The 50,317-nt window shown below is 65.0% G+C and carries 51 protein-coding genes and 1 tRNA gene; 24 read left to right on the forward strand and 28 right to left on the reverse strand.

Features of this window, described 5'->3' with window-relative positions; all coding sequences use genetic code 11:
• Positions 1-237 precede the first annotated feature (237 nt).
• Positions 238-930: an HAD family hydrolase gene (locus LPZ50_RS01450; protein WP_230656777.1), complete on the reverse strand. Its 693-nt coding sequence runs from the start codon at positions 928-930 to the stop codon at positions 238-240.
• A gap of 179 nt (positions 931-1,109) precedes the next feature.
• Between LPZ50_RS01450 and LPZ50_RS01455 the strand changes: the two genes are divergently transcribed.
• Positions 1,110-1,194 (forward strand) — tRNA-Leu (locus LPZ50_RS01455).
• Between the two features lie 359 nt (positions 1,195-1,553).
• Here LPZ50_RS01455 and LPZ50_RS01460 read toward each other — a convergent pair.
• The 3 genes from LPZ50_RS01460 to LPZ50_RS01470 all read right to left on the reverse strand — a co-directional run bounded on the left by LPZ50_RS01460 (position 1,554) and on the right by LPZ50_RS01470 (position 4,290).
• Positions 1,554-1,988: a hypothetical protein gene (locus LPZ50_RS01460; protein WP_230656779.1), complete on the reverse strand. Its 435-nt coding sequence runs from the start codon at positions 1,986-1,988 to the stop codon at positions 1,554-1,556.
• 888 nt (positions 1,989-2,876) lie between these two features.
• Positions 2,877-3,005 (reverse strand): hypothetical protein, encoded by a 129-nt coding sequence (locus LPZ50_RS25455; protein ID WP_419195552.1) that lies wholly within the window; start codon positions 3,003-3,005, stop codon positions 2,877-2,879.
• A gap of 106 nt (positions 3,006-3,111) precedes the next feature.
• A complete protein-coding gene (locus LPZ50_RS01470) occupies positions 3,112-4,290 on the reverse strand; it encodes a tellurite resistance/C4-dicarboxylate transporter family protein (RefSeq protein ID WP_268903124.1) in 1,179 nt (392 codons plus the stop codon).
• 234 nt (positions 4,291-4,524) lie between these two features.
• On the opposite strand from LPZ50_RS01470, the gene LPZ50_RS01475 reads away from it, so the two are divergent.
• Positions 4,525-5,175 carry a DsbA family oxidoreductase gene (locus tag LPZ50_RS01475; RefSeq protein ID WP_230656781.1) on the forward strand — a complete coding sequence of 217 codons (651 nt, stop codon included), beginning with the start codon at positions 4,525-4,527 and terminating at the stop codon, positions 5,173-5,175.
• Positions 5,176-5,205: 30 nt separating this feature from the next.
• On the opposite strand, the gene LPZ50_RS01480 is transcribed toward LPZ50_RS01475, so the two are convergent.
• The 5 genes from LPZ50_RS01480 to LPZ50_RS01500 all read right to left on the reverse strand — a co-directional run bounded on the left by LPZ50_RS01480 (position 5,206) and on the right by LPZ50_RS01500 (position 13,057).
• A complete protein-coding gene (locus LPZ50_RS01480) occupies positions 5,206-6,393 on the reverse strand; it encodes an NAD(P)/FAD-dependent oxidoreductase (protein WP_230656783.1) in 1,188 nt (395 codons plus the stop codon).
• Positions 6,394-6,463: 70 nt separating this feature from the next.
• On the reverse strand, positions 6,464-7,453 hold the full coding sequence (locus tag LPZ50_RS01485) for a Bug family tripartite tricarboxylate transporter substrate binding protein (RefSeq protein ID WP_230656785.1): 990 nt from the start codon (positions 7,451-7,453) through the stop codon (positions 6,464-6,466).
• Positions 7,454-7,624: 171 nt separating this feature from the next.
• On the reverse strand, positions 7,625-8,959 hold the full coding sequence (locus tag LPZ50_RS01490; protein ID WP_230656786.1) for an NAD(P)/FAD-dependent oxidoreductase: 1,335 nt from the start codon (positions 8,957-8,959) through the stop codon (positions 7,625-7,627).
• A gap of 31 nt (positions 8,960-8,990) precedes the next feature.
• Complete coding sequence (locus LPZ50_RS01495; protein ID WP_230656788.1) at positions 8,991-11,006, reverse strand: hydantoinase B/oxoprolinase family protein; 2,016 nt, start codon at positions 11,004-11,006, stop codon at positions 8,991-8,993.
• A gap of 2 nt (positions 11,007-11,008) precedes the next feature.
• Positions 11,009-13,057: a hydantoinase/oxoprolinase family protein gene (locus tag LPZ50_RS01500; protein WP_230656790.1), complete on the reverse strand. Its 2,049-nt coding sequence runs from the start codon at positions 13,055-13,057 to the stop codon at positions 11,009-11,011.
• Between the two features lie 106 nt (positions 13,058-13,163).
• On the opposite strand from LPZ50_RS01500, the gene LPZ50_RS01505 reads away from it, so the two are divergent.
• Complete coding sequence (locus LPZ50_RS01505; protein WP_230656792.1) at positions 13,164-13,811, forward strand: helix-turn-helix domain-containing protein; 648 nt, start codon at positions 13,164-13,166, stop codon at positions 13,809-13,811.
• A gap of 2 nt (positions 13,812-13,813) precedes the next feature.
• Here LPZ50_RS01505 and LPZ50_RS01510 read toward each other — a convergent pair whose 3' ends face one another.
• The 5 genes from LPZ50_RS01510 to LPZ50_RS01530 all read right to left on the reverse strand — a co-directional run bounded on the left by LPZ50_RS01510 (position 13,814) and on the right by LPZ50_RS01530 (position 17,414).
• Entirely contained in the window at positions 13,814-14,344 is a 531-nt protein-coding gene (locus LPZ50_RS01510; protein ID WP_230656794.1) for an ureidoglycolate lyase, read from the reverse strand.
• A gap of 72 nt (positions 14,345-14,416) precedes the next feature.
• Positions 14,417-15,115: a 3-oxoacid CoA-transferase subunit B gene (locus LPZ50_RS01515; protein ID WP_230656796.1), complete on the reverse strand. Its 699-nt coding sequence runs from the start codon at positions 15,113-15,115 to the stop codon at positions 14,417-14,419.
• Positions 15,112-15,783, reverse strand: coding sequence for a 3-oxoacid CoA-transferase subunit A (locus LPZ50_RS01520; RefSeq protein WP_230656798.1), 672 nt, complete (start codon positions 15,781-15,783; stop codon positions 15,112-15,114). The genes LPZ50_RS01515 and LPZ50_RS01520 overlap by 4 nt, the downstream gene beginning before the upstream one ends.
• Positions 15,784-15,846: 63 nt before the next feature.
• Positions 15,847-17,019: a thiolase gene (locus LPZ50_RS01525; protein WP_230656800.1), complete on the reverse strand. Its 1,173-nt coding sequence runs from the start codon at positions 17,017-17,019 to the stop codon at positions 15,847-15,849.
• On the reverse strand, positions 17,016-17,414 hold the full coding sequence (locus tag LPZ50_RS01530) for a Zn-ribbon domain-containing OB-fold protein (protein WP_230656802.1): 399 nt from the start codon (positions 17,412-17,414) through the stop codon (positions 17,016-17,018). Before LPZ50_RS01530 ends, LPZ50_RS01525 begins: the two co-directional genes overlap by 4 nt.
• A 201-nt stretch (positions 17,415-17,615) precedes the next feature.
• On the opposite strand from LPZ50_RS01530, the gene LPZ50_RS01535 reads away from it, so the two are divergent.
• Positions 17,616-18,569, forward strand: a complete 954-nt coding sequence (locus LPZ50_RS01535) for a LysR family transcriptional regulator (protein WP_230656804.1) — start codon at positions 17,616-17,618, stop codon at positions 18,567-18,569.
• On the opposite strand, the gene LPZ50_RS01540 is transcribed toward LPZ50_RS01535, so the two are convergent.
• The 7 genes from LPZ50_RS01540 to LPZ50_RS01570 form a co-directional block, all read right to left on the reverse strand.
• On the reverse strand, positions 18,550-18,780 hold the full coding sequence (locus tag LPZ50_RS01540) for an acetyl-CoA carboxylase biotin carboxyl carrier protein subunit (RefSeq protein WP_230656807.1): 231 nt from the start codon (positions 18,778-18,780) through the stop codon (positions 18,550-18,552). The two genes, LPZ50_RS01535 and LPZ50_RS01540, sit on opposite strands and share 20 nt — an antisense overlap.
• A gap of 8 nt (positions 18,781-18,788) precedes the next feature.
• Complete coding sequence (locus tag LPZ50_RS01545; protein WP_230656808.1) at positions 18,789-20,108, reverse strand: acetyl-CoA carboxylase biotin carboxylase subunit; 1,320 nt, start codon at positions 20,106-20,108, stop codon at positions 18,789-18,791.
• Positions 20,105-22,201, reverse strand: coding sequence for an acetate--CoA ligase family protein (locus LPZ50_RS01550; RefSeq protein ID WP_230656810.1), 2,097 nt, complete (start codon positions 22,199-22,201; stop codon positions 20,105-20,107). Before LPZ50_RS01550 ends, LPZ50_RS01545 begins: the two co-directional genes overlap by 4 nt.
• Positions 22,198-23,190, reverse strand: coding sequence for a Bug family tripartite tricarboxylate transporter substrate binding protein (locus LPZ50_RS01555; RefSeq protein WP_230656812.1), 993 nt, complete (start codon positions 23,188-23,190; stop codon positions 22,198-22,200). The genes LPZ50_RS01550 and LPZ50_RS01555 overlap by 4 nt, the downstream gene beginning before the upstream one ends.
• Positions 23,191-23,257: 67 nt before the next feature.
• Entirely contained in the window at positions 23,258-24,805 is a 1,548-nt protein-coding gene (locus LPZ50_RS01560) for an acyl-CoA carboxylase subunit beta (protein ID WP_230656814.1), read from the reverse strand.
• Positions 24,806-24,935: 130 nt separating this feature from the next.
• Positions 24,936-25,451 carry an anti-virulence regulator CigR family protein gene (locus tag LPZ50_RS01565; RefSeq protein ID WP_230656816.1) on the reverse strand — a complete coding sequence of 172 codons (516 nt, stop codon included), beginning with the start codon at positions 25,449-25,451 and terminating at the stop codon, positions 24,936-24,938.
• Between the two features lie 194 nt (positions 25,452-25,645).
• A complete protein-coding gene (locus tag LPZ50_RS01570; protein ID WP_230656818.1) occupies positions 25,646-26,536 on the reverse strand; it encodes an alpha/beta fold hydrolase in 891 nt (296 codons plus the stop codon).
• A 135-nt stretch (positions 26,537-26,671) separates the two neighbouring features.
• Here LPZ50_RS01570 and LPZ50_RS01575 point away from each other — a divergent pair, with 135 nt between their 5' ends.
• Positions 26,672-27,553, forward strand: coding sequence for a LysR substrate-binding domain-containing protein (locus tag LPZ50_RS01575; protein ID WP_230656866.1), 882 nt, complete (start codon positions 26,672-26,674; stop codon positions 27,551-27,553).
• Between the two features lie 44 nt (positions 27,554-27,597).
• Here the strand turns inward: LPZ50_RS01575 and LPZ50_RS01580 are convergent, their stop codons facing one another.
• The 3 genes from LPZ50_RS01580 to LPZ50_RS01590 form a co-directional block, all read right to left on the reverse strand.
• The gene (locus LPZ50_RS01580) at positions 27,598-28,992 is read right to left on the reverse strand and encodes an APC family permease (protein ID WP_230656820.1); all 1,395 of its coding nucleotides are present in this window, start codon (positions 28,990-28,992) and stop codon (positions 27,598-27,600) included.
• 181 nt (positions 28,993-29,173) lie between these two features.
• Positions 29,174-29,335 (reverse strand): hypothetical protein, encoded by a 162-nt coding sequence (locus tag LPZ50_RS01585; protein ID WP_230656822.1) that lies wholly within the window; start codon positions 29,333-29,335, stop codon positions 29,174-29,176.
• A 155-nt stretch (positions 29,336-29,490) separates the two neighbouring features.
• On the reverse strand, positions 29,491-30,147 hold the full coding sequence (locus LPZ50_RS01590) for a flavodoxin family protein (protein WP_230656823.1): 657 nt from the start codon (positions 30,145-30,147) through the stop codon (positions 29,491-29,493).
• A 124-nt stretch (positions 30,148-30,271) separates the two neighbouring features.
• On the opposite strand from LPZ50_RS01590, the gene LPZ50_RS01595 reads away from it, so the two are divergent.
• From LPZ50_RS01595 to LPZ50_RS01630, 8 genes are all read left to right on the forward strand, one after another.
• The gene (locus LPZ50_RS01595; RefSeq protein ID WP_230656825.1) at positions 30,272-31,174 is read left to right on the forward strand and encodes a LysR substrate-binding domain-containing protein; all 903 of its coding nucleotides are present in this window, start codon (positions 30,272-30,274) and stop codon (positions 31,172-31,174) included.
• Between the two features lie 107 nt (positions 31,175-31,281).
• Entirely contained in the window at positions 31,282-31,842 is a 561-nt protein-coding gene (locus tag LPZ50_RS01600; RefSeq protein ID WP_230656827.1) for a DUF4142 domain-containing protein, read from the forward strand.
• A gap of 194 nt (positions 31,843-32,036) precedes the next feature.
• Positions 32,037-32,333, forward strand: a complete 297-nt coding sequence (locus LPZ50_RS01605; protein ID WP_230656829.1) for a hypothetical protein — start codon at positions 32,037-32,039, stop codon at positions 32,331-32,333.
• A 120-nt stretch (positions 32,334-32,453) separates the two neighbouring features.
• On the forward strand, positions 32,454-33,419 hold the full coding sequence (locus tag LPZ50_RS01610) for a tripartite tricarboxylate transporter substrate binding protein (RefSeq protein ID WP_230656831.1): 966 nt from the start codon (positions 32,454-32,456) through the stop codon (positions 33,417-33,419).
• Positions 33,420-33,443: 24 nt separating this feature from the next.
• Positions 33,444-34,229 (forward strand): GntR family transcriptional regulator, encoded by a 786-nt coding sequence (locus LPZ50_RS01615; protein WP_230656832.1) that lies wholly within the window; start codon positions 33,444-33,446, stop codon positions 34,227-34,229.
• 14 nt (positions 34,230-34,243) lie between these two features.
• Positions 34,244-35,506: a 3-isopropylmalate dehydratase large subunit gene (locus LPZ50_RS01620; protein WP_230656833.1), complete on the forward strand. Its 1,263-nt coding sequence runs from the start codon at positions 34,244-34,246 to the stop codon at positions 35,504-35,506.
• Entirely contained in the window at positions 35,503-36,018 is a 516-nt protein-coding gene (locus tag LPZ50_RS01625) for a 3-isopropylmalate dehydratase (protein ID WP_230656834.1), read from the forward strand. The genes LPZ50_RS01620 and LPZ50_RS01625 overlap by 4 nt, the downstream gene beginning before the upstream one ends.
• Positions 36,018-36,881 carry an isocitrate lyase/PEP mutase family protein gene (locus LPZ50_RS01630; RefSeq protein ID WP_230656835.1) on the forward strand — a complete coding sequence of 288 codons (864 nt, stop codon included), beginning with the start codon at positions 36,018-36,020 and terminating at the stop codon, positions 36,879-36,881. The genes LPZ50_RS01625 and LPZ50_RS01630 overlap by 1 nt, the downstream gene beginning before the upstream one ends.
• Positions 36,882-36,893: 12 nt before the next feature.
• Here LPZ50_RS01630 and LPZ50_RS01635 read toward each other — a convergent pair whose 3' ends face one another.
• A complete protein-coding gene (locus LPZ50_RS01635; RefSeq protein WP_230656836.1) occupies positions 36,894-38,099 on the reverse strand; it encodes an MFS transporter in 1,206 nt (401 codons plus the stop codon).
• 128 nt (positions 38,100-38,227) lie between these two features.
• Here LPZ50_RS01635 and LPZ50_RS01640 point away from each other — a divergent pair, with 128 nt between their 5' ends.
• From LPZ50_RS01640 to LPZ50_RS01650, 3 genes are read left to right on the forward strand one after another with little or no spacing between them, the layout of a single operon-like run.
• Positions 38,228-39,181 (forward strand): diacylglycerol/lipid kinase family protein, encoded by a 954-nt coding sequence (locus LPZ50_RS01640; RefSeq protein ID WP_230656838.1) that lies wholly within the window; start codon positions 38,228-38,230, stop codon positions 39,179-39,181.
• Complete coding sequence (locus tag LPZ50_RS01645; protein WP_230656840.1) at positions 39,178-39,990, forward strand: metallophosphoesterase family protein; 813 nt, start codon at positions 39,178-39,180, stop codon at positions 39,988-39,990. Before LPZ50_RS01640 ends, LPZ50_RS01645 begins: the two co-directional genes overlap by 4 nt.
• Before the next feature lie 20 nt (positions 39,991-40,010).
• Positions 40,011-40,763, forward strand: a complete 753-nt coding sequence (locus tag LPZ50_RS01650; protein WP_230656842.1) for a phosphatase PAP2 family protein — start codon at positions 40,011-40,013, stop codon at positions 40,761-40,763.
• On the opposite strand, the gene LPZ50_RS01655 is transcribed toward LPZ50_RS01650, so the two are convergent.
• Genes LPZ50_RS01655 through LPZ50_RS01665 form a run of 3 tightly spaced genes read right to left on the reverse strand, consistent with a single transcriptional unit; the run spans position 40,747 to position 42,259 of the window.
• Positions 40,747-41,211, reverse strand: coding sequence for an NAD(P)-binding domain-containing protein (locus LPZ50_RS01655; RefSeq protein ID WP_419195553.1), 465 nt, complete (start codon positions 41,209-41,211; stop codon positions 40,747-40,749). The two genes, LPZ50_RS01650 and LPZ50_RS01655, sit on opposite strands and share 17 nt — an antisense overlap.
• 8 nt (positions 41,212-41,219) lie before the next feature.
• A complete protein-coding gene (locus tag LPZ50_RS01660) occupies positions 41,220-41,648 on the reverse strand; it encodes a PaaI family thioesterase (RefSeq protein ID WP_230656846.1) in 429 nt (142 codons plus the stop codon).
• Positions 41,648-42,259, reverse strand: a complete 612-nt coding sequence (locus tag LPZ50_RS01665; RefSeq protein ID WP_230656848.1) for a TetR/AcrR family transcriptional regulator — start codon at positions 42,257-42,259, stop codon at positions 41,648-41,650. Before LPZ50_RS01665 ends, LPZ50_RS01660 begins: the two co-directional genes overlap by 1 nt.
• A gap of 444 nt (positions 42,260-42,703) precedes the next feature.
• On the opposite strand from LPZ50_RS01665, the gene LPZ50_RS01670 reads away from it, so the two are divergent.
• The 8 genes from LPZ50_RS01670 to nuoG form a co-directional block, all read left to right on the forward strand.
• Positions 42,704-43,813, forward strand: a complete 1,110-nt coding sequence (locus tag LPZ50_RS01670) for a porin (protein ID WP_230656850.1) — start codon at positions 42,704-42,706, stop codon at positions 43,811-43,813.
• Positions 43,814-44,013: 200 nt separating this feature from the next.
• Positions 44,014-44,373 carry an NADH-quinone oxidoreductase subunit A gene (locus LPZ50_RS01675; RefSeq protein ID WP_028356453.1) on the forward strand — a complete coding sequence of 120 codons (360 nt, stop codon included), beginning with the start codon at positions 44,014-44,016 and terminating at the stop codon, positions 44,371-44,373.
• A 33-nt stretch (positions 44,374-44,406) separates the two neighbouring features.
• On the forward strand, positions 44,407-44,883 hold the full coding sequence (locus LPZ50_RS01680; RefSeq protein ID WP_006217960.1) for a NuoB/complex I 20 kDa subunit family protein: 477 nt from the start codon (positions 44,407-44,409) through the stop codon (positions 44,881-44,883).
• 66 nt (positions 44,884-44,949) lie between these two features.
• Positions 44,950-45,579, forward strand: coding sequence for an NADH-quinone oxidoreductase subunit C (locus LPZ50_RS01685; RefSeq protein WP_230656852.1), 630 nt, complete (start codon positions 44,950-44,952; stop codon positions 45,577-45,579).
• Positions 45,580-45,582: 3 nt separating this feature from the next.
• Positions 45,583-46,839, forward strand: coding sequence for an NADH-quinone oxidoreductase subunit D (locus tag LPZ50_RS01690; protein WP_230656854.1), 1,257 nt, complete (start codon positions 45,583-45,585; stop codon positions 46,837-46,839).
• A gap of 40 nt (positions 46,840-46,879) precedes the next feature.
• Entirely contained in the window at positions 46,880-47,383 is a 504-nt protein-coding gene (nuoE, locus tag LPZ50_RS01695; RefSeq protein ID WP_230656856.1) for an NADH-quinone oxidoreductase subunit NuoE, read from the forward strand.
• Positions 47,380-48,747 carry an NADH-quinone oxidoreductase subunit NuoF gene (nuoF, locus tag LPZ50_RS01700; RefSeq protein WP_230656858.1) on the forward strand — a complete coding sequence of 456 codons (1,368 nt, stop codon included), beginning with the start codon at positions 47,380-47,382 and terminating at the stop codon, positions 48,745-48,747. The genes nuoE and nuoF overlap by 4 nt, the downstream gene beginning before the upstream one ends.
• Positions 48,748-48,762: 15 nt before the next feature.
• Positions 48,763-50,317, forward strand: a 1,555-nt coding sequence (nuoG, locus tag LPZ50_RS01705; RefSeq protein ID WP_230656860.1) for an NADH-quinone oxidoreductase subunit NuoG, incomplete at its 3' end; no start/stop codon positions are given.

The following is a 50,317-nucleotide window of genomic DNA, read 5'->3' on the forward strand; positions in this document are numbered from 1 at the left end:
CGGCTGCCCCGGCCCAGCCGTCCGCCGAACAACCCGCCGCGGCCACGCCGCCGGCGGAAAAACCCGCCGAGCAGCCTGCCGAACAGCCCGTGCCTGGCCAGCCCGAAGGCGCCAAGCCGGCGCAGTAAGCTCGCGTTTGCGCGCCCGGCGCAAAAAACCCGCAAGCCTGGCGGCCTGCGGGTTTTTTCATGGGCGGTTGTTGATGGCCCGTTCCTGACAGGATGGCAAGCCTGCCTGTCAGGCCGCTGCGGCGCCTGCCCGCGCCAGCAGTGCCGGCAAAGCCTGCATATCGTGGAATACCTGCGCCGCGCCTGCCCGCAACAGGGCCGCGGTGCCATGGTGGCCCGGTCCACCCGGGCTATAGCCGACCACCGTGGCGCCTGCCGCCACCCCGGCCGCGGTGCCCGTTACTGTGTCTTCTATCACGGCGCATCGTTGCGGCGCCACACCCAGCGTGTGGGCAGCCGCCAGGTAGACATCGGGCGCCGGCTTGTTGCGCGCTTGCTCCTGGCCACTGAAAATCCGCCCTTCGAAGTACTCATGCACGCCGACCTTGCGCAACTGCAGCTCTATCTTCGGTACATCCGCACCCGAGCCCACGGCGATCCGGCCGGCCAGCGTGCCGTGCAGCGCCTGTACCGCCTGCGCTGCGCCGGCAATGGCCTGCAGGTCTTGTTCCAGCGCCTGGTTGCGCCGGGCCCGGAAATCAGCCAGCCATTCGGGCGTCAGGGCAAAGCCGGTGCGTGACTGGATCAGCGCGGCTTCGTCCTTCACGGTCTTGCCCACAAAAACCCGCAGCGTCTCGTCCTGCGTAATGGGCCAGCCCAGCTCGCCCAGCATGGTGGACAGCACACGCGCCGTAATGGGTTCCGAATCCACCAGCACGCCGTCGCAGTCGAACAGCACGGCATCGAAAGGAAAAGCAGTCATGAAGAAGAAGGCGAAAAAGTGACAGACTGGCCAGTGTAGCGGGGCGAGGCCCGCGCGCTTTGCTGTGCGCGGGTAATGGCCAGGGCAAACGTGATAGAATATTGGACTTTTCGGGGCTGCCTGCCCAGGCGGCGCGGCTTCGAAGGCAGGGGGCGCGTCAAGCGTTCCTGGCCAACCCGGCCGACGTGGTGGAATTGGTAGACACGCTATCTTGAGGGGGTAGTGGCGAAAGCTGTGCGAGTTCGAGTCTCGCCGTCGGCACCAAGTTGCAGTATCAGGTAGTGCACACAAGCACATCAAGCCCGCGAATCTCACCGAGAGCGCGGGTTTTTTGTTGCCTGTGCGTTTGCCCGTTGTATCGCTGAATACCTGGCTTTGCGCCTAGAGCCCGGTCAGGCTGTATGAATATTTAGCATCTTGTGGCTCATGTCGAAGGCATCGGCGTGTGGGGCAAACGTGTTTACCAAATCCGATTTTATCGACATGAACTGGGGACATGTCGATGACGTAAACACTATCCATTGATATGTACGAATTTCTCAAAGAAATCGACATATTTCTTGGGGCGCCTAGAATCGCCCCCCTGTCTACTAAACGAGGGGAGCTAGTGAACAACGCTGTTATCAGTTTTTCGAGGAGATGGAGTTCCCTCCATTGCGTTGTGACTCTTTCGAAGAGGCTATGTTGGCCAGATTTTCTGTCAGAACTCGAGAGTTGATCATCTTCTGAGCCAAGTCTTCCATGGCCCGCTGAAGACTCTTTTTTCCCGCTTCTGCTAAACGCTCATCACCATCTTGGCATCCGCCACTCGAATTGTCGGAGCGTGCTTCGCCTCGGGCTGTCGTCTGGAATAGAAGGCTTCCATTGCCGCCATAGGCCTTTGCTCGAATCGACAGTTCCGTGGTCGCTTCGGCGTTAACACTCCAAAAACCTTGGTCAAATCGAAGTCTGGGAGAGAAGTCCGATAGATAAAAATCGAGAAAATACCCGTCGGGCTTGGCCTCTGATTGAGCATCAACGCGTAGCACTTGGGTGAAGGCACCTTCTAGCGTTTGCATGATCGACTCCGTTACCGCAGGCCCGATATCTACGGTATACGTATGGGCGCTACAGACGAAGCCAGTAGACGCTTTTCTCATCATGCCAGACAGCTCAGGGTCTACGCGTACATATGCAGGGGCCTCAATTCTCCGATTCGGCATGATCTCTGAAGCGCCGCTCGCGCTAGGGACGTTGGATTTATAGGCACATCCACTCAGCAACAGCAGGGTTCCTGCTGCAAAAAGAATATAAAGTCTCATTTAGTTACATGTGTCTCAGGTTTGTTATAGGATCCGGGGAAGTTATGGCTTGCTGACCGGAGGAGTAACGCTCATCTTCTTGTTTAATAAAACAAAAAGTAACTATATCAAAAAATACGTAATGCGTTGAATATCGGCAATTGAATTGCCGTGATCACTGCTCTTAAGGGGCCTCTATGTATGACTACCTGAATGCGGTCTCGGCAATGTGCGGTTGGTTAACGGTTTTCACGTTGAAGAGATCAATGGGGAGGCTACGGTTCTTTTAATGACGCCTACGAATCGCATCGGGTAATTGGTGGCACGCTAGTCGAGAAGCCCACGCTGACAGGCGACGAGGCCCGCTTCCTGCGCAAAGAGGTTGGAATTTCAGCGTGTGCTAGCGCAATTGCTGGATACGATGGAGCAGACCCAGTCCTTGGGGTAGCGCGGGGCCATGGTGCCTGACGGTGAGGGCCGGCTACTGAGGGCTCCTTACCTTGAAAGGGTAGATGGCAATGTAAGGGCGGCAGGAGCTGCTCGATCGGAGCATCGACTAGTATTTGTACTCCCCCCATATCCCTGTCAGACTGCGGGCATTGTCCGTTTCCGGGCTGCTTCAGCGGCCATGGCATCTGTTTCTGTAGGGTGGGGAAAAGTGTCTATTCAAATGGCGAGCCGTTGCGGTGTGGTGCTGATGCTGGTGATGATGACCTCGGCGTGTTCTTCGGGCAGCAGTTCCAGCCCCGTGGGCCGCTTGTTCAACGAGTGCACGTGGTACCGCAGCGGGTGCATGTACGAAGGTTCGTACGAGGAAGGCGAGCGCGAATATGCGGAAGAGGAAGCGCAGCGGCTGAACCGGGCCCAGCTTCAAAGGCTGCGCAGTTCCGGGGGGTGACCACTACACCAGCAACTGGGCCGCTTCTACCACGGGGCGCGGCGGCACCCAATAGAACATCAGCAACGATAGCGCGGCATGGCGCGCCAGGCGCAGCAGACGGCGCACCATGGCGGTGAAGGCCAGCAGCCAGCCCAGCAAGGCCATGCCCAGGAATACCGGCGGCAGGAACTCCAGGAAGTCGAAGCCCATGGCCCGGTTCATCTGCCAGGTGCTGGCTGCGTACATGCCCAGCGGAAAAATCGCGCCCCAGTACAAGGGGTCATAGCGAAACGGGAAGCGCTGGAAACCGTAGCGCCACGCGCCCAGGCACAGCAGCATCGGAATCCACCAGGTGCCCGTGGCCCAGTACAGCACCGTGAAGCCCTTCAGGAATGGCAGCAACGACACCAGGTACGGTGCCTGCGGCGCATTCAGGATCAGCAGCGAACCGGCCAGGGTGGATATGGCCATGGCGCCCATGTTGATCCAGTAGGGCGGCGACAGGTCGCCTGGCGAGAACGGAAAGAACGTGTAGCGGTAGAAGATCAGCGACATCATCCAGATGTACAGCATGCCGCCCCACAGCCACATCGACAGCGCCACCAGATTCATCTCCAGCCGGAAGGGCTGCCCGATACGTGCCGCCAGCAGCGCGCTGGACACGGCCAGCGCCTGGGTCGCCACCACGGCAAGCAGCCAGGCGCCGCTGATGCTGCGGTCCAATGGCGGCTTGTGGGCCTTGACCGTGAATGCGGTGAAAATGCTGTAGGTCAGCCCGACCCACAACGCCACCGCCAAGGTCCACAGCGCGAAGCCGGTGACCAGGTCATCGCGCAACAGGATGAACTGGCTGGCCAGGATGCCGGTGCCCGCCACCAGCGTGAAATAGCCCGGCCCCTTGGCATGGTCGATCATGTCGCCGAAGAAGCGGCGCGGGAAATGCCAGGCGCGCAGCAGATAGGCCAGCCACAATGCGGCGTACTGCACGATGTTCAGCACGAACAGCGCGCGGGCCAGGCGGGGGTAGCTCATCATGTCGGAGGCCAGCGACACGATGCCGGTTGCCATGACCAGGCCGAAATAAGCGGGAGACAAATCTTGCAGGGCCTCGCGCCATCGCGGGGGCGCACCGTCGGCGCGGTCTGGTGCCTGTCCATCTGTTGCGGCAGGTACGTGGTGATCCGCATCCGTCGACCCCATCTTCATGCTCTCCCTGGTGTGCGCCGCCATCCGGGCCGTTCCACGGGAAGCGCCGCATTGCCTGATTTGGCACACAGTTTAAGCCCGGGCAGGGCGCGGGCGCTGGTTCGCCGCGGCCTGGACGCAGGGCAATAGCCCGTCAAGGTGACAGCCCGCCAGGCGTACACTGATTGAAATGCCGGCTGCTCGCCGCCGCACGCCTGCGCAGGCCCGCCGCGCTTTCCGGAGTAACCCATGAATAAAGTCAAAATCGATTTTGTGTCCGACGTGGCCTGCCCCTGGTGCGCCGTGGGGCTGGGCGGCCTGCTGGAGGCCATCGACCGCATCGGGCCGGCGGCCGAATTCCAGATCCACATGCAGCCGTTCGAGTTGAATCCCGACATGCCCAAGGGCGGGCAGAACACGGGCGAACGGTTGATGAAAAAGTATGGTTTCGACAAGCCCCGGCTGCAGGAGAACCGCCGGGTGATCGCCGAGCGTGCCGAGGCGGTGGGCATGCCCATGCACCAGACCGACGACAGCCGTTCGTACAACACGTTCGATGCGCACCGGCTGCTGCACTGGGCGGGCACGGTTGGCCAGGCACAGCAGGTGGCGCTGAAGCGCAGCCTGCTGAAAACCTACCATTTCGATAACCGGGATACCAGCGAGGCCGACGTGCTGGTGCAGGCCGCGCGCGATGCGGGGCTGGACGCCGAGGCGGCGCGGGAGGTGGTGGCGTCTGGACGCTACGCCGCCGAGGTGCGCGCCGACCAGGACAAATGGCGCGGCCTGGGCATTTCGTCGGTGCCGTCGGTGATCATCAACGACAAGTACCTGGTGTCCGGCGGGCAGCCGCCCGAGGTCTTCGAACAGGCGCTGCGCCAGGCGGCAGGCGGCGGCTGAGCCGCGGCCGCGCCACTCGCGCGCACGCCGTCAGGACACCGCGCCCGCGCCGTATCTGCCGGCAAGCAATGCCCCGGTACTGAAGCGCTGGATGGAGTACGGGGCCAGGGACACGTCGGTGGGCAGGCCCAGGGCTTCCTGGGCCAGGATGCGCCCCACCATGGGCGACAGCTTGAATCCGTGTCCCGAAAACCCATACCCGACCACCAGACCCTCGATGCCGGGCAGCCGGCCCAGCACCGGGTTCCAGTCGGGCGTGACGTCGTACACGCCTGTCCATGACGAGGCGATGCCGGCGGCTTCGTAGGCGGGAAAGCGCGCGGCCACCTGGCCGCCGATGTCGGCGATGTAGTCCATCGAGACGTCGCCTTGCTCCAGTTCCAGGGTGTCCAGTTTTTCGCCTGCCACGCCTTCGGCCACCATCATCTGGCTGCCGCCGTAGCTGCGGCAGTACAGCATGCCGGGCGAGGCCAGGTCTTTGAAAACGGGCATGGAATACGCGTACCTGGCGGCCTGGCATTCCAGGGCCAGCACGGCGTGCCGTTCCGGCGCCAGGGGCAGGCCGTGGCCTGTCCAGGTTGCCAGTTCCGGTGTCCAGACGTTCTGCGTGCTGATGACGGTGGCGGCGTGGAAGTCGCCGGTGGATGTGGAGACGCCCGTGACCCTGCCCCGGTCGATCAGCAGGTTTTCCACCTGTACGTGCTCGCGCACGGTGACGCCGGCGCGGCGCGCGGCGCGGGCGAAGCTGGCGGCGGTCATGTAGGCGTCGGCGAAGCCCGCCTCGGGTTCGTAGCCTATCAGCGCGGCGTCGTCGAACTGGGCAATCGGCAGAAGTCGGCGGGCTTGCGGCGGGTCCAGGGTTTCGACGGCGATTCCTTGTTCGCGCTGCTGCTGCAGCGTGGCGCGCAGCGCATCCAGTTTGTCGCCTTCGGGGGCGGCTATCAGGTAGCCGCACTTCACCAGCCCGCACGATGCATCATCGTCGCCCAGGTAGTCGGTGAAACGGCTGAATATCTGCCAGGAATGCCGCGCCAGGTCGGCGTTCTCGCGGATCGAATAGTGGGTGCGCAGAATGCCCGACGACTGGGCGGTAGTACCGGCCCCGATGGTGCCGCGGTCTAGCAGCAGTACGTTCGCCGTGCCCAGCCGGGCAAGGTGGAACGCCACCGAACTTCCCATGACGCCAGCGCCTATGACCACTACGTCGTACGTATTCACGAATATCGTTTCCGTTCAAGGGTTGCGGCAGCGGGCCCCGTGCGGAACCCGCGCGTGGGTAGACGCGGTTTCAGGATGGCTTGATGCCGGCGGCTTCCACGTAGCCTTTCCAGCGCAGCTTGTCGGCCTTGACGAAAGCGTCGATCTCCTGGGGCGAGGCGGGCGGGAAGGTCAGGAACCCTTGCTGGGTATAGGTTTTCTGCACCGAGGGTTTGTCGATGGTGGCCTGGAATTCCTTGTGCAACACGTCGATGACGCTGGCGGGGGTCTTGCGGGGCGCGAACAGCGCGTGCCAGGTGACGACTTCGTAGTCGCTGTCGACCACGCTGGCGATGGTGGGCAGTTGCGGCGCCCAGGGCAGGGTTTCGGTGCTGGACACCGCCAGGGGCACCAGCTTGCCGGACTTGACCAGCGGGTCCACCACCGACCATGCGTCGATGTGGAAAGTGTTGCGGCCGGCGGCCAGGTCGGACATGGCCGTCATATCCTTGTAGGGTACATGCAGCACACCGGGTTCGCCGATTTTCTTGCAGAAAATGGTGCCCGCGATATGGCTGGACGTACCCACGCCGTACGAACTGAAGCTGCATTTGCCGGGGTCTTTGCGGATGTGCGCGATCAGTTCTTCCGCCGTTTTCACGCCCAGGCCGGCATGGGCCACCAGCACCAGCGGCAGCTTGGCGGTGCGCGACACGGCGGCGAAATCGTTGTCGGGGTCGAAGGGCAGGCTGCTGTACACGTAGGGGTTGATGCAGAAAGGCGTGGCGGTGGAATACAGCAGGGTGCTGCCGTCCGCGGGAGAAATCGCCACCTGCCGGGTGCCGATGTTGCCAGCCGCGCCGGGCTTGTTCTCGACGACGAAGTTGCCCAGCCGCTCGGCCACGTCGGCGACCAGCAGGCGGGCGATGACGTCGGTGCTGCCGCCGGACCCGTAAGGCACGATGACGGACACCGGCCCGGAAGGATAGGCGCCCGATTTCGCCAGGACATGGCGGGGCAGGGCGGCGGCCCCGCACAGGCCCGCCAGGGCTTTCAATGCATTGCGACGCAGGTTGTTCATGGACTGCTCCTATAGTTAGATCTCATCCGATCCCTTATTCGCGGCCCCGGCATGTTGCCGGGATCCGCATCGGACGGTGCGAGGCTGGCGCCGGCCTGGCCGCGCGCGTACGCATGGCCAGGCCGTTGCGGTGGACAGCTTATGATGCAGAGTCTGCCTCTGGCGCGCGGTTCAGCGAGCCCTCCAGTGGTCGTAGGCATCTCTCGCCTGGTACCAACTGCCTATGGCGAACAGAAACCACGTATTGCCGAAGTAAAAAGGATGGCCGGGAATTTCCCCCATGTCGAAAGCATTGATCGGATCACGGGACTGGGCGGCGATCTTGCGCCCCACGCTGTGTCCCAGGTAGCTCATCATGGCAACACCGCTGCCATTGCAACCCAGTGCGTAGTGCAGCCCGTCGGCCCCGCCGATGTGGGGCATGGAATCCAGTGTCATGGCCACCTTGCCGCCCCAGCTGTGGGTAATGCGCGTACCCGCCAGTTGGGGAAACCGCTTGGCCATGGCACGGTGCAGCAGCCGGGCGGTGGTTTCTTCGCTGGCGGGCGTGAAGCGGGCCCGCCCGCCGAACAGCAGGCGCCTGCCGTCGGGCGAAAGGCGGTAATGGTTGACCACGCGCCGCGATTCGGACACGGCGCGATTGGTGGGCAGCAGGCTGGCCGCCAGGTCCGGGCTCAGGGGCTCGGTGGCGATCATGTAGGTGGCGATGGGCACCACCTTGCGTTCCAGCCTGGCCAGGTTGGGCCCGGTGTAGCCGTTGGTGGCGATGACCACCTGCGTCGCACGCACGGTGCCGCGCGAGGTGGCTACCTCGTAGCCGCCGGGCACGCGGGTAATGCGCTCGACCGAGGTATTGCCCTGCACGCGCGCGCCGGCTTCGCGCGCGGCGCGCAGCATGCCGCCATACAGCTGGGCGGGGTGCAGGTGCCCGGCGCGCTCTATCAGCGCCGCCCCGTGATAGACGGACGAGCCGATCTCCGAAGCCAGGTCTTCACGGGGAATCATGCGCGCGTGCGATCCCGTGCAGGCATTCAACTGGTCGATGCGGTCTTTCCAGGCTTCGTAATGCTGGGGCACCCACATGGTGGTCAATCGGCCGGTCTTGTGCCAGCCGCACTGGATATCGTGAGCCTCGATCAGCGATTCGACATAACTCATGGAATCCGCGGCGTCGCGCAGCCGCGCGGCCAGCAGGCGCTCGCGCTGTTGCGGGCTTTCTCCCACGGCGGCCAGCGCCTTCTTCTGCACATTCACGCCGCCTGATACCTGGCCGCCCGAGCGGGTGCTGGCACCCTGGCCGGGCCGGCCCGCCTCGACCACCAGCGCGTCGATGCCAGCCTGCCGCAGGGTCAGCGCGCAGCACACGCCCGCGTAGCCGGCGCCCACGATCAGCACGTCGACGCTGGCGGGCAGGGTGTCCTCGCCGGGTTCGGGCGGTTCATAGGCCTCCCACCAGTAGGGGCGCCGCTGGAAGTCTGCTGCGTAGATGTCCGCTGAAGAAGCCATACAAGGTTCCTGGTGGCTGGAGGCGAGGTTTTCAGGCGCGCGCCGTGGACTGGGCGGCGATGGCTTGCGGCGCGGGCAAATCCGCATACCGCTCGCTAAGCCGTGCATAGATGCGGTCTATGTCGGCGCCGCCGCCGTCGCCGGGCGGCGGGCTGTCGGCCAGTGCCGCGAACATTTGGTGCTTGACGAAATGCCGCCAGCTGACCGGCAGGGCCGCCATGATGCGCGTCATGGCGTCGTAGCGGGCCGGGGTCCACACGCTTTCGAAGCGCGCGCGGCCTGGGCCGTAATCGAAGTGTTCCTGCTGTCCGGGGGGGCGGTCGGCCCGCAGGCGCTGGGTGGCGGCCTCGTCTACCGTCATGTCGTCGCGCAGTACCACGCCGTAGGCTTCGCGAGCGCGGCGCGGCGATACGAAGCCGCAGCGCACATCCTCCAGCACGTTCTCGGCCGGGCGTTCGTACGGGTGGCCGTAGCCGCCGCCGGCCGGGCCTTGCAGGCGGATGATGTCGCCCGGCGCGCAGTGCACCAGGTCGCTGTTGCGCAGCTCTTCGGGCGCGTCGGAATCGGGGTTCTTGATGAAGCGGGAATTGGCGCCGGCCTTGCCGCCCACCACGCCCCAGGCCGCCAGTTCCGAGCGGTTGCGGTTGCGCGCGGTGACCACGCCGTTGGGGGCCAGCAGCTTGAATTCCATGGTGGCCGCGTTGCCGCCGCGCTGCCGGCCGGCGCCGCCCGTGTCCGGCACCAGCCCGTAGCGGATGATCTCGATGGGCACCTCGGCCTCGTTGATTTCAACGGGGGTGTTTTTCAGGAAGGCGTTGTTCGCGCCGCAGCCTTCCACGCCGTCGTATTCTGGCCCGCCGCCGGCGCCGCCGCCGCAGGGGCCGATGGATGACAGTACCTGCCGGCCCTCGCGGGTGGCGGTCTTCACGTTCAGCAGTGTGGATCCGCCGGCCGGGCAGGCGGGCAGGCGGTTGGGCAAGGCGCGGTTGAACACCCCGAACGTGCAGGCCTGGATCACGGCCGCCATCAGGCTGCGCATGCCCACCGCCGCGGGGGCGTGCGGATTGACCACCGAGCCCTCGGGCAGCACCGCGCTCATGGGGCGCACCGATCCGGCATTCAGCACATTGCGGGGCGCCAGCGAGTGCATGACGTAGATCAGGCCCACGGTAATGACGGAATGGTGCCCGTCGCCGCCGGTGGGCACGTTCAGCGACGAGGCCACCTGCGGATCGCTGCCGGTGAAGTCCAGTTCCAGTTCGTCGCCGCGCACGCGCAGGGTGATGTGGATGCGGCAGGGGTAGCCTGCCACGGAATCCTCGTCGGCGTATTCCGAGAACGCGTACTCGCCGTCGGGAATTTCACTGATCAGGGCACGCGTCTGCTGCTCGGCGTAGTCCAGGATGGCCTCGGCGCCCTGCATGAATTCTTCCACGCCGAAGCGGTCGATAATTTCATGCACCTTGCGCTCGCCCACATTCAGGGCGGCGATCTGCGCGTTCAGGTCGCCCTGGTTCTGGTCGGGCATGCGCACATTCACCTGCATGATGCGCAGCAGCTTCTCGTCCATGACGCCGTCGCGCATCAGCAGCATGGGCGGGATGCGCAGCCCTTCCTGGTGCACTTCGGTCAGCGTGCGCGACAGCGACGCCGGCACGGCGCCGCCCATGTCGGTGTTATGGATGTGCGTGCCCACGAAGCACACCAGCCTGCCGTCGCGGAACACCGGCTTCCATACATGCATGTCGGGCGTGTGCGTGGAAACATAGCCGCTGTAGGGGTCGTTGGTCAGGTAGATGTCGCCTTCGCGGTAGTCGTCGAACATGTCGATGACGCGGCCGTAATCCAGCCCGGTGTACCAAGTGGCGCCGAAGGTCTTGGGGGACGCGAAGGTCTTGCCCGCGGGCGTCATCAACTGGGCCGAGAAGTCTTCGGTTTCCTTCACGAAGGTGGAATAGGCCGTGCGCATCAGCGTATAGCCCATGGCTTCGGCGGCGGCGGTGCAATGGTTGGCCAGCACCTGCAGGCGGAAATTGTCCACGGTCATGGTCACGCGGCTCCTTCGGAAGTGATGCGCAGGTTGGCGTATTCGTCGACCTGGCAGGTGTAGTCGCAGGGGATCACGGTGGTGCAGTCGTCCTGGGTCACGATGGCCGGGCCGTGGAAGCGGTGGCCGGCGGCCAGCGCGGCGCGGCTGTACAAGTCCACGTCGCGGAACCCGCCGTCCAGCCATACCCGCAGCGCGCGTTCCGGGCTGGGTGTGGCGGGGCGCGGGTCGTAGCGCGGGAAGCTGGGCTTGTCGTTATTGCCCGATATGACGACGCGCAGGCTTACCACCTGCACGGGTGCGCGTTCGTCGGCATGCCCGTACAGGCGGCGGTGCGCGTCGTGGAACGCCTGGCCGACGGCGGCGATGTCTCCGGCCTGCAGATGCGCCGGATCCAGCACGGTGTCGATCTCGTACGACTGGCCGCGATAGCGCATCTCGGCCGAATAGACCAGTTCGGCGTGGTCGATGTGGCCCTGCTCGTGCGCCAGCCATTCTTCGGCGCGCTGGCGCAGAATGGCGAACTCGTCGCGCACCAGGTCCAGGTTGCCTGGGGTCAGCTCGGTATAGACGGTTTTCAGGAAATCGCTTTTCAGGTCGGCGATCAGGCCGCCCAGCGCGCTGAGCGTGCCGGGCGAAGGCGGAACCACGATTTCCTTGACCTTGATTTCGCGCGCCAGGAAGCAGCCCAGCATGGGCCCCGCGCCGCCGAAGGCCAGCACGGCGTACTCGCGCGGGTCGATGCCGTAGCGCGACACCAGGCCGCTGACTTCGGAATACATGCCCGATACCGCGATCTGGATGATGGCCTCGGCGGTTTCTTCCACGCCGCGGCCCAGCCTGGCGGCCAGTTCGCCCACGGCCTGGCGCGATGCCTCGGCATCCACTTCCACGGCCTGGTAACCCAGGTCTGAATGGCCGACCAGGCCGCAGCATACAAAGGCGTCGGTAATGGTGGCGCGCGTGCCGCCGCGCCGGTAGCAGGCCGGGCCGGGCCTGCTACCGGCGCTTTCCGGGCCCACTTTCAGCACGCCCAGCGGGTCTACCCAGGCGATGGACCCGCCGCCTTCGCCCACCGACGACACCGCCACCGACGGGATATGGATCTGGAAATCGCCGATCAGTTCGCCCACGCCATACGTGGGCTTGCCGTCGATGATGACGGCGATATCGGCGCTGGTGCCGCCGATGTCCAGGCTCAGGCAGCGGGCAATGCCCGACGTGGCCGCGACGTGGCTGGCGCCGATCACGCCCGCCGCGGTGCCCGACAGGATCATCTGCACGCAGTCGCGCTTGCCTTGCTCGGCGGTCATGACGCCGCCATTCGATTTCGTCAGGCGGGGCTCGGGCTGCACGCCGGCGTTCTTCAGGGCGCTTTGCAGCGACCCCAGGTAATGGGCCACGCGCGGCTGCACGTAGCCGCCGATGACGGCGGTAATAGTGCGTTCGTATTCACGGATGATGGGCCAGGTTTCGCTGGAGCAGGACACCGGCAGGCCGGGCGCCAGCGATTCTATGATTTCCTTCGCGCGCAGTTCATGGGCCGGATTGCGGTAGGCATGCAGCAGCGAAATCACGATGCCTTCGGCGCCGGCGTCGCGGGCCTGTTGCAGGGCGTGCCGCACGCTGGCTTCATCCAGGGGGCTGCGCACAGCGCCATCGGGGCCCATGCGCTCGGCAATGCCGAACACCATGCTGCGCTTGACCAGCGGGTCGGGCCGCCGGGACAGCAGGTGGTACATGTCGGGCGTCTTCAGCCGCGCCAGTTCCAGCACGTCGCAGAAGTTCTCCGTGGTGAACAGCGCCAGCTTCAAACCCTTGCGCTGGATGACGGTGTTGATGCCCACGGTGGTGCCGTGCGTGAAATAACTGATTTGCCGTGGTTCGATGCCGTAGCGTTCGCCCAGCATGCGCACGCCGGCAATCACTTCTTCGCCGGGCTGGTCCGGGCGCGAGAAAACCTTGAGGCTCTTGATTTCGCCGCTGTCTTCATCGAAGACGGCGAAGTCCGTGAACGATCCGCCGATGTCGACGCCAACTCTGTACCCCATGAGTGCTCCCAAATCTGTGTCGCGGAAGGTGCAAGGTGCTTGCCTTGCCCTGCTGAACCAGGTTATGATGTTCACTAGATGAACAAACATTTCATACAGTGGTCAAATGAATGATAATAGGTCGGTCCAGAGGTGTCTAGCCGTTCTGCGCTGTTTTCGCGCCGGCCCCGGGCAATCCCTAACCTCGCTGTCCAGGGCGGTAGATCTTCCGCATTCCACGGTCTTGCGCCTGTTGAACACGCTACAAAGCGAAGGCTATGTGCGCAAAGAGGGCACGCTGTGGTCGCTGACGCCGCAGTTGCTTGAAATCGGTTTCGCGGCCTTGGCCAACACCGGGGTGAATGACTTGATCCAGGCGTCGCTGCAGGCGCTGGCCGACCATTGTTCGGGCACCGTCAACATCGGCGAAAAAAGCAAGGACGAGGCCATCATCATCGCGCGCGCCAGTTCTGAATCCGAACGCCGCAAGATCCTGGTGGTGAACCTACGGGTGGGCAACGCATTGGCCGCCAACACGGCGCTGTGTTCGGCGCTGGATCTGCCGGAAGACGAATGGTCGATCGCGGTCTACCCCGACCGCAAGGTCACCACGGTGGGAATATCGTTATTTACCGGCCCGGTGCGCAGCCTGTCGCTGGGGCTTTCGGTGAACGATGACGAATACTCCCGGCAGCGCCTGGAAACTGAACTGCTGCCCGTGTTGCGCCAGAAGCGCGACGAAATCCGCCGCCTGATGCGTCTGGGCGAGGTCTGAATTCAGCGCCCTGGCAGTTGCCATGCGATTTCCGGCACGGCCTCGATGGCACTCTCGGTTGCGTCCCGGCCGTCTTGCAGGTGCGTCACCAGGTCCAGCGTGGTGGACTGCCGCGTCAGCATCAGGCAGGCCACTTCCTGCGCGGCGACGCGGGTGGCATGCCAGCAGTGGGGCGCCATGCACAGGCCCTGGCCCGGTGGTATGGCAAAGGCGGCCAGCGTGGCCAGGTCGGGGCGGCCGTCCGGCAGGCTGCGCGCCACCACATGAACAATGCTGCCCGTCAGCGGCACGATGGCCTGCTGCGTCAGCAAGTGCTTTTCCAGGTGGGTTACCGGGCCGCTGGCGCGGTAGTTCACCCACAGGATTTCCGGTACGCCGTCCTGGCCGGGGTCGAACAGATGCTCGCGCCAGAAATCAGTGGCCGCGTTGGTAAACGCGGGAACCCCAGGCCGGGCGGGAAAGGGCTTGCCCAGCATTTCGCCATAGGGGGCGAAGGCATCGGCGGTAATGGGTTGCGCGTACAGGCTGGGCATGGAAAGGGCCGGAGGAAACAGGCCCCCATTACACCTGAATTCCGCGCCAGGCGGGCAGGCCCGCCCGGGCCCTTACTTGACGACGGTGCGTCCGGCCGGGTCCAGCGCAATCGTCCCGACCTGGCCGGCCACCGACAGGCGAGCGCCGGTATGGCGCTGCAGCGTGTCGATATCCATGCCGTCCACCATGGCCCGCAGCACAAAGAGGCCGTCCTTGACGTCCACGATGGCCCAGTTGGTGTACACCGCGTCCACCACGCCCGCGGCCGTCAGCGGATACGTGCAGGCTTCCAGCAGCTTGGGCTGGCCCGCCTTGTTGGTGTGTTCCATCATGACCAGCACATTGCGCGCGCCCACGGCCAGGTCCATGGCGCCGCCGATGGCGGGAATGGCATCGGGCGCGTCGGTCATCCAGTTGGCCAGATCGCCGCTGGCGGCGACCTGGAAGCCGCCCAGTATCGAATAATCCAGGTGCCCGCCGCGCATCATGGCAAAGGAAATGGTGTGCTCGGTGATGGACGCGCCGGGAATCAGCGTGGTGGGCACGCGGCTGGCGTTGATCAGGTCGGGATCGATGGCGTCGCCGACGGCGGCCGCGCCCATGCCCAGGATGCCGTTCTCGCTGTGCAGCAAGATCTCGCGTTCTTCGGGCAGGTAGTCGGACACCAGCGTGGGCATGCCTATGCCCAGGTTCACCGTGGCACCTTCCGGGATGTCGCGCGCCACCAGCTGGGCGATCTGCTGGCGGGTAAGGGATAGCGTTTCGCTCATGACAGGGGGCTCGCCAGGACGACGGATTTGACGAAGATGGCTTGCGTCATCACTTGCTCGGGGGGAATATCGCCAGCCTGCACGATCTCATCCACCTGGGCGATGGCATGGCGCGCGGCCATGCACATGACAGGGTTGAAATTGCGCGCCGCCAGCCGGTAGGTCAGGTTGCCCAGCCGGTCGCCCCGGTGCGCCCGCACCAGGGCGAAGTCGGCGGGCAGGGGCTGCTCCAGCACATAGCCCTTGCCATCGATGACGCAGGTTTGCTTGTCCTTCGCCACCCAGGTGCCATAGCCCGTGGGCGTATAGAAGGGGCCCAGCCCTGCGCCGGCCGCGCGCATGCGTTCGGCCAGGGTGCCCTGGGGGACACATTCCAGGTCCACCTTGCCGGCGCGGAACGCGTCGGCGAATATCTCGGACCGGGGCGGGCGCGGGTGCGAGCAGATCACTTTGCGCACGCGGCCGGCCGCGATCAGGGCGGCAATGCCCCGCTCGCCGGCGCCGGCGTTGTTGCTGATGAGCGTGAGCCCGGTGGTGCCCATCGCCAGCAGCGAGTCGATCAGTTCGAATGGAATGCCCGCATCGCCAAACCCGCCGATCATCACGCTGGCGCCGTCGGGAATAATCGACAGCGCCTCGGCGTGCGAGGCCTGGATCTTGTTGATCATCGTGGCCGCCTGGTTCTTGTGGGGTGCATCTTGTCTCCTTAGTGGCCGGCTGGCGGGCGGGGGTTACAGCACGGCCCCGGTACCCAGGATAGCCGTGGACTGGCTGGACAGCGTGCCGCCATTGCCATGCACCAGGGCCGTCTTGGCACCTGCTACCTGGCGCTCGCCGCATTCGCCGCGCAACTGCCGCACCGCCTCGATGGTGATGAACATGCCGTACATGCCTGGGTGCACGCACGACAGCCCGCCGCCATTGGTGTTCACTGCCAGCCGTCCGCCGGGGGCCAGGGCGCCGTTGCTGACGAAGGGGCCGCCTTCGCCCTTCTTGCAGAAGCCCAGGTCTTCCAGGAACAGGATGGGGTTGATGGTGAAGGCGTCGTACAGTTCCAGGACGTCGATGTCCTTGGGCTGCAGGCCGGCCATCTCGAAAGCGATGGGGCCGGACTGGCTGGCCGACGTGACCGTCAGGTCGTCCATCGACGAAATCTGGCGGTTCCAGCATGCCGTGGAACTGCCCAGCACGTATACCGGCTTGTTCGGCAGGTCGCGCGCGCGGTCGGCGCGCACCAGCACGTAGGCGCCCGCGCCATCGGTAACCAGGCAGCTGTCGCGCACGGTCAGCGGGTCCGACACCATGCGCGACGACAGCACGTCGTCGATGCTGAGCGGATCGCGCGAGAATGCTTCGGGATTCAGTTGCGCCCACTTGCGCGCCGCCACGGCCACTTCGGCCAGTTGCTCGCGCGTCGTGCCATATTGATGCATGTGGCGGGCGGCGGCCAGCGCATACGAACTGAGCGGGCTCAGGGGGTTATAGGGGTTTTCGTAGGGTTGCGGGTCCAGCTTGCGGCGCGCGCTGCCGATCTCGGCGCGGTTCAGCGTGGACGTGCGCTGGGTGCTGCCATAGCACACCAGCACCGCATTGCATTGCCCGCTGGCCAGCGCCTGCAGGGCCGGCATCAGGTGGGCCACGAAGCTGGATCCGCCGATCATCGTGTTGTCGATGAAAGTGGGGCGGATGCCCAGGTGTTCGATCACCGGCATGGCCCACATGGTGGACGCCACGCTGGCCGTGGCGATGCCGTCGATATCCCGCATCGTCAGCCCGGCGTCGGTCACGGCGCGATGCGCGGCCTGCACCAGGATCTCCATTTCGGTGTAGCCGTGGGCTTCGCCCAGCCCGGCATGGCCCACGCCTACGATGGCGGCGGCGCCGCGCAATTTGGGGTCTATCATGCCTGCCCTCCGGTTTGCTTGAATACCACCACCTTGCCGCTGTCGGTATCGATGATGCTGGCTTGCACGGCCATGCCGATGGCCACCGCGGCCGGCGCCACGTCATCCACGCGCGACATCATGCGCACGCCTTCTTCCAGGTCTACCAGCGCAACGTTGTAGTCGCCGCCATGTTCGGCCTTGCGCCGCACCACTGTGGTGGAATAAACCGTGCCCTTGCCCGAAGGCGTAAACCAGGCCAGGTCGCCTGCCCCGCAGTGGGGGCAGATTACCCGGGGGTAGAACACCGCCTGGGAGCAGGCCTGGCAGCGTTGAATCTGGAACAGGCCCTGCGATAGCTGGTCCTGGTAATGCTTTTCCGGGCCGACAGGCGGCGCGGCCGTGGGCTGTGACATGGTGGGCGCTTCCTTCAGTGATGAGTCAAGCAATTTTGCGACGATCGCCGCCCACCCGCCAATCTTGATTTGCTTAGGGGGGCTTTTGCTGGGGTTAACAGGGGCTACACCCCGGCGCGCTGGTCAGGCCGGCGGCCTGGCCTTACGATAGGGAGCGTCATTCGCCGCCCGAGCCCGGCGGCGCAGACGGAGAACATTCCAATGGATCTGGTTGATTGCAGGCTGGTCGTCAACATCGCCCAGTCGAAAAGCCTTACCCAGGGGGGACGAGACACCTTCCTGTCGCTGCCGGCGGCCAGCCTGCGGCTGAAATCGCTGGAAAGCGAGCTGGGCCTGCGCCTGTTCCACAGGCGCCATCACGGCATGGAACTGACCGAGGCGGGGCTGGGTTTTGTCCAGCATGCCCGCACCATTCTCGGCAACGTCAGCAATCTGCACGCCCACCTGCAAGGCTACAAAGACAAAAGCCGGCGCTTCCTGCGGGTGGCGGCCAATACGTCTTATGTCACGGTGTTCCTGCCGCCCCTGGTCAAGACATACCTGTCCGCGCACTCGGGGGTAGGCATCGATATCCAGTCGGCCCGGCGCGAAGACATCGAAGCCGGCCTGCAGGAAGACCGCTATGACATCGGTTTCCTGTCGTCGCACAACCCGGTTTTCGCGGTGGATCCCATCGATTTCGGGGCCGATCCCATGGTGGTGATCACCTCGGCCGATTCCGACCTGGCCGCTTTGCCGTCCATCGATCTGCAGCGCTTCGCGGCCTGCCAGCACGTCATGCTGGGCGAGCAATGCACCCTGACCGCCTACCTGCGCGAGCGCCTGGCCGAACATGGCCTGAAGCTGAATGTGCGCGTCAACGTGGCAGACTACAAAACCATGCACGACATGGTGGCATCGAACATCGGCGTGGGACTGATCCACGCTTCGCTGGCGCGCCGCTACGGTAACGCGCAGATCCGCGCCATTCCGCTGGATGCGGCCTGGGCGCAGCACCGGCGTTACGCGCTGGTAACCGAGGGTGCCCGGGCCAGCCACTGCGTCAACGACTTCTTGTCGTATGTCGTGGATAACTGGCTAGGGCTGGATGAACAGGTGCGCGCGGGCGCGGGGCCATTGCAGGCGCCGCCCGGAATCAGGCCGGCTGCAGCCTGAACAGGGCCTGGTCTTCGTCGACCCTGGCCGAGGCTTGCACGGCGATGTCGACGATGGTGCCGGCCTGTTCGGCCTCCACGGGGATTTCCATTTTCATGGACTCGATCGTGGCCAGCAGGTCGCCAGCCTGCACGGCCTGCCCGGCGGACACTTCAATGCGCAACACGGTACCCGCAACAGGCGAGGGAACGGAGATAGGGGAACTGGCCATGAGGGTTCTCAGTGTTTGTCGGTGGAATAGCGGTTGGCAAGAAAATCCGGGTCGTCCAGCACCTGCAGCACGAACGGGATATTCGTCTTGACCCCCTGGACCTGCGCGCCCGACAGGGCTTCGCGCAGGCTGGCGATGCAGGCGGCGCGGTCCGGTCCGCGGGCGATCACCTTCGCCAGCAGGGGGTCGTAGTAAGGGGTGACGCGGTTGCCCGGACCGTAGCTCGGTTCCACGCGGATGTCCGGCCGGACGGGAAACTCGAAGGCTTCCAGCACCCCGCACGACGGGAAGAACCGTACCGGGTCCTCGGCATACACGCGGGCCTCGATGGCGTGGCCCTGCCGTGCTACGTCGGCGGGTAGTACCTGGTCCAGCCGCTGCCCGTAGGCCAGCCGGATTTGCGCGGCCACGATATCGATGCCGGTGATTTCCTCGGTTACCGCGTGCTCCACTTGCAGGCGGGTGTTCACCTCCAGGAAGTTGAAACCATGCTCGCCGTCGTACAGCATTTCCACCGTGCCGATGACGTCGTAGCCGACCTCGGCCATGATCTGCTCCAGCCGCGTCGTGATGGCCTGCAGCGTGTCGGCGGGAATGGCGGCCGCCGGCGCCTCTTCAATGACCTTCTGGTGGCGCCGCTGCACACTGCAGTCGCGCTCGAACAGGCAGCGCACGTTGCCGTGGCGGTCGGCCAGGAACTGGAACTCGATATGGCGCGGGTGCACCGCCAGTTGTTCGGCGTACAGGCTGCTGGCGCCGAAGGCCTTGGCCGATATGCTGCTGCTGCGCTCCCAGGCGGCGGCCAATTGGTCGCGCGCATGGATGGGGGCCATGCCGATGCCGCCGCCGCCGCCCGAGGGCTTCAGCAGCAGCGGCAGCCCGATCTGCTCGACCGCTTGCTCCAGGTCTTGCAGGCTGTTCAGTTCCTCGCTGCTGCGCAGCATGGGCATGCCATGCGGTTGCAGGTATTCGCGCGCGCGGATCTTGTCGCCCAGCAGGGCGATCCAGTGGGCCGAGGGGCCCACGAATACCAGTCCCGACGCTTCCACGCTGCGCGCGAACGCGGCGTTCTCCGACAGGAACCCATAGCCGGGGTGAATGCCATCGCAGCCCTGGTCAATGGCGGCGCGCAGAATGGCGTCCTGGTCCAGATAGCTTTCCTGCGCGCTGGGCCCGCCGATGCGCAAAGCCTGCGTGGCCTGGCCGACGTAAGGCAGGCCGGCGTCCGCATCGGAATAGATGGCTACCGATTGCATGCCCAGTTTGTCCAGGGCGCGGATGACGCGCGACGCCACCGCGCCGCGATTGGCGACCAGAACTTTCTTCATGCGCGCGTCTCCTTGGTTACGGCCAGTGCGTCCACGATGGCTGGCGCATGCGCGCCGCGCCGCACCCGCACGGGGTTGATGTCCAGCGAATGGATGCCCAGGCTGGAATCGGCAAGCAGGCCGCCCACTTGCACCAGCAATTGCGCCAGGGCACCGGTATCCACGGCAGGCAGGCCGCGCGCGGCCTGGAAGGCGCGCGCGATGTGCAGCCTGCCGATCGCGGCGCGGGCCTCGTCCGGTGTCACGGGGGCGGCCATGAACTGGACATCGTTCAACGCTTCGACCAGTACGCCGCCATGTCCGACGGCCACCATGGGCCCGAAGGCGGCGTCGTAGTGGGCGCCCACCATGATCTCGAAATCCGCCGGCGCCATGTCGGCCAGCATCAGGCGTGGCCGTGCCTCGCCATGCCTGGCCAGGGTGTCCAGCAGTTCGCGGGCGGCGGCGCGCAGGGCCGCGTCGTCCGCGATGCCGACCTTCACCAGGCCGAATTCCGACTTGTGGTTGATGGCGGCGCTGACGCCCTTCAACACCACGGGCGGACGGCCCCATGCTTCCCAGGCGCCCAGCACCGCGTCCAGGCTGTCGCATGTCCGGTGGCGCACCACCGGCAGGCCCGCCCGGGCCAGCAGCGCAAAACTTGCCGGCTCGTCCAGGGGGCGCCCGGCTTGCGGCGCGGCCGGATCTACGGCAAAGACGGGGGGGCTAGGCGGTGGAGCGGTGTTGCGGTCATGGTAATTGGCCAGCATGCCCAGGGCCTGGATGGCGCGGCGTTCGCTGCTGAATACCGGTATGCGGTGCCGCCTGAAGCATTCCGCGGCCCAACCCTGGTTGATGCCGGCCGCCACCGGGATGTGCGAGGCGTCCGAGAATTCGCGCAGTTCGCGGGCAAAGCGGTCGAAGTCGTAGCCCTTGCCGCCGATAGGGAAACCGGCGAACACCAGGTCGGTATTGCGGGCCTGCGCGATCCTTTCCAGGATCTGGCTGAACAGGGCAGGGTTGCGCAAGGTGGCGGTTGTCATGTCGATGGGGTTGCCGGGCGCGATATACGTCGGCAGCACCTCGGACAGGCGGGCCTTGAAGGCGTCGTCAAAGGGCGCCAGTTCCAAGCCGGCCGCTTCGGCGGCATCCGCCGACAGCACGCAACTGGCGCCCGAGTTGCTGATGGACACGATGCGGCGCCCGGGGCGGCCGCGCTGCTCCAGGAACAGCTGGCTCAGTTGCGCCAGTTCTTCGAAATCCGCGACGCGCAGGATCCCGTACTTTTCCAGGAAGGCGTCGACGACCCGGTCTTCCGATGCCAGCGCGCCCGTATGCGAGGCGGCGGTGCGTTGGCCGCTTTGCGTGCGCCCGGCCTTGGCCAGCAATACCGGCACGCCTTTCTCCCTGGCCCGCAGCGCGGCATGCGCCAGTTTCGCCGGGTTGGGAATCGATTCGGCATAGGCCAGGATCACTTTGATTTCGTCGTCGGCCGCATAGGCGTCGATCAGGTCGGCCACGTCTACGTCGGCCTCGTTGCCGGTAGCCACCATGTACTTGGCGCCCAGCCCCAGCTCGTCCAGGCGCGCATACACGATCTGCGAGCCGGCGCCGCTCTGGCTGACGATGCCGATGGGTGTCGAACGAGCCTGCACCTGGTCGATGATGGTGCCGAAATGCGCAATGGCGCCGCTGCCGAAATTGGCCACGCCCTGGGTGTTAGGCCCGATCAGCCGCAGTTGGCCGGCGCGGGCGATGGCGGCGATTTCTTCCTGCTGTTCTCGTCCGTGCTGGCCCAGTTCCGCATAGCCTGACGCGAAGATGATGGCGGCGCCCGCCCCCTTGCCTATGGCCGAGCGCAGCGCCTCGGCAATCTGCGCTTCGGGCAGGGCGATCACCACCAGGTCGGGCGCGCCGGGCACGTCTTCCAGCCGGCGGTACGCACGGATGTCCTGGACCCGGTCGCGGTTGAGCGACACGGGATACAGCTTTCCGGCAAAGCCGCTGCGCAAGGTGTAGTCGATGACGCGGCCGCCCGGCTTCAGCGGGTCGTCGGATGCGCCCAGCACCGCAATGGATTCGGGCGCCAGCAGGCGAGACAAGGAATGGTTCACTTGGGCGTTCCCGTCTGCAGATTCGCCGCCTTCGCGACTTCCGTCCATTTGGCGATTTCACTGCGCAGGTAGTCGGACATTTCGGCCGGCGTAAGGGTAGAGCGCGTGGCCGAGATCTGCTTCAGGAATTCCCGCGAGTCGGGTGTCTGCATGCTGTCGATCGCCATCTTGTTCAGGTACTGCTGGATGTCCGCCGGCGTGTTGGCTGGTGCCACGACGGCGATCCAGGTGGTGGCTTCGTAGCCGGGCACGCCCTGTTCGGCAATGGTGGGAACATCGGGCAGGATGTCGAAGCGTTCCTTGCCCGTGACGCCAATGGGCCGCAACTGGCCGGCTTCTATGAACTGCATGACCGAGCTGGGGTCGACGAATCCGGACTCCAACTGGCCGCCCACCAGGTCGTTCACCTGCAGCACCATGCCTTTGTAGGGAATGTGCTGCATATTGGCCTTGGTCTTGAGCTTCAGCAGTTCGCCTGACAGGTGCGTGGATCCGCCCGCGCCCGAAGATCCGAACGACATGCCGCCGGATTCGTTGTTGGCATACTGCAGGTATTCTTGAAGGTTCTTCACCGGCACCTTGCTGTTCACCACCAGGATGTTCGGGGTGGTCAGGAACAGGGCCACAGGGCTGAAGTCGCGCACCGGGTCGTACGGCAGGTCGCGGCGTATGGCGGCGCTGATGCCGAAGTGCGTCGCGGTGACCAGCAGCGTGTAGCCGTCGGGCGCGGCGCGCGATACCTGCTGGGCGCCCACCTGGCCGCTGGCACCAGCCTTGTTCTGCACTACCACGGTCTGGCCGGTTTGTTTTTCCAGGTAGGCCGCGAAGCGCCGGCCGACCAGGTCGGTCAGGCCGCCGGGCGGGAAGGGCACCACGACGGTGATCTGCTTGTCGGGATACGCGGCCTGCGCCCGCGGCGCCACGGCCGCCAGGATGCACCCGGCCAGGGCCGCCACGCCCAGTGTCTTGATGAAAGTCCTTTTCTGCACGCTTGTCTCCTTGGTGGTATGGGTATGTATGCAGCAAGAAAAGCCCGTATTGCGTGACGCCTTGCGTTCAGGGCCGATAGCGCAACGTCGTCATGCCTGGCTTGCGCAATGGCGCCGCCAGGCTGGCGAAGTCGCACAGAATCGCGCGGGTGTCGCGCGGGTCGATGATTTCTTCGATGACGAAGGCTTCGGCGCTGCGCTGCGGCGACGACAGGCGGCGCAGCCGCTGTTCGATCTCCGCGCGCCGCGCGTCGGGGTCGGGGCTGCTGGCGATGTCGTTCTTGTAAGCCGCTTCTAGGCCTCCTTCGATGGGCAGCGATCCCCAGTTGGCGGAAGGCCAGGCATAGCGCAGCGCGTAACGGCCCTGATGCTGGTGGCCGGCCGCGGCCACGCCGTAGGCCTTGCGCAAAATCATCGTGCACCACGGCACAGTGGTCTGGTAAATGGCCGACAGGGCCCGCACCCCCGACCGCATCACGCCGGACTGCTCGGCTTCCAGGCCGATCTGGAAGCCCGGCACATCCACGAAGTTCACCACCGGCAAATGGAATAGCTGGGCCAAGTCCACGAAACGGGTGAACTTGTCGGTGGTAAGGCGGTCCCACACGCCGCCGTAGTGATAGGGGTCGCTGGCGATCACGGCCACGGGCCAGCCGTCCAGCCGCGCCAGGCCGGTGACGATGCCCTTGCCCCAGTGGCGGCCTATTTCGAAGAACGACTCTTGGTCGAACACGCTCTGCAGAATGGGGCGGATCTTGTACACCTTGCGCGGGTCGCGCGGAATGGCGCTGATCAGGGCTTCGTCGCGGCGGTCCGGCGCGTCGGTGCGCTCGGCGCGTGCCGGCAGTTCGAATACCGATTTGGGCAGGTACGACAGAAAGCGCCGCGCCCTGTCGAAGGCCTCGGCTTCCGACGAAGCCTCGTCGTCCACCACGCCGTTGCGAGTGTGGATGTGGCTGCCGCCCAGTTCATTCTTGCCGATGGGCGCGCCCACGCGCGCCACCACCGGCGGGCCGGCGTTGAACAACTGCGCCGTGTCTTTCACCATGACCGAGTAATGGCTGGCCGCCACGCGCGCCGCGCCCTTGCCGGCCACCGAGCCCAGCGCCAGGCCCACCACGGGCACCAGCGTCAGGTTTTCCGCCACAAGCTGCCAATCACGCATTACCGGCAGCAGCGTATGGCCCTTGGTTTCGATGTTCTTGACCGAGCCTCCGCCGCCGGTGCCGTCCACCAGCCGGATCATGGGCAGTTCCAGGTCGTGCGCCATGCGTTCGGCATGCGCCAGCTTTTCCGATACCGCCCCGTCGTTGGCGCCGCCGCGGATGGTGAAGTCATCGCCCACCAGCACCACGGGGCGGCCGTCGACGCGCGCCCGGCCCATGATCATGTTCGACGGCATGTGAGACACCAGCTTGCCGTCTTCGTCGTAGTCGGCGAAGCCGGTCAGGCTGCCCACTTCGTGGAACGAATCGGGGTCGGCGATGGCCTCTATCCGTTCGCGCACCGTGAGCTTGCCGGCGTCTTTGTGGCGGCGCACTTTTTCTTCGCCGCCCATGTGGCGGGCTAATTGCTTGCGATGCAGCAGTTCATCGACTTCGGGTTGCCAGGTCATCTTGATGGTCTCCTCATCCATCAAGACTGACACCGCACCCTATGGCGGGGCAAATTTGATTTTCAAAATCGGCCCTAAGCGAGGAAAAAGCGCAAGCAAAATCAAAGGCTTGAAATTCTTGCGCGCCCGTTCAGTCGAACACGTCGAACAATACATCCGCGATGATGGCGGTGCCGATGGCTACCAGAATAAGATCGCTGCCGGCCACGCGCCACTCATAGCCGGGGTACACCGGCAAATGGCCCAGCATGGGGCCAGGGACCATTTTCTTGGCGATTCCCGGTGGCAAGGGTTTGCCGCGCGCCAGATTCTTGCGGATGCCGGGAGGCAACGATGAATAGCCGGTCATGCCGTAATCGCTGGCATAGCCCCGGGCAGTGGCGACGCTGATGCCCGCAGTCACCAGCGAGACGTTGACATTGACGTCGTCGCTGCGATAAGCCCCGCCGGAATTACCCTTGCCCTGGTTGCCGCCGCCATTGCCCTTGCCATTGTTGTTGCCATTGCCGTTGTTCTTGCCGTTGCCTTGCCCCTGGCCGGCATTCGCGGGTTTGCCTTTGCCCTCGGGGGGGGCGGCATGCAATGGGCCTGCCAACAGGCTGCTACAGGCCGCGACCAGAATCAGTTTGCGAGCGAAGGTGCGCATGATGGGCTCCTGTTATTGGAATGCGATGCAAGTGTAGGCCCCGGCGGTAACTGGGCAAGCAGATTATCGGTGCCAAGTTTTTCCGAGGTTGCCGAATGTGACACCGCTTCGACGCCAGGCTAAGCGCCCGTGGCGGCGCCGGCTTCCCACCGTACACACTGCGGCCGCCGTAGCGGACAGCGGGCTGCCGGCCGCTAGCGTGGGTGGCAGAACTGCAGGATGGCACGGCTGACCCGTTGGGGCGATTCCCGCTGCGGGAAGTGGCCCACGCCGTCGATGACCAGCCGTTCATAACGTTCCCGGAAGAAATGGTCGCGGCCGAGCGAGCTGTCTGGATGATTGCAGGTATCCGCGCCGCCATGCAGCACCAGGGTGGGCACCGTCAGCACCGGCGGAGGACTCAGGCGGGCTTCATCGTCCGCATATTCGGGGTCTCCTTCGACGAACCCCCAGCGATGGCGGTACGAGTGCAGGACGACGTCCGCCCAATCCTCGCCCTGGAATGCCTGTGCAGCTTGGTCGAAGTCGGTTGGGGAATACCAGCCTTCCGGCGCCCAGGTGTCCCACATCTGGCGGGCAAAGGCGTTCCGGTCTTCCCGCAGAGTGCGTTCGCCGCGCGGGGTTGCCATATACCAGTGGTACCAGTAGTTGCGCGCCTGGTGCAACGGCAAGGCCTGGGAGGCGGAATTGGTTCCGTAGCCCACTGACAGCATCACGAGATGAGACGCCGCGTCTTCGCGCAGGCCGCAAGCATTGGCCGCCGCCCTGGCGCCCCAATCATGGCCCACTAGTACAGGGCGCTGCAGTCGCAGGGCGTCGATGAACTCCAGCAGGTCGCGGCCCAGCGCGGAAAGCTGGCCGCTGCGCGGCGTTGCCGGATGCCGGAACCGGGTGGGAGCGAATCCACGGAGAGCGGGCGCCACGACGCGATGGCCGGCGTCGGCCAGCGCGCTGGCGACAGCTTCCCAGCCCAGGGGACTGTCGGGCCAGCCATGCAACAGCACGAAAGTTTGCCTGCCATGCGGATTCCATTCCAGGTAGGCAATGTCCAGTTTCGGTGTGGCGACAAGCTGGTATGAGTCCATGGCGGGCGCCTCCAGTAGTGGGGAACATGGGTAGCGTACCTGGACGAGGCGGCGGAATTCACAAATAATCGTGGCTGATTCATGATGATTTGTGATGAATATATGACGACGAGTACCTGCGCATCGCTGCATGGAATGCCGTTGGATACGCTGTTGCTGCGTACCTTTATCGAAGTTGTCGACGGGCGCGGCTTTGCCGTTGCCGCCGACAGGCTGGCGTTGACGCCATCCGCCGTCAGCGGACATATCAAGCGCCTCGAGCAGACGGCCGGCGCGACATTGTTGGCCCGCACCACGCGCCAGCTCGAACTCACCCAGGCGGGCGAAACGTTGTACGGTTATGCGCGCAGCATCCTCGACCTGGAGCGCGAGGCGCGCGCGAAGCTGCAGGGCTCGCTGGTGCGGGGCCGCCTGCGGATAGGCGCCTCTGAAGACTTCGCCGCCACCTGGCTGCCGCGGGTGCTTCACCATTTCCGTGGCTGGCATCCCCAGGCGTCCATCGAATTGAAGGTCGGCATCTCGGCCGATCTGCTGCGCCAGATGGAACGGGGTCGCCTTGATATCGTGTTTGGCAAGCAGTGCCGCCGCGTGGAAGGCGAAGGCGAATTGCTGTGGGAAGAACCATTGGTCTGGGCCTGCGCCGTCGGCCAGGGCCCGAACCCGCAGCAGGTGCTGCCGCTGGCGCTTTTCCCCGAGCCGTGCACGTACCGGGAATCGGCGATTGCCGCGCTGGAAAAGGTATCCAGGCCTTGGCAAGTGGTATTCGAAAGCAGCAGCATGGCCGGCTGTGTCTCGGCGGCAATGGCGGGCTTCGCCGTGACCGTGATTGCACGCAGCCAGCTTTGCGACGGCCTGCGGGAAATGGGCAAGGCCGAGCGAATGCCGGCGCTGCCGCCCGCCCGCTTCTATGCGTTTGCGCGCGAGGGTTTGCCGGGCGCCGGGTCCTTGATCGAATCGGCGCGCAAGGTGGGGGCCCACCATCAGTTCCGCACGGCTTCCCGGCCTGCCGCCAAATGAACAGAGCCCCGCAGGGCTCTGTTCAGGACACGGTCAATCGCGCATCATTCCTCGGTCAGGTGCTCCGGGTCGATGTGGTGCGGGTCTTTGCGGTGCACCAGCATGGTAATGCCCCACATGACCACCCCCAGCGCCAGCAGCCAGCCGGCCACCTGGTACTGGATGGGGTCGCGGCCCGTCAGCGGCGTAACCAGGAACAGGCAAGCCGCGGCGCCCAGCACCGACAGGAAGGTGTTGGCACGGAAATGATCATGTTCGACGCGGTCGCGGCGCAGTACCAGTACGGCCACGTTCACGAAGGCGAACACGCCCAGCAGCAGCAGGGCCGTGGTGCCCCCCAGCGCACTGATGGCCTTGGAATTGCTGGCCGACACCAGAATGACCAGGCCCAATGCCAGCGCCGTGGTGAACAGAATGGCCGACCAGGGCGTACGCGTGCGAGTGTGCACGTACGACAGGAACTTGGGCAGCACGCCTTGGCGCGACATGCCGTACAGCAGGCGGCTGGCCATCATCATGTTGATCAGCGCCGAGTTCGCCACGGCGAACATCGAGATGATGGGCATGATGGTTTCCATGGGCAGGTTGGGCGCGGCCCGCTGCACCACCAGCACCAGCGGAGTGGAACTGGCGGCCAGTTCGCCCACCGGAATCAGCGCCACGGCGCAAATCGAAACCAGCACATAAATCACCGCGGTGATGCCCAGGCCGGTCAGCATGACCTTGGGGAAAATCTTGTGCGGCGAATGAGTTTCTTCGGCCATGTTCACCGAGTCTTCGAAACCCACCATGGCGAAGAACGCCAGCGCCGTGGCCGACGTAATGGCCAGGAACACGCTTTTGTTCTCGGGGGTCTCAAACGCCACCACGCGCGAGAAATCCGCCTGGCCGCCCGATATCGCATAGAACCCCAGGCCGATGACCAGCAGCAGGCCGGTCAGCTCGATCAGGGTAAGCACCACGTTGGCCTTCACGCTTTCCGAGACGCCGCGGAAATTGATGATCATCACCAGCAGCATGAAGCCCAGTGCGCCCATGGTCACCAGCACCGGGTCGGCTTCCATGCCCAGGGCCACGAACAGGTTGGCCGAGAAGGCGCGCGAGGCCGTGGCGGCCGAGGTCAGGCCCGAGCACATTACCGTGAAGCACACGATGAATGTCAGGAAGTGGATGCCGAACGCCTTGTGCACGTACAGCGCGGCCCCCGCGGCGCGGGGGTATTTGGTCACTAGTTCCAGATAGGAAAAGGCGGTCAGCAGCGCCACCAGGAAAGCCACCAGGAAAGGAGCCCACGCCGCGCCGCCCACTTCGGCGGCCACCTGTCCGGTCAGGGCATAGACGCCGGTGCCCAGGATGTCACCAATAATGAACAGCAGTAGCAGCTTTGGGCCCATTACCCGTTTCAACGGGGTGTGCTCAGTGCTGTCTTGATTCGACATGCTCCTCTCCTCGGTTTTGTTCAAGGACGCAAGTATGGTCCAGGACCGGCGGATTCGTCGCCCGCTTCTGTGTCACCGATATTAACGAGAGGTATCGAAAACGGGTGCGGAGCAAAGGTTACGCATCAGTAGGGAAGCGGGCCCGATGCGCCGCCTGGCGCGGCCCGCTTATAGGGACGCGTCAGCCCGCGGCGCTGCGGTAGTCGTCCGCGCTGAAAGAAATGGTAGTGCTCGCGGGCGGAGTTGCCGGGGGCGACACCGTGGCGGGGGCGGGTTCCTGGGTGTCGTTCACACCCAGCAAGAACAGTTCGGCGTGCACGAGGGCATCAACAAATTCTGCCATGACAAACTCCTGAATTTCTTTATATATGAAACGGAAGGGAATACAGCGTGTGTGCACCCCGCGATGGCATTGATGGTGCGCCCGCCGCTGGCGGGCCGTCCATTTGTTTTGCTTAATGGCGGCGATTGGCGTTCTTTCCCCCGCGCGTGCCGTGGTTATTCGGTCTTGCCCCATACATAGTGTTCGCGCGGCGTCTCCAGGCGGTAGTCGGTGTAGTGCAGGGAGAAAAATTCGCGGCCCAATTGCTCGGCCGCCTCGAGTGGCCGGCGCGGGTCGCGGGCAACTTCGCCGCGGCTGTTGCCTATGCCATGAACCGTGCCCACGAATTGGGAATGGGTGTAGCGGGCAAATTCCTGGACCTGGTGGGTAATGGCCATGCCCACGCCCGGATAACTTTCTTCCGATGCCAGCGTCAGGCCCAGGCGTTTGCCGGCCATGCGGGCCAGCACTTCCTCGGACCGGGGATGGGCGGCCGCATAGTACGTGAACGACCGGTCGAAGAAGGCCTTGGTTTGCGCCGACATTCCGTACCAGTAGATAGGCGTGCAGAACACAATGCCCTGGGCGGGCAGGAACATGTCCAGGAACAGTTCGGCGTAGCGGTCGTCGGGCTGCGCGGCCTTGCCGCCGCTGCGTTCGTCCTGCAAGAAGCCATTGATGAAGTCGTCCAGGAAATGCATTGCCGCGGAACTGCCGGCCTGCCGCGCGCCGCGTTGCACGGCCTGGGCCAGCAGGGCGCTGTTGCCATTGCGCCGTGGGCTGCCAACCAGGATCAGCAGCGAGCCGGGGGTGAGGGGTTCAGGTGAATTCATCTAATCTTCCGGGAAAGGATCGAAGGGGTCTAGGTACGAATAGAATGTATGCATCATCGGCCCAGGGAACAATCGAATAAAGATTGCCCTGGATGAATTCATTTCATCTGAATAAAGGCACGCGATGTTTGCCCACCTGCCCGTTGCGGCTTTGCGCGCGTTCGAGTCGGCCGCCCGGCTGCAAAGTTTCAAGCAAGCCGCTGCAGAGCTGCACGTGACGCCCACCGCCATCTCGCACCAGATGAAAAACCTGGAACACCGCCTGGGCATGCCGCTGTTCGAGCGCCGCGCGCGCGGAGTCAGTCTGACGCCGGGCGGGCAGGCGCTGTTCCGCTGTGTGCACGGCGCATGGCTGGATATCGCGCAAACGCTGCAGCGCCTGCAGCCGCAGCTCAGCGCGAATGCGCTCAACGTGTCCACCACCCATTCATTCACTGCCTTGTGGCTGGTGCCGCGCCTGGGGCGTTTTCACGAAGCCTGGCCGCAGTACCAAGTGCGCCTGTCCAGCACGCCCGCCGTGGTGGATTTGAGCCAGGACGCCACGGTGGACGTGGCCATCCGCTATGGCACGCAGCAGTATCCAGACCTGACCGCCATGTGCTCCATGCAGGAGCGCTTCGGCGTGTATGGCGCGCCGTCCTGTGTGGCAGGCATCGGGCCGGGCAAGCGTCCACCGCTGATCAGCGTGCATTGGCAAGATTCGCGCCTGTACGAAAGCGGCTGGCGTACCTGGTGCCGGCGCGCCGGCCTGGGCTGGATGCGCGCCCGCGGCCCCGACCGCCTGTATGAAGAAGAGGCCTACGCCTTGCAGGCTGCGGTGGCCGGCCAGGGCCTGGTGCTGGCAAGTTCGATCATGGCGTCCGGCTTGTTGGCAAACGGGCTGCTGGTGCCGTACCGGCCAGACGTCGACGTGCCGGGCGCGGCCTACACGGCATTGTGCGCCCCTGGCCGCGAGCGCCACCCGCCAGTGCGCGCGTTCCTGCAATGGCTGGCGCATGAGATGCGCCCAGCCCGTGCCGCGGGCTGAGGGTCCGCCGGGCACATGGTTTGCTGCGGGAATGTGGATTCGCCGGTTCCGGCCGGCAGTGTGTCCATATCTCTGCCACGTGCAGACGCATCGCAACGGAGGCCCCGATGAAGCTACGGAATATGACGCTAGGCGCGCTGATGGCAGCCGCAATGTTGGCGGCGGCGGCCGGCATGGCCCAGTCCCAGCCCGCCGCGCCGGCATCCGGCGCCGCCGCCCAGCAGCTCGATGATGCCGACCAGGGCTTTCTGGAAAACGCCGCCCAGCTCGGCCACGCCGAGATCGAGGGCGCGCGCATGGCCCAGGAAAAAGCATCCAATCCGGACGTCAAGGCATTTGCCGAGAAAATGGTCCACGACCACACCAAAGTGGGCAACGAGTTGAAGACGCTGGCCCAGGCCAAAGGCTATACGCTGCCCGCGGAGCCCTCGCTGCTGCAGCAGGCCAAACTCAAGACCCTGACCCTGACCGACGATGGTTTCGATGAAATGTATGCCGACCAATTGGGCGTGTCGGCGCATGAAGACGCGGTGAAGCTGTTCCAGGACGCCTCGGCCAACGCCAAGGATCCCCAGATCAAGGCCTTCGCCGCCGAGCATCTGCCGGCCCTGCAGGATCATCTCAAGATGGCGCGGGACATCAAGCAGCAGGTGACGGCCCGCAAGTAGCGCTTTGGTAGGGTTGCGTTGCAATTAGGCGTGGCATTCGCGCAATACCCGATTGCGGCAAGCGCTGGATAGGAGTATTCATTGAGTTAACAACAGTTCAATAGTTCGCGAGACAACCCACTGGCGTTCGCGACGGACCGGGCGGAACAGCCCGGCCATGCCGCGACACCAGGCCGGATAGCTAGGAGGGGCTTATGGCAGTGGTGTATGTGGAGTTCGAACGGGAGCGCGCCAGCAAGGTGCGTTCGGCCCAGAAGGTGCAGCGCCGCGCGCGCCCGGCACCCAGGCGTGCCGGCGACAGCCGGTACGCCTTCATGACATGTCTTCTGCTCGCGCCCCTGGCCGGCTTGGCCGCGCCGCTATATGCGGTGCCGTGGCTGGGCGAGCCCGCCGGCTGGGCCGTGGCGGGAGCCGGACTGCTGGCCTGTGTGCTGCTGCTGTTCCGCCTGGCCATGCACGAGGCCGACCGCGCGCGAGATAGCGGCCAGTAACCTCCGGGGCGGGTACGGACGTACCCGGCCTCATTACCCATCCTTTCGCTTGCTTGTGGCCCCGGAAGTGCTTCCGGTATACTTGTATTGTCATCAATACAACATACCAGGAGACACATCATGCAGGGATTGCAACGCATGGCCTTGGGCTGCGCGCTGTTTGGGGCGCTTGCGCTGCCGCTGGCCCCGGCCGCCGCACAGGGCGATGCCATCAAGCTGGTGGTGGGCGCGCCGCCGGGAGGCACTACCGATACCGTGGCGCGCAGCATCGCCCAGCATATGTCCCTGGACCTGAAGCGCACGGTGCTGGTCGAGAACAAGCCGGGTGCCGGCGGGAACATCGCCGCCGACTACGTCGCCAAAAGCAACCCGGACGGCAATACGTTGCTGGTCACGTTCACCAGTTTTTCCATCAATGCCACGCTGTACCGCAACCTGCCGTTCGATCCGGTGAAGGATTTCACTCCGATCAGCATGCTTGCCAATGTGCCCAGCGTACTGGTGACCCGCAAGGATTTCCCGGCCCAGTCCATGCCTGAGTTCGTGTCGCTGGTAAAGGCCAATCCGGGCAAGTACACCATGGCCCTGGGCGCCATCGGTTCGTCGCTGCACATGGCGGGCGAGCGCATGAAAATGATGACGGGCATGGACATCCTGAACGTGCCCTACAAGGGCACGGCGCCCGCCATCAATGATCTGCTGGGCGGGCAGGTGGACATGATGTTCGCCAGTTCCCTGAATGCCATGCCCCAGGTCAAGACCGGCGCGCTGAAGGCCCTGGGCGTTACCAGTCCGAAGCCGCTGCCGCAATTTCCTGGCGCGCCGCCCATCAGCGATACCATCAAGGGTTTCGAATCCAACGCATGGTTTGCCCTGTTTGGCCCGGCCAAGCTGCCGCCTGAAACGCTGGCCATGCTGAACGCCGCGGCGCGCAAGGCGGTGGACACCCCCGAATTCCGCCAGTTGCTCGAACGCGAGGCGGCATCGGCGGTAAGCAGCACGCCCGAAGAACTGGATGCCTTCGTGCGCAAAGACATCGAACGCTACGCCGAGATCGTCAAGTTCACCGGCGCCACGGTCGATTGACCTTCCCACAACCGGAGACCCGCCGTGCCTGATAGTCCGCTGCCCCTGTATCACAAGGTGTACTTGTTGCTGAAGCAGCGGCTGTTGGCGGGCGGTTTCGCGCTGGACGCGGCCATGCCGGGTGAAAACGCGCTGGCGGCGGAATATGGCGTATCGCGCCTTACCATCCGGCGCTCGCTCGATGCACTGGAATCCGAAGGGCTGGTGCAGCGCCGCCAGGGCCGGGGCACCTATGCGGCCGCCCCGGCGTCGCTCTCCGCCCCTCCGCACAGTTCGGACATCGACGCCCTGATGGCGCACCTGGCCGACATGGGCATGCAAACCCAGGTGCGCCTGCTGGAACTCGAAACCCTGCCCGCCGCGCCCCATGTGGCGGCGCGGCTCGAGTTGCAGGTTGGCGTGCCGGTGCAGCGCGCGGTGCGCGTGCGCAGCCACCAGGGTCTGCCGTTTTCGTACCTGACCACCTACGTGCCAGGTGATATTGCCGAGCGCATACGCCGCAAAGATCTCGGGTCCAAGCCGTTGCTGGCCATTTTTCGCGAACTGGGCGTGCGGGTGGCGCGAGCCCAGCAATCGATATCGGCCGTGCTGGCCGAGCCCGCCTCCGCGGTGGCGCTGGACGTACCGGCGGGGTCGGCGCTGCTCAGCCTGCATCGCGTGGTGCGCGACGAGGCCGACCGGCCGGTGGAGTGGCTGCACGCCCTGTATCGGCCCGACCGCTATGAATACCGTATGAACATGCAAGCCCACGACATGCCCGGCCAGCCCACCTGGCTGCCGGCCGGCACGCCGTCGCGGGCAAGCGCTTGAAAAGGCCCGTAGCCATGCCTGCCCAGACCCTGGCCCAGAAACTGCTGGCCGCCGCGGCCGGCCGCGACGCGGTACGTATTGGCGAAATCGTGACCTGCAAGGTCGACCTCGCCATGTTCCATGATTCCAGCGGGCCGCGCCGCTTGAAGCCCATGCTGGAAGAACTCGGCACGGGCCTCTGGGACCGTTCCAGGGTGGTGCTGGTTATGGACCACTACGTGCCCGAAGCCGATGACGAGTCGCGCCGCATCGTGAAAATAGCCCGCGACTGGGCGCGCGAACAGGCGCTGCCCCATGTGTATGATTCGGTGGGCATCTGCCATGTGGTGGTGCCCGAGCACGGCCATGTGCGCCCGGGCATGTTCTGCGTGGGCGGCGATTCGCATTCGCCCACCGGGGGCGCCTTTGGCGCCTATATGTTCGGGGTGGGCAGCACCGAGATGCTGGGGGCGGTGGCCAGCGGCGAGATCTGGATGCGCGTGCCCGACACGCTCATGCTGCGCTGGAACGGCCGCCTGCAGGCTGGCGTTACCGCCAAGGACATGATGCTGCACACGATCGGCCGCTACGGCATGAACGGCGGGCGCTACCAGGCCGTGGAGTTCTGCGGCGAGGCGGTGCGCGCGCTGTCCATGCAGGAACGCATGACACTGTCGAACATGGCGGCCGAGCTCGGGGCCCAGGCAGGCCTGGTGGCGCCCGATGAAACCACGGTGCAGTATCTGCGCCAGGCCGGGGTTGCCGACGTGGACCTGGCCGGCTGGCAGTCCGACCCGGACGCCGATGCGCAATGGCACGAGTTTGACGCCGCCACGCTGGATCCCCACGTGGCGGCACCCCACAGCCCGGCGAATTCCGCGCCTGTGCAGGATTATCCCGATACCCTGGTGCAAGTGGCTTATATAGGCGCCTGTACGGGGGCGAAGCTCGACGATCTGCGGGCGGCCGCAAGCATCCTGCGGGGCCGGCATATCGCGCCGGGCGTCAGCCTGATGGTGGCGCCGGCCAGCCAGCGCGACCAGGCCGCGGCCCAGGCCGAGGGCGTGCTGCCCGCGCTGATGCAGGCCGGGGCCACGCTGCTGCCGACGTCGTGCGGGGCCTGTTCGGGTTACGGCGGCTCGATTCCCGAAGGCGCCAATGTCATTTCCACGACGGCGCGTAATTTCAAGGGCCGCATGGGGGCCGCCACCGCCCAGGTGTACCTGGCGTCTCCCTACACCGTGGCGGCGTCGGCACTGGCCGGCCGCATTGCCGACCCCCGCAAGGTACTCGCATGAGCGACATCCACACTGTCTGGCGCGTCGGCGACGATGTCGATACCGACCAGTTGGCGCCCGGCGCCTATATGAAGTTCGGCATCGCCGACATCGCAAGCCATTGCCTGGAAGGGGTGCGTCCCGACTTCGCGGGCGGTGTGCGGCCCGGCGACGTGCTGGTGGCCGGGCGCAATTTCGGCATCGGCTCGTCGCGCGAGCAAGCCGCTTCCGCCCTGGTGCAACTGGGGGTGAAGGCGGTCATCGCTTCCAGCTTCAGCGGCCTGTACTTCCGCAACGCCTTCAATGTGGGGCTGTTGTTGCTGATCTGCGCGCGCGCGGATGAAATCGCCGAAGGCGAGCAAGTGCGTATCGACCTGGACGGTCCATGGGTAGTGCGCGCCGATGGCACCGCCTTGCCGTGCGAGCCCGTGCCGGGGTTCCTGCTCGACATGGTGCAGGCCGGTGGCCTGCTCATGCAGCTCAAGCGCCGCCTGGCCGACGGCTCCCTGCCACGCCATCCCCTGAAAGCCTGATGCATATCCATACCCTGAAACAGAAACTGGCCGCCGGCCAGGCCGTGCTGGCGCCTGGCGTCTACGACGCGCTGTCGGCGTTGATCGCCGAACAGGCCGGTTTCGATGCCCTGTACCTGTCGGGCGCGTCCATCGCCTATTCGCGGCTAGGCCGCTCCGACGTGGGCCTGACCACCTACACGGAAGTCGAGGACACCCTGGCCCGCATTACCGAGCGCGTGCGCTGCCCGGTCATCGTCGACGGCGATACGGGCTTCGGCAATGCCCTGAATGTGCAGCGCACGGTCCGCGGCTTCGAGCGCGCCGGCGCCGCCATGATCCAGCTGGAAGACCAGGGTTTTCCCAAACGCTGCGGCCACCTGGCCGGCAAGTCGCTGGTAGCCGTGGAAGAAATGTGCGGCAAGCTGCGCGCCGCGCTCGATGCGCGCGCCGATGCGGGCACACTGATCCTGGCCCGCACCGACGCCGTGGCGGTCGAAGGCCTGGACGCCGCTTTCGAGCGCGCCGAGCGTTACCTGGAATGCGGCGTGGATGCGATTTTCATCGAGGCGCTGCGGTCGCCCGAGCAACTGGACGCCGCCTGTACCCGGTTTGCCGGCCGTGTCCCCTTGCTGGCCAACATGGTGGAAGGCGGCCAGACCCCCATCGAAAGCGCCCAGGCCCTGGCGCGCCGGGGGTTCCGGATCGTGATCTTTCCAGGCGGCACGGCGCGGGCGGTGGCGCATACGCTGCAGGCGTACTACGGCAGCTTGCGCAGCCACGGCACCACGGCGCCGTGGCGCGAGCGCATGCTGGATTTCGACCAGCTCAACGACCTGATCGGCACGCCCGCCCTGATGGAAACCGGCCGCCGCTACAGCTAGGCGGCCCGCCCGCTAGGTCTTTTTCTCGGCCGCCGATGGGTTGCCGCGGGGCAGCCAGTGCCAGAATACCGCTGCCGCGGCCAGCCCGAAGGTGCCCATGGCGGCCACGGCCGCGGCCAGTGAAACCAGGGCGGTAATGGCCGACAGCACGACGGGGCCCAGGCTGCTGCCCAGGTCGGACACCAGCCGCCAGATACCCAGGAATTCGGTGCGGCCCGATGCCGGGGCGGAATCCGCGCCCAGGGTCATGACAATGCCCGAACCGATGCCGTTGCCCATGCCCAGCAGCATCGACACGATCACGAAGCCGATGACACCGGTGGTCAGGGACGTGCCCAGCAGCGCGAAACCCATCAGCAGGGTGGAGGGAACGGCGACCCACAGGCGGCCGCGCCGGTCCATCAGCGTGCCGGCCGGGTAGAACACCGACATGTCGATGGCGGCCACCAGGCCGTAGATGATGGAGGTCGTGGTGGGGTTGATGCCCAGGTGGTCGGCCCACAGCGGAATGACCACCTGGCGCGAGGCGCGTACCGCGCTGACAAGCAGGATGCCCAGGCCCAGGGTCACGAATACGTTGCGGTGTGCGCGGGCAACTTCCAGCAGCCGGGGCCTGGGCTGGGCCGCGCCGCTGGCCCGGCCGGGCGGCGCCATGTCGGGTGCCAGGTATGCGATCAGCCCGGCCCCCGCCATGGCTACCGCGGCGACCCAGTAGGCGCCCTGCAGGCCCATGAAGTGGATAAGGGCCGCGCCGGCGAACGGCCCCACAAATACGCCTATGCGCATGGTGCCCGCCAGTGTCGACAAGGCGCGCGCCCGCATGTACACGGGCACGGCATCGATCATGTACGTCTGGCGCGCCAGCATGAACACCGATGAAGCCATGCCTATCAGGAAAACGCCCGCGGCCAGCATCCAGGCGTGGCCGGCGAAAATGCACAACAGCAAGGCCAGCACGCTGATCAGGGCGGCACCCATCATGGAATGCCGCTCGCCATAGCGCGAGGTGAACAGCGCGGCGGGGATATTGCTGACCAGCGAGCCTATGCCTATCAGTGCCACGATCAGGCCCGACGCGGCCACCGAGGCGCCCAGGTCGCGAGCGGTAAGCGCCACTACCGGCAGGATGGCGCCATTGCTGACACCGTAAAGAACCGAAGGGCCGAATGCCGGGACGGCTATTTTTTTCAGGCTGAAGGAAGCGTCGCGGTTCGACACGATGAAGGGCGGAAAATGGCCAGCCCGATATTCTACCCGTGCGCCGCGCGGCGCTCCTTCTGCACCGTGTGCCTGCAGGCGGCCGCGCGACTTGCCGTCGAGGGCGGCGGCACGCTATCTTTGTGCCCATGACTCTCCCCCGCCTCAATGGCCAAGAGCCGTTTTTCATTGTCCAGAACACCGGCTCGGGCCGGGACGATGCCAATGCCGTGCAAGCCACGATCCGGCAGGTGCTGGATGCGGCGGGCCGCCGCCATGAACTGTTTCCCGTCGACGATGGCGGGCAGTTGCCCAGCGCTGCGCAGGCCGCCGTCGAGCGTGCCCGCGAGCAGGGCGGCATCGTGGTCGCGGCCGGGGGCGACGGCACTCTCAGCGCCGTAGCGCAGGTGGTGCTGGGCACGGGGCTGCCGTTCGGCATTCTGCCGCAGGGCACATTCAACTATTTCGGCCGCACCTACGGAATCGCGCAAGATACCGAAATCGCCGCGCGCTGCCTGCTGGCGGCTCAGCCGCAGGCCGTGCAAGTGGGCCTGCTCAATGACCAGGTCTTTCTCATCAATGCCAGCCTGGGCCTGTATCCGCAATTGCTGGAAGACCGCGAGGCCTATAAGCAGCGCTACGGGCGCAGCCGCTACGTCGCGCTGTGGTCGGCCTTGGTTACCCTGGCGCGGGCGCACCGGCGGCTGGCCGTGCAGCTCGAACACGAGGGCCATACACGTTCCTTGCGCACCCCCACGGTGGTGGTGGGCAACAATGCCCTGCAGCTCGAGCAGGTGGGTATCGCCGAGGCCGGCGAACTCGCTCGCGGCCGGCTGGTGGCAATGGGGGTAAAGCCTGTCGGGACGTTGGCCTTGTACGGTCTGGTGCTGCGGGGCTGGCTCAGCCGCCTGGGCGATGCCGACCACGTATTCAGCTTCGGCTTCGACCGCCTGACCGTGCGCGTGGGCCGCAGCCCGCGCCGCATCAAGGTGGCCATGGACGGCGAAATCCAGTGGCTGAATACGCCACTGATGTTTACCGTGTCGCCGCAGCCCCTGTACTTGCTGGTCCCGCCCGAGGCGCAACGCATGGAACGCGCATGACGCGCATCCTGCATATTTCCGACACGCATTTCGGCACCGAGCGCGAGCCGGTCGTGCACGCGCTGCTGGCCCTGGCGGCTGAACTGCAGCCCGAATTGGTGCTGTTGGGCGGGGATATCACGCAACGCGCCAGGCGTGGCCAGTTCGCCGCCGCCCGCCGCTTCGTGCAGGCGCTGCAGCGCCCGGTGCTGGCGGTGCCGGGCAACCACGATATCCCGTTGTTCAATCTGGCGGCGCGTCTGCTCAACCCCTATGGCGCATATCGCCGCGCTTTGGGGGCCAATCTGGAACCGGTGGTGGAAACTTCCACGCTGCTGGCCATAGGCGTTAATTCCACCCATCCGCGCCGCCACAAGAATGGCCAGGTCTCGCGCGCGCAGGTGCAGCGCGTGGCGCAGCGCCTGCGCGGGGCCGGCCCGGATGTGCTGCGCGTGGTGGTGCTGCACCATCCGGTACGCGCGGCGGTGGAAAGCGATCAGAGCAACTTGCTGCTTGGACGCGAACTGGCCGTGCCGGCCTGGGTGGACGCCGGTGCCGACCTAATTCTGGGCGGGCATATCCATTTGCCGTATATCCTGCCCGTTCATGGCGCGGCGGGCACCGTGCCGCGCCAGGCCTGGACCATGCAGGCGGGAACCGCGGTGTCGCACCGGGTGCGCGCCGGCATTACCAATTCGGTGAATGTGATAGACCACCGGATCGAACAGGGGCGGCATCAGTGTTCCGCCCAGCGGTGGGACTACTCCGGCCAGGCCGGCGAGTTCCAGCAAGTGTCCGTCCAAACCCTGGATCTGCAGCGCGGCGCCTAGGCGCGCGCGCTCTTGTACTGATGGAAGCCTTCGCCGACTGGGTCGCCGCCTATCCCTTATTGATATTCATCACTGTGCCCGCGATGGCAGGCTGGTGCGCGTGGCGTCTGGGACGCCGTTTCGGGCCGGGCAGGAGTGCGCGGCCGGCCTGGGTGTGCTGGGGGGTGGCCGCGGCAGCAGGCCTGGTGTTTCTTGCCCTGGCTTTGGCCATGAGCCTGGATACCGGACTGGTGAACCTGGATAACGCCCTGGCCGGCTCGCTAAGCCTGACGATGCCGCCGTCGCTGCTATGGCTGCTGTCGTGGTTCACCTATCTGGGCGACCGCAATCTGCTGACCGTCATCGCGGTGGGAATGACCCTGGCCCTGCTGTGGCGCCGCGAATGGGGCGTGGCGCTGGCGTGCGCCATTGCCACGGGCGGGGCGGGGGCGCTCAACCAACTGCTCAAGCACTTGTTCCAGCGCGTGCGGCCAGAGCACGTGCACGGTTTCGTCAACGCCGATGGATGGAGTTTTCCCAGCGGCCACGCGTCGGCGGCGCTGGCTGTCTACGGATTCGGCTGCTACCTGCTGCTGCGGGCGACACGGCCGCGCTGGCACCCGCATTGCCTGGCTGGCGCCGCGATCCTGATCGCCGCGATCGGCGTCAGCCGCATCCTTTTGCAGGTGCACTATCTTAGTGACGTCGTTGCCGGCTTTGCGCTCAGCCTGATGTGGCTGGCGCTTTGCCTGGCCGGCGCCGAGCGCGTGCAGGCGCTCAGGCGGCCTGCATAGCCCGCGCCACCGCCTGCGCATCGCCGGCATCGAAACAGCGGCGCAATAGCCGGGCCAGCGCGGCCGGGTCCTGGGCGTCCGTCACTATATAGCCGGCCCCCGCCGCCTCCAGGGCCCGGCGCAGGCCTGCATCCTGGGCGGCTGGCAGCGGAGCCAGGTTCCAGACCAGTTTGCCCTGGACGTCGGCGCCCACCTGGCCGTCGCTGAAGCGCTCCAGCGTGCGGTCGATTTCACGCTGGCATGGCAGGGCCAGCAAGACCAGATCCGATTCGCGCAGGACTTCGCCAGCCGTGGCGGCCAGGGTGGCCGCGCCGCGAAAGGCCTCGCATTGCGCAACGGCCGTGTCGAATACAGTCAGGGCCAGGTCCGCCGGTCCGTCGGCCAGCAGCTTGCGGGCGGCCGCGGCGCCGGCGCTGCCCAGGCCGACGATGCCGATGCGCGAAATAATCAGTGTATTCATGGCGCGGGTACCGACCAGGTGCTGACAATGTGGGCGACGGGATCCTGGCTGTGTTCGCCGCGCAGCATGACCTCGCCCGCCGCCAGCCGTCCGGTCTTGAGCAGGCGTGCCTCGGCGACGACAGCTCCCGCCGGGCTCTTGCGCAGGAAATTGATGGTCAGGCTGGCGGTTACCGCGCCAGCCTGGCCGGTTGCGCCCACCACGGCGGCATACAGCGCCAGGTCGGCCAGGCCCATCAGCATCGGGCCGGCCACGATGCCGCCCAGCCGCTGGTGGGCGGCGCGCGCCGGCAGCACGGCGCGTGCAGTGCCGAAGCCGATGTCGGTTACCTGCACCCCCAGCACTTCGGCAAACGGGTGCTGTTCGGCCAGCAACTGGTGGAATTCCGCTACGGTCATGCGCGGTTGAGGGGGCGAAGAGGGCATCAGCGTTGCTCCAGGGTGGTGCAGAAACCTTCCAGCAGCCCGTTGGCCTGCTGGCCCAGCGACTTCAGCCGGCGCGTATGGAACAGCAGCAGCAGACCCATCAAGTATGTGAATGCTTGCATCTGCTCGACGGCCACAATCTCGTCCGGCCATGATTTCGACTTGCGCAGGCCCTTGCCCAATTGGTCCACGCAATCGCGCAACCGGGCATTCAGGCGGTCGTCCATGTCGCGGCCCAGGCCGCGCGGCCCCAGGCCCTGGAAAAGATACATGCCCAGGGAGAATTCGGTATCGCGCCTGGCGTAGTACTGGAAAAAGGCTTCGATGACGCGCCTGGCCGCGCCGGGCGCGCTGCCATGCAGCGCGCCTTCCAGATGTTCGTGCAGGCGCGCCAGCGAGGCTTCCAGCAATTCGGCATAAATGGCTTCCTTGCCCGCGAACCAGGGGTAGATGGCTCCGGTGGTGCAGCCGGCTTCCTTGGCAATGGCGCGCACCGTGGTCTTTTCAAGTCCGTCGCGCTGGAATACGCGCTGCGCCGCATCCAGGACCAGTTGGCGGCGCAGGGCGGTCAATTGCTGGGCGCGCGGCGAGTCGGCGGCGGGCGAGGGCATGGCGGCAGTCAGGTAAGAAATATATCAACGGTTTTATTAAATAACGTTGTTATTGATAACGCAATAAGGGACGCATTAGTCGCTGTCATCACCCCCCGGAGCCTGTATCCATCCGCTACCAGGCTGTATCAACTATTGTGCAACGTTACGCCGGCCCGATCCTCGCCCGGCTGGAAATATGCGGGTAACTGCCCAGAAAGGCGCGCGGATATTGGCTTCGGCCTTTGTTCAGGGTTAACACTGATACGTATCCGCCCAGATACAGGCAATGTTGCGAAATCCCCACAGCGCCCGCCCGCAACCTGCACTTTTATGAGCCCTACCGTAGCCAGTCCCGGGGTTTTTTGATGCAATAGCGTCAACTTCCCTTCGCGGAGTTAGGGGGGCGGCAGGCTGACGCAAGCGTTGCTGCTCTTGTCACTCAAATCAACGGAGATTTCTTAAATGAAAAAGACTCTGCTCGCTGCCGCCCTGCTCGCCGGTTTCGCCGGTGTGGCCCAGGCAGAAACCTCGGTCACGCTGTACGGTATCATCGACACCGGTATCGGCTACAACAAGGTCAAGGGCGACGGTTTCGACGCCAGCCGCATCGGCATGATCAACGGCGTGCAGAACGGTTCGCGCTGGGGCCTGCGTGGCACCGAAGATCTGGGTGACGGCCTGCAAGCCGTGTTCCAACTGGAAAGCGGCTTCAGCTCCAGCAACGGTAACTCGGCTCAAGGTGGCCGCCTGTTCGGTCGCCAAGCCACCATCGGTCTGCAAAGCGACAGCTGGGGCCGTCTGGACTTCGGTCGTCAAACCAACATCACCTCGAAGTACTTCGGCTCGATCGATCCGTTCGGCGCTGGTTTCGGCCAAGCCAACATCGGTATGGGCATCAGCGCCGCCAACACGGTTCGCTGGGACAACATGGTCATGTACCAAACCCCGTCCTACAGCGGCTTCCAGTTTGGCGTTGGCTACTCGTTCAGCGTGGATGACGAAGGCGGTTCCGACCGCGTCGGCTTCCAAACCGCCAACAACGTCCGCGGCATCACCACCGGCCTGCGCTACGTGAACGGCCCCCTGAACGTCGCCCTGACGTACGACCAGCTGAACGCTTCGAACAACCAGCTGCAAGACGAAGTTGACGCCACCCCCCGTTCGTACGGCATCGGCGCTTCGTACGACTTCGAAATCCTGAAGCTCTCGCTGGCCTACGCCCGCACCACCGACGGCTGGTTCGGCGGCCAAGGCATCAACGGCATCAGCAGCGGCGACAGCCTGGTTTCGAACGCCTTCGCTGACGGCTTCAAGGCCAATTCGTACATGGTCGGCCTGTCGGCCCCCATCGGCGGCGCCAGCAAGCTGTTCGGTTCGTGGCAAATGGTTGATCCCAGCAACGACCGCCTGACCGGCGACGACGAGAAGATGAACGTCTTCTCGCTGGGCTACACCTACGACCTGTCCAAGCGCACCAACCTGTACGCCTACGGTTCGTACGCCGACAGCTACGCCTTCATCGACGAGCTGAAGAGCACCTCGGTCGGCGTCGGTATCCGTCACCGCTTCTAATCGGCCGCGGGGCGCAAGCCTCGCCACGATTCCAAGCGTGCAGGCGGGCCTCGGCCCGCTTGCGAAAAGCCACCCCTCGGGGTGGCTTTTTTATGCCTGCAAACAGTCAATAGCTTCTCATTTTCGAGTGTCTGGGTTCAGCGGGCAGTCACTTAGCAAATGCTACAATCTGAAGGTTTGCGCATTTGACGGACGCCAGAATGAACTTGCAACAGTATTTTCCCGTCCTGCTGTTTATCGTAGTGGCCACCCTTATCGGGTTTGCGCTGCTTACAGCAGGCTCCCTTCTTGGGCCGCGGCGTCCCTATGCCGAAAAACTTTCGGCCTACGAATGCGGCTTCGAAGCCTTCGAAGACGCCCGCATGAAGTTCGATGTGCGCTATTACCTGGTTGCCATCCTCTTCATCCTGTTCGACCTCGAAATCGCCTTCCTGTTTCCGTGGGCCATCGCCCAGGGCACGGTTGGCCTCGTCGGCTTCTGGACCGTCATGGTCTTCCTGGCCGTGCTGACGGTGGGCTTCATCTACGAATGGAAAAAGGGCGCGCTGGACTGGGAATAACCCAAGTCTTCCCGCACGCTATCAGAGACGAAAATGGCTATAGACGGCATCCTCAAGCAAGGCTTCATCACTACCAGCGCCGACAAGTTCCTGAACTGGGCAAAAACGGGGTCGATGTGGCCCATGACCTTCGGCCTGGCCTGTTGCGCGGTCGAGATGATGCACGCCGGCGCGGCGCGCTACGACCTGGACCAATTCGGCATCATCTTCCGGCCCAGCCCGCGCCAGTCCGACCTGATGATCGTGGCCGGCACGCTGTGCAACAAAATGGCCCCCGCGCTGCGCAAGGTCTACGACCAAATGCCCGAGCCGCGCTGGGTGGTTTCCATGGGGTCGTGCGCCAACGGCGGGGGGTATTACCACTACTCGTACTCGGTGGTGCGCGGCTGTGATCGCATCGTGCCTGTCGATGTCTACGTACCTGGCTGTCCGCCCACTGCCGAAGCGCTGGTCTATGGGCTGCTGCAAATGCAGAACAAGATTCGCCTGACCAACACTATTGCCCGCTGATCGCGCTCGCCGCGCGGAGCCTTCCGCCGGCCACAGCTGTCAGCATACCGGTTTACCCAATCGACCATGACGATGACCAGGCTCGAAACCCTGAAACACAACCTGCAGGCCGCGCTCGGGGCCGACATTGCCCTGACCGACGCGCTCGGCGAACTTACGCTGGAAGTGCCGGCCGACCAGTGGCTGCCGGTCTGCAACAAGCTGCGCACCGAGGCCGGCCTGAGCTTCGAAATCTGTATCGACTTGTGCGGCGTCGACTACCTGACCTGGGGCAATGGCACCCGCCAGGCCGCCGAAGAAAAGGTGGCCGGCGTCCAGCGCTCGCGTTTCGCCGTGGTCGTGCATCTGCTGTCGGTGGCCCATAACTGGCGCCTGCGCGTGCGCACGTGGTGCCCCGACGACGACTTCCCCATGGTGGGTTCGCTGATCGAATGCTGGCCCGGCGTGAATTGGTTCGAACGCGAAGCCTTCGACCTGTACGGCATCGTCTTCGAAGGCCACCCCGACCTGCGTCGCATCCTTACCGACTACGGCTTTATCGGCCACCCGTTCCGCAAAGACTTCCCCCTGTCGGGCACGGTCGAAATGCGCTACGACCCCGAACAGAAGCGCGTCATCTACCAGCCGGTCACCATCGATCCCCGCGAAATCACTCCGCGTGTCGTGCGTGAAGATTCCTACGGCATGGGGCGTTAAATCATGGCAGAAATCAAGAACTACACCCTGAACTTCGGTCCTCAGCACCCGGCCGCGCACGGCGTGCTGCGCCTGGTGCTCGAACTTGACGGCGAAGTCATCCAGCGCGCCGATCCTCACATCGGCCTGCTGCACCGCGCCACCGAAAAACTGGCCGAACACAAAACCTTTATCCAGGCGCTGCCCTACATGGACCGCCTGGACTACGTGTCCATGATGTGCAACGAGCACGCCTACGTCATGGCCATCGAAAAGCTGCTGGGCATCGAAGCCCCGTTGCGCGCGCAGTACATCCGCGTGATGTTCGATGAAATCACCCGCCTGCTCAATCACCTGATGTCGCTGGGTTCGCACGCGCTCGACGTGGGCGCCATGGCGGTGTTCCTGTATGCCTTCCGCGAACGCGAAGACCTGATGGACTGCTACGAAGCCGTCTCGGGTGCCCGCATGCACGCGGCGTACTATCGCCCCGGCGGCGTCTACCGCGACCTGCCCGACGCCATGCCGCAGTATGGCGAAAGCAGCAAGTACCGCGGCGAAAAAGACCTGCGCCTGATGAACGATGCGCGCTCGGGCTCGTTGCTGGATTTCATCGAAGACTTCACCAACCGCTTCCCGGCCTGCATCGACGAATACGAAACCCTGCTTACCGATAACCGCATCTGGAAGCAGCGCCTGGTGGGCATCGGGGTGGTCGACCCCGACCGCGCCAAGGCCCTGGGTTTTACCGGCCCCATGCTGCGCGGTTCCGGCGTGGCCTGGGACCTGCGCAAGATGCAGCCCTACGAAGTCTACGACCTGGTCGATTTCGACGTGCCGGTGGGCGTCAACGGCGACTGCTACGACCGCTACCTGGTGCGTATCGCCGAAATGCGCGAAAGCACCCGCATCATCCGCCAGTGCGTGGAATGGCTGCGCAACAATCCCGGTCCGGTCATGGTCGAGAACCACAAAGTGGCGCCTCCCAGCCGTACCGGCATGAAAACCAACATGGAAGAGCTCATCCACCACTTCAAGCTCTTCACCGAGGGTTTCCACGTGCCTCCGGGCGAGGCTTTTGCCTCGGTCGAACACCCCAAGGGCGAATTCGGCATCTATCTGGTGTCCGATGGCGCCAACAAGCCTTACCGCCTGAAAATTCGGGCGCCAGGTTTTGCCCATTTGCAATCGCTCGATGAAATGTCGCGCGGCCACATGATCGCCGATGCCGTCACCATCATCGGCACGCAGGATATCGTTTTCGGCGAAATCGACCGCTGATCCGTCAGCGCGAACGCCCCGCATAACCCGGATTCAAACTATGCTGCTTTCCGAACAGGCCTACCAGAAAATCGATCGGGAACTTGCCAAGTTCCCGGCCGACCAGCGGCAGTCGGCCATCATGGCTTCGCTTGCCATCGCGCAAGAAGAAAAGGGCTGGCTGCCCACCGAAGTCATCGAAGACGTGGCCAACTATATCGGCGTGCCCCCCATCGCGGTGCAGGAAGTCGCCACGTTCTACAACATGTTCGATACCAAGCCGGTGGGCAAGCACAAGATCGCGGTTTGCACGAACCTGCCCTGTGCCTTGCGCGATGGCGAGAAAGCCGGCGATTTCCTCAAGCGCAAGTTGGGTATCGACTACCGCGAAACCACGCCCGACGGCCAGTTCACTCTGGTCGAAGGCGAATGCATGGGCGCTTGCGGCGATTCACCCGTGCTCATCGTCAACAACAAGCATATGTGCGTGCGCATGACCGAAGAAAAGCTCGACGCGCTGGTGCAGGGCCTGAAGGCGCAAGGCGCCCAAGGAGAATCGGCATGAACGCGCCCGATCTGTACAAGCACCTGGCCCAGGGGCTGGACCCCAACCCCCTGAACGACCTGGCCAATTCCATGTGCCTGCACGGCCGCCACATCTCGCCGCAGATCATGGCGGATGTCGATGGCAGCAACTGGCATCTGCAAGACTACGTCAAGCGTGGCGGTTATGAGGCCCTGCGCAAGATCCTGTCCACCGGCATGAAACCCGAAGACGTGATCGCCGAAGTCAAGGCCTCGGGCCTGCGCGGCCGCGGCGGCGCGGGCTTTCCCACCGGCCTGAAATGGAGCTTCATGCCGCGCGCCTTCCCGGGCCAGAAGTACCTGGTCTGCAACTCCGACGAAGGCGAGCCGGGCACGTTCAAAGACCGCGACATCCTGCGCTTCAATCCGCACATCGTGATCGAGGGCATGGCCATTGCCGCCTATGCCATGGGCATCTCGGTGGGCTACAACTACATCCACGGCGAAATCTTCGAAGTCTACGATCGCTTCGAGGAAGCCCTGGAAGAAGCGCGCGCCGCCGGCTTCCTGGGCGACAAGATCCTGGGTTCGGAATTCAGCTTCCAGCTGCACGCCTTTCATGGCTATGGTGCGTATATTTGCGGCGAAGAAACCGCGCTGCTCGAATCGCTCGAAGGCAAGAAGGGCCAGCCGCGCTTCAAGCCGCCGTTTCCCGCCAGTTTCGGCCTGTACGGCAAGCCCACCACCATCAACAACACCGAAACTTTCGCGGCGGTGCCCTGGATCATCCGTAACAGCGGCCAGGCCTACCTGGAAGTGGGCAAGCCCAACAACGGCGGCACCAAGCTGTTCTCCATCTCGGGCGACGTCGAACGTCCCGGCAACTACGAAATCCCGCTGGGCACGCCGTTTTCCACGCTGCTCGAGCTGGCAGGCGGCATGCGCGGCGGCAAGAAGCTGAAGGCCGTGATCCCCGGCGGGTCCAGCGCCCCGGTGCTGCCCGCCGACATCATGATGGACACCACCATGGACTACGACGCCATCGCCAAGGCGGGTTCCATGCTGGGGTCGGGCGCGGTCATCGTCATGGACGAAACCCGCTGCATGGTGAAGTCGCTGCTGCGGCTGTCGTACTTCTATTTCGAAGAAAGCTGCGGCCAGTGCACGCCGTGCCGCGAAGGCACAGGCTGGCTCTACCGCATGGTTCACCGCATCGAGCACGGCCAGGGCCGCCAGGAAGACCTGGATCTGCTCGACAACGTGGCCAGCAACATCATGGGCCGCACGATCTGCGCCCTGGGCGATGCCGCCGCCATGCCGGTACGCGGTTTCATCAAGCATTATCGCGACGAATTCGCGCACCACATCGAACACAAGTCGTGTGTGGTCCCGCAATATCTGTAGGTCTCAGGAACAGCAATGGTTGAATTAACCGTCGACGGCAATCAGGTCGAAGTCCCCGAGGGCAGCATGGTCATGCATGCGGCCCAGAAGCTCGGCCTGTACGTGCCGCATTTCTGCTACCACAAGAAACTGTCCATCGCGGCCAACTGCCGCATGTGCCTGGTTGAAGTGGAAAAGGCGCCCAAGGCGCTGCCCGCCTGCGCCACGCCGGCCACCAATGGCATGGTGGTGCACACTTGCTCCGAGAAGGCCAAGGCCGCGCAAAAGTCGGTCATGGAATTTCTCCTTATCAACCACCCCCTCGATTGCCCCATCTGCGACCAGGGCGGTGAATGCCAGCTGCAGGATCTGGCGGTGGGCTACGGCGGCTCGGCTTCGCGCTATCGCGAAGAAAAGCGCGTGGTCTTCCACAAGAACCTGGGCCCGCTGGTTTCGGCCGAGGAAATGGCCCGCTGCATCCACTGCACCCGCTGTGTGCGCTTCGGCCAGGAAATCGGCGGCGTCATGGAACTGGGCATGCTGGGCCGTGGCGAACATTCCGAGATCACATCCTTCGTGGGCCGCACGGTCGAATCCGAGCTGTCGGGCAACATGATCGACCTCTGTCCCGTTGGCGCGCTGACGTCCAAGCCGTTCCGCTACACGGCCCGCACCTGGGAACTGGCGCGCCGCCGCACGGTCAGCCCGCACGACAGCCTGGGCGCCAACCTGGTGGTGCAGGTCAAGGGCGACCGCGCCATGCGCGTGGTGCCCTTCGAAGACGAAGCCATCAACGAATGCTGGATCAGCGACCGCGACCGCTTCTCGTATGAAGGCCTGAACACCGCCGACCGCCTGACCGCACCCATGATCAAGGGCGCCGACGGCAAATGGCAGGAAGCCTCGTGGGCCGACGCGCTGCAAGCCGTGGCCCAAGGCTTGTCGCGCGTGCGCGACAGCCATGGCGCCGGCCAGATCGGCGCGCTGGCCGCCGAATACGCCACCACCGAAGAATTCGCCTTGCTGGGCCGCCTGGTGCGCGCCCTGGGTTCCGAAAACATCGACTTCCGCCTGCGCCAGACCGATGCCGCATTCGACGCCGCCCTGTCGGGCGCGCCGTGGCTGGGCATGCCGGTGGCCGATCTCGACACCGTCGACCGCGTGTTGGTGGTGGGTTCGTTCCTGCGCAAAGACCACCCCCTGATGGCCCAGCGCCTGCGGCAGGCGGCCAAGCGCGGCACGCAGATCCTGCTGGTGGACAGCGCCGCCGACGATCCGCTGATGCCGGTTACCGCGCGCATTACCGTGGCCCCGTCCGGGCTGCCGTCGGCACTGGCCCAGGTGGCCGTCGCGCTGGCCCAGGCCAAGGAACAAACCGTGCCGGGCGAATTCGCCAGCATCACGCCTGACGAAAGCGCCAAACTCATTGCCGCCAGCCTGGCCTCGGGCAGCAACGCGGCCGTGCTGTTGGGTAACATGGCCGTGGCGTCGCCGCAGGCGTCGCTGCTGGCAGCCAACGCGCGCAGCGTGGCCGACCTGGCCGGCGCGCGCTTCGGCTTCCTGACTTCCGGCGGCAATACGGTGGGCGGCT

Origin of the sequence: Bordetella petrii, from assembly GCF_020991325.1 — a bacterium.
Lineage (GTDB): Bacteria > Pseudomonadota > Gammaproteobacteria > Burkholderiales > Burkholderiaceae_B > Bordetella_A > Bordetella_A petrii_E.

Bases quoted from the DNA above. Each gene is read 5' to 3' on its own strand.
- LPZ50_RS01450 (WP_230656777.1), bottom strand. From the start codon at position 930: ATGACTGCTTTTCCTTTCGATGCCGTGCTGTTCGACTGCGACGGCGTG.
- LPZ50_RS01460 (WP_230656779.1), bottom strand. From the start codon at position 1,988: ATGCAAACGCTAGAAGGTGCCTTCACCCAAGTGCTACGCGTTGATGCT.
- LPZ50_RS25455 (WP_419195552.1), bottom strand. From the start codon at position 3,005: ATGCACCCGCTGCGGTACCACGTGCACTCGTTGAACAAGCGGCCCACG.
- LPZ50_RS01470 (WP_268903124.1), bottom strand. From the start codon at position 4,290: ATGGGGTCGACGGATGCGGATCACCACGTACCTGCCGCAACAGATGGA.
- LPZ50_RS01475 (WP_230656781.1), top strand. From the start codon at position 4,525: ATGAATAAAGTCAAAATCGATTTTGTGTCCGACGTGGCCTGCCCCTGG.
- LPZ50_RS01485 (WP_230656785.1), bottom strand. From the start codon at position 7,453: ATGAACAACCTGCGTCGCAATGCATTGAAAGCCCTGGCGGGCCTGTGC.
- LPZ50_RS01490 (WP_230656786.1), bottom strand. From the start codon at position 8,959: ATGGCTTCTTCAGCGGACATCTACGCAGCAGACTTCCAGCGGCGCCCC.
- LPZ50_RS01495 (WP_230656788.1), bottom strand. From the start codon at position 11,006: ATGACCGTGGACAATTTCCGCCTGCAGGTGCTGGCCAACCATTGCACC.
- LPZ50_RS01500 (WP_230656790.1), bottom strand. From the start codon at position 13,057: ATGGGGTACAGAGTTGGCGTCGACATCGGCGGATCGTTCACGGACTTC.
- LPZ50_RS01505 (WP_230656792.1), top strand. From the start codon at position 13,164: ATGAATGATAATAGGTCGGTCCAGAGGTGTCTAGCCGTTCTGCGCTGT.
- LPZ50_RS01510 (WP_230656794.1), bottom strand. From the start codon at position 14,344: ATGCCCAGCCTGTACGCGCAACCCATTACCGCCGATGCCTTCGCCCCC.
- LPZ50_RS01515 (WP_230656796.1), bottom strand. From the start codon at position 15,115: ATGAGCGAAACGCTATCCCTTACCCGCCAGCAGATCGCCCAGCTGGTG.
- LPZ50_RS01520 (WP_230656798.1), bottom strand. From the start codon at position 15,783: ATGATCAACAAGATCCAGGCCTCGCACGCCGAGGCGCTGTCGATTATT.
- LPZ50_RS01525 (WP_230656800.1), bottom strand. From the start codon at position 17,019: ATGATAGACCCCAAATTGCGCGGCGCCGCCGCCATCGTAGGCGTGGGC.
- LPZ50_RS01530 (WP_230656802.1), bottom strand. From the start codon at position 17,414: ATGTCACAGCCCACGGCCGCGCCGCCTGTCGGCCCGGAAAAGCATTAC.
- LPZ50_RS01535 (WP_230656804.1), top strand. From the start codon at position 17,616: ATGGATCTGGTTGATTGCAGGCTGGTCGTCAACATCGCCCAGTCGAAA.
- LPZ50_RS01540 (WP_230656807.1), bottom strand. From the start codon at position 18,780: ATGGCCAGTTCCCCTATCTCCGTTCCCTCGCCTGTTGCGGGTACCGTG.
- LPZ50_RS01545 (WP_230656808.1), bottom strand. From the start codon at position 20,108: ATGAAGAAAGTTCTGGTCGCCAATCGCGGCGCGGTGGCGTCGCGCGTC.
- LPZ50_RS01560 (WP_230656814.1), bottom strand. From the start codon at position 24,805: ATGACCTGGCAACCCGAAGTCGATGAACTGCTGCATCGCAAGCAATTA.
- LPZ50_RS01565 (WP_230656816.1), bottom strand. From the start codon at position 25,451: ATGCGCACCTTCGCTCGCAAACTGATTCTGGTCGCGGCCTGTAGCAGC.
- LPZ50_RS01570 (WP_230656818.1), bottom strand. From the start codon at position 26,536: ATGGACTCATACCAGCTTGTCGCCACACCGAAACTGGACATTGCCTAC.
- LPZ50_RS01575 (WP_230656866.1), top strand. From the start codon at position 26,672: ATGCCGTTGGATACGCTGTTGCTGCGTACCTTTATCGAAGTTGTCGAC.
- LPZ50_RS01580 (WP_230656820.1), bottom strand. From the start codon at position 28,992: ATGTCGAATCAAGACAGCACTGAGCACACCCCGTTGAAACGGGTAATG.
- LPZ50_RS01585 (WP_230656822.1), bottom strand. From the start codon at position 29,335: ATGGCAGAATTTGTTGATGCCCTCGTGCACGCCGAACTGTTCTTGCTG.
- LPZ50_RS01590 (WP_230656823.1), bottom strand. From the start codon at position 30,147: ATGAATTCACCTGAACCCCTCACCCCCGGCTCGCTGCTGATCCTGGTT.
- LPZ50_RS01595 (WP_230656825.1), top strand. From the start codon at position 30,272: ATGTTTGCCCACCTGCCCGTTGCGGCTTTGCGCGCGTTCGAGTCGGCC.
- LPZ50_RS01600 (WP_230656827.1), top strand. From the start codon at position 31,282: ATGAAGCTACGGAATATGACGCTAGGCGCGCTGATGGCAGCCGCAATG.
- LPZ50_RS01605 (WP_230656829.1), top strand. From the start codon at position 32,037: ATGGCAGTGGTGTATGTGGAGTTCGAACGGGAGCGCGCCAGCAAGGTG.
- LPZ50_RS01610 (WP_230656831.1), top strand. From the start codon at position 32,454: ATGCAGGGATTGCAACGCATGGCCTTGGGCTGCGCGCTGTTTGGGGCG.
- LPZ50_RS01620 (WP_230656833.1), top strand. From the start codon at position 34,244: ATGCCTGCCCAGACCCTGGCCCAGAAACTGCTGGCCGCCGCGGCCGGC.
- LPZ50_RS01625 (WP_230656834.1), top strand. From the start codon at position 35,503: ATGAGCGACATCCACACTGTCTGGCGCGTCGGCGACGATGTCGATACC.
- LPZ50_RS01630 (WP_230656835.1), top strand. From the start codon at position 36,018: ATGCATATCCATACCCTGAAACAGAAACTGGCCGCCGGCCAGGCCGTG.
- LPZ50_RS01640 (WP_230656838.1), top strand. From the start codon at position 38,228: ATGACTCTCCCCCGCCTCAATGGCCAAGAGCCGTTTTTCATTGTCCAG.
- LPZ50_RS01645 (WP_230656840.1), top strand. From the start codon at position 39,178: ATGACGCGCATCCTGCATATTTCCGACACGCATTTCGGCACCGAGCGC.
- LPZ50_RS01650 (WP_230656842.1), top strand. From the start codon at position 40,011: ATGGAAGCCTTCGCCGACTGGGTCGCCGCCTATCCCTTATTGATATTC.
- LPZ50_RS01660 (WP_230656846.1), bottom strand. From the start codon at position 41,648: ATGCCCTCTTCGCCCCCTCAACCGCGCATGACCGTAGCGGAATTCCAC.
- LPZ50_RS01665 (WP_230656848.1), bottom strand. From the start codon at position 42,259: ATGCCCTCGCCCGCCGCCGACTCGCCGCGCGCCCAGCAATTGACCGCC.
- LPZ50_RS01670 (WP_230656850.1), top strand. From the start codon at position 42,704: ATGAAAAAGACTCTGCTCGCTGCCGCCCTGCTCGCCGGTTTCGCCGGT.
- LPZ50_RS01675 (WP_028356453.1), top strand. From the start codon at position 44,014: ATGAACTTGCAACAGTATTTTCCCGTCCTGCTGTTTATCGTAGTGGCC.
- LPZ50_RS01680 (WP_006217960.1), top strand. From the start codon at position 44,407: ATGGCTATAGACGGCATCCTCAAGCAAGGCTTCATCACTACCAGCGCC.
- LPZ50_RS01685 (WP_230656852.1), top strand. From the start codon at position 44,950: ATGACGATGACCAGGCTCGAAACCCTGAAACACAACCTGCAGGCCGCG.
- LPZ50_RS01690 (WP_230656854.1), top strand. From the start codon at position 45,583: ATGGCAGAAATCAAGAACTACACCCTGAACTTCGGTCCTCAGCACCCG.
- nuoE (WP_230656856.1), top strand. From the start codon at position 46,880: ATGCTGCTTTCCGAACAGGCCTACCAGAAAATCGATCGGGAACTTGCC.
- nuoF (WP_230656858.1), top strand. From the start codon at position 47,380: ATGAACGCGCCCGATCTGTACAAGCACCTGGCCCAGGGGCTGGACCCC.